The organism is Streptomyces toxytricini (assembly GCF_014649915.1).
Classification (GTDB): Bacteria; Actinomycetota; Actinomycetes; order Streptomycetales; family Streptomycetaceae; genus Streptomyces; species Streptomyces toxytricini.
The window spans coordinates 1-56,752 of sequence record NZ_BMTY01000032.1 but is presented as its reverse complement, the minus strand read 5'-3'; the positions used below and the strand labels follow the sequence as shown (position 1 = coordinate 56,752).

Sequence of the window (56,752 nt, the reverse complement as noted above, 5' to 3'; positions counted from 1 at the left end):
CTCGGGCAGCACCAGCACGGCCCCGTCGGCGTCGCCTGTGAGGGCGAGTTCGGGGACGTACGTCCGGCCGAGGGCCCCGTACAGGGGCGGCAGGAGGTAGAAGGAGCCGAGCAGGCCGAGCACGGCCAGGGTGGTGCGGCGTGCGGCCCGCCCGTCGGGGCTCGTGTAGAAGCGGACCGCGACGTGAGGCAGGCCCATGGTGCCGAGGAACGTGGCCAGGATCAGCCCGTACGTGGCGTACAGGCCGGACGCCGGGCCGTCCCCGCGGTCCCAGGCCAGCGGCTCCGACCAGCGGGAGGCGCCCGCCCCGGCCGCCGTACGGGACTGCGGGACGGGCGTGCCCGGCGCGAACTCCAGTCGGGTGCGCGCCCCGACGAGGTGCTCGCCGGGAGAGAGGGTGAGCGGTTCGGCGGTGTGGGTGCGCCCGTCGACACGGCCGGTGGCGGTCACCGCCAGCGGCGCGTCCAGGGTCAGCCGCACGTCCTCGGCGAGGGTGACGGCGGTGTGCTCGCGGAAGACGGCCGGGGCGTCGAAGGAGGCCCGCGGGGCGCCGTCGGCGGCCCAGGCGGCCAGCAGGAAGAACGCGGGCACGAGGAGGGCGGTCAGCTTCAGCCAGTACTGGAAGGCCTGGACGAAGGTGATGCTCCGCATCCCGCCGGCGGCGACGGCGGCGGTCACCACGACGGCGACGACGGTGCCGCCCGCCCAGTGCGGGGCCCCGGTGAGGATCTCCAACGTCAGCCCCGCGCCCTGCAGTTGCGGCAGCAGGTACAGCCAGCCGACGCCCACCACGAACAGCACGGAGATCCGGCGCACGGCCCGGGACTCCAGCCTCGCCTCGGCGAAGTCGGGCAGGGTGTACGCCCCGGAGCGCCGCAGCGGGGCCGCGACGAGCGCCAGCAGCACCAGGTAGCCGGCGGTGTAGCCGAGCGGGTACCAGAGCATCCCCGGCCCCTGGAGCAGCACCAGCCCCGCGACGCCCAGGAAGGAGGCCGCGGAGAGGTACTCCCCGCTGATCGCGGCCGCATTGAGGCGGGGGCCGACGGTGCGGGAGGCGACGTAGAAGTCGGACGTGGTGCGGGAGATCCGCAGCCCCAGCGCGCCGACCAGCACCGTGGCCAGGACGACGGCGGTGACCGCGGTCAGCGCGTACGCCTGGTTCAACGGAGGTCCTTCGGCCGGGGGAGGGGTGACGGAGTCTACGCACGGTGCGCGAGTGGCAACAGGCGTGATCCGGCGCTTCCGGGGCATGGCTCCGGCCACACCCGGCCGGTTGCGCCCGCCGGTGCGGCGGCGGGGCGGTCAGCTCGCCGCGCCCCGGTGCTCCGTGCAGTCGCGCAGGGCGATCTCCAGCTCCACGTACGAGTCCTCGGCCCGCCGGAAGGCCAGCTTCAGGGCGGCCTCGGCGCGCGGCGGGAGCTGCCTGCCCGCGCCCTCGCCGGCCTCGTACAGGACGTCGGCCCAGCGGGCGGCGGCGCTGCGCAGCCGGGCGAGCAGCGCCTCGGCCTCGTCGGGTCCCGCGGGCCGGGCGCGGGGCAGCCCCGCCACGGCGTCGAGCAGCGCCTGGATGTCGGCCATCCGCCCACCCTCCCCTGGTGACGTCGCTCCCACGATAGGGCGGCCCGGGGGCGCCGGCGGGGGCGGCGGGGGAGCGGTGCGGCCGACGGCGGGGGCGGGGCGCCGTACGCGGCGCGCGGCGCGACGAACGGACGGGACGCGGCGGCGGGCGGTCGGGGCCCGGCCATCGGGCGGTCGGGGCCGGTCCGTCGCGCGGCGACGCCGGGTGCGGGCCTTGCCGGATACCACCGCCCCGCATTAACGTACGTCGTACGTAGTACACCGTACGCAAAGAAGGGCGATGCCACCGCCATGCCCCTGCCTCCCCGATCCCCCGCCACCGCCGTCCCCGGCCCCCGAACGCGGAAGCCCTGGACGCCGCCCACCGGCAAGCCGCCGCTCTCCGCCCGCCTGATGCGGAGCACCTGGCGCGGCCTGCCCCCCCGCCGCCACGCCGTCGGCTGGGAGCCGGGCCTGCCCGTGCCCGCCGCGGACGGCAGCCCCCTCCTGACCGACCACTACTTCCCGCGCGAGCAGGGACACTTCCCGACGCTGCTGGTCCGCACCCCGTACGGCAGGACCCTGCCCTGGTCCCCCCTGTACGGGCTGCTCTTCGCCGAGCAGGGCTTCCACGTCGTCGTGCAGAGCTGCCGCGGCACCGGCGGCTCCGGCGGCACCTTCCACCTCTGGCGCAACGAACCCGCCGACGGACAGGCCGCCGTGGAGTGGCTGCGCGGGCAGCCCTGGTTCGACGGGCGGCTCGCCACCATCGGCCCCAGCTACCTCGGCTACACCCAGTGGGCCCTCGCCCTCGACCCGCCGCCCGAGCTGAAGGCGATGGTCGTCCAGCTCGGCCTGCACGACCCGCACGGCTGCTACCACGCCGGCGGTGTGCCGAACCTCGACGCGATGCTGGCCGGCGGGACCGCCATGACCTACCAGCACCGCGGCGTGCTCCCCCTGGTCAAGGCGATGCTCCGGCTGCAGCGCCGGCTGGGGGCCGTCACCACCGCCCGCCCGCTGCGCGGCGCCCACCGGGACGCCCTCGGCGAGATCCCCTGGCTGGAGGAGGTCATGGAGCGGCCCGACCCGGACGACGCCTTCTGGGACGGCGCCGACCTCGCGCCCTCCCTGGACCGCGTCACCGTGCCCACCGCGCTCGTCACCGGCTGGCACGACCTCCTCGCCGAACAGTCGCTGGAGCAGTACCGGCGCCTTCGCCGGGCCGGCTGCGACGTGAGCCTGCTGGTCGGGCCGTGGACCCACGCCTCCGCGCTCGGGCAGGGCCTGCCCGAGGTGTTCGCGGACGCCCTCGCCTGGCTGCGCGCCCACCTCCACGACGACCCCTCCGGGCTGCGGCCCACCCCTGTCCGCGTCCACACCGGCGGCGCCCAGGAGTGGCGCGACCTCGCCGACTGGCCGTCCGAGCCGCCCGCCGCCACCGCCTGGTACGCCGCCCCCGGCGCGGGCCTCTCCGCCTACCCTCCGGCCGACGGACAGGAGCCGCTCGCCTCGCTGCGCCACGACCCGGACGACCCCGCCCCGTCGGTCGGCGGCCGGCTCCTCTCCCGCACCGCCGGCGCCCGCGACACGCGCGCAGCGGAGGGCCGCGAGGACGTCCTGGTGTTCACGGGGCCGCCGCTCCAGGAGGCCGTGGAGATCCTCGGCCCCGTGACGGCCCGCATGGCGGTCTCCACCGACACCGGGCACACGGACGTCTTCGCCCGGCTCTGCGACGTCGCCCCCGACGGCCGCTCCGTGAACGTCTGCGACGGCATCGCATCCGTCCGGGCCGATCCGGGCCGCCCGACCGGGGTGCGCGTCGCCCTGGGCAGCACCGCCCACCGCTTCGAGCCCGGCCACCGCATCCGCTGGCAGGTCGCCGCCGCGGCCCACCCCCGCTACGCGCTCAACCCGGGGACCGGCGAACCGCGCCTGGACGCAACCGCGTTCCTGCCGATCCGGCTGACCGTCCACGCCGCCTCCGCCCTCCTCCTGCCCGAGGCCGGCGCCGGCGGATCGGCTACCCCGTCGCCCGGCGCATCAGCAGGTCCCGCAGCTGGCGGGCGTGGCGACGGCTGACCTGGAGCTCCGCCGACCCGACGCGGACGCTGGTCGTGCCGGAGTCCAGCCGGAGTTCCTCGATCCGGCCGAGCGCCACCAGATGGCGGCGGTGGATGCGGACGAAGCCCCGCTCGGCCCAGCGCTCCTCCAGGGTCGACAGGGGGATGCGTACGAGGTGGCTGCCCGCGTCGGTGTGCAGGCGGGCGTAGTCGCCCTGGGCCTCGACGTACGCGATGTCGGCGACGGGCACGAAGCGCGTGACGCCACCCAGCTCGACGGCGATCTCCGCCCCCCGGTCCGCTGCGCGGTCCGCGGTGCTCCCGGCGGGCGCCGGCCCGGCCCCCGCCCCGTGCCGCGCCGGGGCGGCCGGCGCGGGCGGTCCGCCGCCGGGCTCCGCCGGGCGGGCCGCAGTGCGCGTGAGTTGGTCGCAGGCCCGGCGGACGGCCTCGGCCAGCCGCTCCGGGCGGACCGGCTTGAGGACGTAGTCCACCGCCTTCAGGTCGAACGCCTGCACGGCAAAACCCTCGTGCGCCGTGACGAACACGACGAGCGGCGGACGCGCGAAGCCCGCCAGCAGGCGGGCGATGTCCAGGCCGGTCAGCCCGGCCATGTGGATGTCGAGGAAGACGACGTCGATGCCGTCCGGCCCGTCGGGCCCGGTCTCCAGCGCGCGGGTGATCCGGCGCAGCGCCCCGGTGGCGTCCGAGGCGCCCTCGGCGCTCACCACCCGGGGGTCGGAGCGCAGCAGGTACAGCAACTCCTCCAGGAGCGGCTTCTCGTCGTCGACGGCCAGTACGCGCAGCATGCGACGGAAGTCTAGGGACGGGCGCGCGGCGGGGGAACGGGTGCGCGGCCCGCCCGCCTGGGGGAGGGGGAGCGGGGGGCCGCGCGGTCCGTGCGTGGGGGGAGGGGGAGGGCGGTCCGGCCGGCGGTTACGAGGCGGTGATCAGCTTGCCCTCGGGGGAGATGGCGTACCACTGGCCGCCGACACCCTGCCCGTTGGCGTCACCGGGCTTCTTGTCGCCGGCGAAGGTGTACACGGGCCAGCAGTCGATGGACTGCTGCTTCCTGCCGTCGGGGCGGTCCAGCACCGAGAAGTTCTTCAGCGTGATGCCCTTCACGTTCGCCTTGTCCACCGGCGGTACGACCGGCCACTTGGCCAGGCAGTCGCCCGTGCACTTGGAGACCATCGGCCAGGCGCTGTCCGGCTTGAAGCGGTAGACGGTCATCCCGTTGCCGTCGACGACGTGCTCGCCCAGCTTGGGGTTCGTCGCGACGGAGAGACCGGCCTGGACGGGCTGCGCGCCCTCCGGCTTCGGCTCCGGAGTGGCGGGGGCGGGGGCGGTACCGCCACCGCCCGCCGCCGGCTTCGCCGCCTTCTTGCCGTCGGGCGCGAGGGCGAACCAGGTGCCGCCGACACCCTGCCCGTTGACGTCGCCCGCCTTGGTGTCCTTGGCGTAGCGGTACGCGGGCCAGCCGGCCACGGTCAGCTGTTTCGTGCCGTCGCTGCGGACGACCTCGCCGAGCAGCTTGGCGTCGATGCCGGCGGCGGCACCGGCGCCGGCCGGCACGGGAGGCCAGGCCTTGGCGCAGTCGCCGTCGCAGTTCGACTTCGGGGGTTCGGCGGTGTCCTTGTCGAAGCGGTAGAGGGTGAGCCCGGCCGAGTCGGTGATGACGGGACCGGCCTTGTCGGTCTCGGCGACCGCCAGCTGCCCCGCGGGCCCGCTCCCGGCGCCGGCGTCGCCCGCCGCACCGTAGCCGGAGCCCGCTCCGGCGCCGGAGCCGTAATCGGACCCGTAGCCGGAGTCGGCTCCGGCACCGGCCGCCTGGGCGGCGGCCCCGGCCGGCTTCGCGGATCCGGCGTCGCTGCTGCCGCTCCCGCCGCAGGCCGTGGCGGTCAGTGCGACGACGGCGGCGACGGCGGCCAGGGTGCTCCCGCGCTTGATGCCCATGGTGGTCTCTCCCGTTCGGTGTGTCCGTCCGCGGCGGCTCCGCGGTGTGCGGTGCGCCGGCAGTTGTGCGAAGGACACGCCGTGCGGGGCCCGGTCTGTTCAACGGCTTCGGTGTGGGCTGTTTCACTCAAGCCGCGTCGAACCCGGCGCGCCGCAGGGACGTGACCACAGCAAGGCCGAGAACCCGGTGTCCCTCGTCGTCGGGGTGCAGTCCGTCGGCCAGGTGCCCCGGCTGCAGCAGGTCGCGGCCGGGGAGCAGGGCCAGGCGCGCGTCCCCGGCGGCGATCCGGTCGCGTACGGCCCGCTCCATGGCGGCGCGCAGGTCGCCGAGGGTGGCGCCGAGCCGGTTGGGGGTGTCCTCGGCGTCAGGCCGGAGCACGGGAGAGAGCAGCAGCAGGGGGGTGCGGGGGTGGCCCTGGCGGACGAGGTCCAGGAACGCGCGGGTGGTCTCGTACAGCAGGGGCGGTGAATGGGGCACGCACGCCCAGCAGTTGGTGCCGAAGGCGAGGGTGAGGACATCGGCGGGGAGGCGGGCGAGCTGTTCGGCGGTGGCGAGTTCACCGCGCCCGGCGCCGGCGTAGCCGAGGTTGACGGTGTCCCAGCCGAGGGCCCGGCCGGCGACGGCGGGCCAGCCGTGGGCGGGCCGGGTGGACCACCAGCCCTCGGTGATCGAGTCGCCGTGCACCACCCAGCGGGGCGCGGGCGGGGCGGGGGAGAGGGGGCCGCCGATCCCGCGGAGGGCCAGGACGCGGGGCGAGCACGCCTCGGGAGGGTGGACGGTGAAGGGGCCGGGCCCCGCGGGGAGCGGGATGCGGACGGCGCCCCCGGCGGCCGGGTCGGCCCACACCTCGCCGAGGAGTCCGCTGCGGTCCCACAGGGCGAAGACGTGCGCGAGGTTCCGCATCGCGTCGGGGGCGGGGCCGGGGGCCTCGGCCCGGTAGCGGATCTCGACGGCGGCGGCGTCCGGCGCGGTGAACTCCAGCCGCACCCCGATCGGCAGGTCGGCGCGCCGGCCGGTGTCCCAGGGGAGCCGCATCGTGTCGGCCGGGTCGGCCCGGACGGGGCGGCCCCTGTCGAGCCAGGCGACCCCGCGCAGGAAGGGTTCCGGATCGAGCCAGCCGGTCGTCCCGGGGGTGTCCGGGAGCGCCGTACGGCGGGATGGCTGACGGTGCGTCACAACGTGGCCCTCCGGTCTCCTGCGCACCGATCGATCATCCGTACGCAACAAAGGTCCATTCCGGACGGATCCGTGCAACGATCGTGCGCCAATGTGCAAGGATGGTGCATTACGGGCGGTATCACTCTGCTCGTAGGCTCACTCGCTGTACGTGGAGTGGCGCGGACCGCCTGCTCGGCGGTCCCCCCATGCCCAGACTCATGTCTGCGTCCTGCCCGGACCGCTGCGGTCGATGCCTCATTCCCCCTCCGCAGTGTCAAAGGAGTCCCCTCGTGCTCGATCACGGCCAGGCGCCCCCGCTCTCCCAGGAGAAGCGCAAGCCTGTGAACCCGCTGCTGCGCCGCAAGCCCGTGGAGCAGCTGGTCGCCGAGGGCGGCCAGGGTGAGGGCGGCACGCTGCGCCGCTCGCTCACCATGTGGCAGCTGACCATGATCAGCATCGGTGCCACCCTCGGCACCGGCATCTTCGTCGTGCTCGGCGAGGCGGCTCCCAAGGCCGGTCCGGCCGTCACGATCGCCTTCATCGTCGCGGGCCTCACCGCGCTCTTCTCGGCCCTCTCCTACGCGGAGCTGGCCGGCTCGGTGCCCGTCTCGGGCTCCTCGTACTCCTACTCCTACGCCACCATGGGCGAGTTCATCGCCTGGGTCTGCGGCTGGTGCCTCGTCCTCGAGTACGCCGTCTCCGTCTCGGCGGTCGCCGTCGGCTGGGGCCAGTACCTCAACGAGCTGCTCGACGGGATGCTGGGCATCACCATCCCCGAGAAGCTCTCCGCCGCCCCGCTGGGCGACGGCGGCTTCATCAACCTGCCCTCGCTGGTCGTCGTCCTGCTCGCCATGGTCTTCCTGATGCGCGGCGCCAAGGAGAGCGCCCGCATCAACACGATCATGGTCGTCGTGAAGATCGTCACCCTGCTGCTCTTCATCGGCATCGGCGTCCTCGGCATCAAGGGCGGCAACTACGCCCCGCTCGCCCCGCTCGGCATCACCGGCATCAGCGCCGCCGCCTCCACCCTCTTCTTCTCCTACATCGGCTTCGACGCCGCCTCCACCGCCGGTGAAGAGGCCAAGGACCCGAAGAAGGACCTGCCGCGCGCGATCATGCTCTCCCTGGGCATCGTCACCGTCCTGTACTGCCTCGTCGCCTTCGTCGCGGTCGGCGCCATGCCGTGGCAGGACTTCGAGGGCACCGAGGCCGCGCTCGCCCAGATCATGACCGACGTCACGGGCGGCACCTTCTGGGGCGTCGTCCTCGCCGCCGGCGCCGTCGTCGCCATCGCGTCCGTCGTCTTCGCCGTCCTCTACGGCCAGACCCGCATCCTCTTCGCGATGTCCCGCGACGGCCTCGTCCCGAAGGTCTTCGCCAAGGTCGACGAGAAGACCGGCGCCCCCCGCGCCAACGTGCTCATCGTCTCCCTCTTCTGCGGCGCCCTCGCGGCCTTCATCCCGCTCGGCGAGCTGGCCAACGCCACCAGCATCGGCACCCTCTTCGCCTTCGCCCTGGTCAACGTGGCCGTCGTGATCCTGCGCCGCACCAAGCCGGACATGCCGCGCACCTTCAAGGTCGCCCTGTTCCCGGTCACGCCGATCCTCGGCTTCCTCGCCTGCGGCTACATGATGTACAGCCTGCCCGTCGCCACGTGGGTCGCGTTCGGTGTCTGGATGGCCGTCGGCATCGTGGTCTACTTCATGTACGGCGTCCGCCGCTCCCGACTGGCCACAGCAGAAATGTGATCCACCCGCAGTGCGACTGAACGATCTCGACGAACGCATCGTGCACGCCCTCGCCGAGGATGCCCGCCGCTCCTACGCGGACATCGGCTCCGAGGTCGGGCTCTCGGCCCCGGCCGTCAAACGGCGCGTGGACCGGCTGCGGGCGGAGGGCGCCATCACCGGCTTCACCGTCCGCGTCGACCCGGCCGCCATGGGCTGGGAGACCGAGGGCTTCATCGAGATCTACTGCCGCCACAACACCTCGCCGGACGACATCCGGCGCGGGCTGGAGCGGTACCCGGAGGTGGTGTCCGCGTCGACCGTCACCGGCGACGCGGACGCCCTCGTCCAGGTCTTCGCCTCCGACATGCGGCACTTCGAGCGGGTCCTGGAGCGCATCGCGGGCGAACCCTTCGTGGAGCGCACCAAGTCCGTGCTCGTCCTCTCCCCGCTGCTGCGCCGCTTCACCTCCGGCGCCCCCGCATAGGCCCACCAGGCCGTACGGGCACGCGTACGACGAAGGCCCCCGGCACCTGCCGGGGGCCTTCCGCGCGCCCGCGCACCCCGGGGGCGGCGGGACGCGCCCTCACCGGCCGCCGCCGGCTGCCACGGGCACGCCGCGCGCCGACGCGGACCGGCGGCCCAGCAGTTCCCGGCGCTCCTCCTCGGTCAGCCCGCCCCACACCCCGAAGGGCTCCCTGGTCCGCAGCGCGTGCTCCAGGCAGGCGGTGCGCACCGGGCACACGGCGCACACCCGCTTCGCGGCCGCGTCCCGGTCCTCCCGCTCCGGGCCGCGTTCGCCGGCCGGGTGGTAGAAGCGGCCGGGGCCCAGGTCCCGGCAGGCGGCGCGAAGCTGCCACTGCCAGTGGTGGACGGCGGCGCCGGGCAGCCGCGAGACGTCGGTCATGGTGGTCCCCTCCTCGGAATTCGGTCGTCGACGTTTCCGCGTGTGACCCGCTGTGCGGGACGCGAAACGTGCCGTCTGCCCGACCGTCCCGGATGGCGCGTTCCCACCGGCCCGCGTCCGCCGGCGCGCCGGCCTCAGGCGGCGGGCGTGCGCAGCCCGACGAAGAGGGGCCGGCGGCGCAGCGTGAAGCCCATCGCCCCGTACAGGCCGATCGCGCCCGTGTTGTCGGCCGCGGCGTGGAGGAACGGGCGCTCCCCGCGCTCGGCGACCCCCGCCGCGACCGCCCGCACCAGCCGGGCGGCGAGGCCCTGCCCACGGTGGTCCGGGTGCGTGCACACCGCGCTGATCTCCGTCCAGCCCGGCGGCCGCATCCGCTCGCCCGCCATCGCGACGAGCCGGCCGCCCCGCCGGATCCCCAGGTACGTGCCCATCTCCACGGTCCGCGCGAGGAACGGACCCGGCCGGGTCAGCTCCACGAGCTCCATGATCTCCGGCACGTCCGCGGGGCCCAGCCGGACCGCCTCCGCGTCGTGCTCCGCCCGTACCGCCGTACCGTCCATCTGCACCCCGCCGAACCGGGCCACCGTCGTCCAGTCCCCGGGCGGGACCGGCAGGCCGGTCAGCCACACCGGCGCATCCGGCCCGGCCAGCGCCGCCAGATCGGCCCATCCGCGCGGATCGCCGGGGGGGGATCGGCCAGCGCCGCGAACGGCGAGACGTCCACGGCGTAGCGGGCGGCCAGGCCTGCCGGCCCCAGCTCGGCGAGACCGGCGTGCGGGCCGGCCAGCGCGGCCCACACCGGGTTGTCGAGGGCGCGGACGGGCGCCGCCGTTCCGGACTCGGTCTCGGTCTCGGCATCGGGTGACACGGGCGACATGGGGCCTGGGCTCCTCTCCGCGGGCGCGCCGGCACCCGCCGGACGGCTGCTGCGGACGGCGATCACCCACCACAGCACCGGCCACCGGCCCCTTTATGCCCGGCCCTCCAGCGGACCGGCCCCTGCACCCCCCCCAGGGGCCCCGCAACCCCGCGCAACGAATCACCGCACCCCAGGCCAAACGCGCAACGAATCGATGCTGTCACCGCAACGGTCACGCCTTGTCCGGATCGAACACGAAAACGTACCGTCGTAGGACCCACCCCACCTGTCACAGAGGTAGCCCATGCCCGCGCTGCGCACCGCCCTCCTCCAGAGCTCCGGCGTTCTCGGCGACACCGCCGCGAACCTCAAGGCTCTCGACGAGGCAGCGGCCCGTGCCGCCGAGACCGGCGCAGGGCTCCTGGTGACCTCCGAGATGTTCCTGACCGGCTACGCGCTGCCGGTCGAGGAGATCGCGGCCCTCGCGGAGGCCGCCGACGGCCCCTCCGCCACCGCGATCGGCGAGATCGCCCGCCGCCACGGCGTCGCCGTCCTGTACGGCTACCCCGAGCGCGGCGACGGGGACGCCGTCCACAACTCGGCGCAGCTCGTCGGCCCCGACGGGGCCCGCCTGGCGAACTACCGCAAGACGCACCTCTTCGGCTGCTTCGAGCAGGACGCCTTCACCCCCGGCGACACCCCCGTCGTCCAGGCGGACCTTGGCGGCCTCCGCGTCGGCATCATGATCTGCTACGACGTGGAGTTCCCGGAGAACGTCCGGTCCCACGCCCTGGCCGGCACCGACCTCCTCCTGGTGCCGACCGCGCAGATGCACCCCTTCCAGTTCGTCGCCGAACAGCTCGTCCCCGTAAGGGCCTTCGAGAACCAGATGTACATCGCGTACGTCAACCGCACCGGCCCCGAGGGCGAGTTCGAGTTCGTCGGGCTCAGCTGCCTGGCGAACCCCGACGGGGTGACCCGCACCCGGGCCGGCCGCGGCGAGGAGATGGTGGTCGGCGACGTCGACCCCGAGCTCCTGCAGGCCTCGCGCGAGAACAACCCCTACCTGCGCGACCGCCGCCCCGGGCTCTACGCCTCCCTCGTCTGACCCCCGGCCCGACGCGCCCCCGGGCCCGAGGCCCGAGCCCTCCCCCAGCCCCACCTGCAAGGAGCCGTACCCCATGACGTCCACGGTGCCCACCGCCGTCCCGCACAGCGACGGCCAGCCGCCGATCACCATGTTCGGCCCGGACTTCCCGTACGCGTACGACGACTTCCTCGCCCACCCGGCGGGCCTGGGCCAGATACCGGCGACCGAGCACGGCACCGAGGTCGCGATCATCGGCGGCGGCCTGTCCGGCATCATCTCGGCGTACGAGCTGATGAAGATGGGCCTCAAGCCCGTCGTGTACGAGGCCGACCAGATCGGCGGCCGCCTGCGCACCGTCGGCTTCGAGGGCCCGGGCACCGAGGGCCTCACCGCGGAGATGGGCGCCATGCGCTTCCCGCCCTCCTCCACGGCCCTGCAGCACTACATCGACCTCGTCGGCCTGCAGACGGAGCCCTTCCCGAACCCGCTGGCCGAGGCCACCCCCTCGACGGTCGTCGACCTCAAGGGCGAGACCCACTACGCCGAGACGATCGCCGACCTCCCGCAGATCTACCGCGACGTCGCCGACGCGTGGAACGCCTGCCTCGAAGAGGGCGCCGACTTCTCCGACATGAACACCGCGATGCGCGAGCGGGACGTCCCGCGCATCCGCGAGATCTGGGCGAAGCTCGTCGAGAAGCTCGACAACCAGACCTTCTACGGCTACCTGTGCGAGTCGGAGGCCTTCAAGTCCTTCCGCAAGCGCGAGATCTTCGGCCAGGTCGGCTTCGGCACCGGCGGCTGGGACACCGACTTCCCGAACTCCATCCTGGAGATCCTCCGCGTCGTCTACACCGAGGCCGACGACCACCACCGCGGCATCGTCGGCGGCTCCCAGCAGCTGCCGCTGCGCCTGTGGGAGCGCGAGCCGGAGAAGATCGTCCACTGGGCGCCCGGCACCTCGCTGTCCTCCCTGCACGACGGCACCCCGCGCCCGGCGGTGACCCGCCTGCACCGCACCGCCGGCAACCGCATCACGGTCACCGACGCCTCCGGCGACATCCGCACCTACCGCGCCGCGATCTTCACGGCGCAGTCCTGGATGCTGCTGTCCAAGATCGCGTGCGACGACTCGCTGTTCCCGATCGACCACTGGACGGCGATCGAGCGCACGCACTACATGGAGTCCTCCAAGCTCTTCATCCCCGTCGACCGCCCGTTCTGGCTCGACAAGGACGAGGAGACCGGCCGCGACACCATGTCGATGACGCTGACGGACCGGATGACCCGCGGCACCTACCTGCTGGACAACGGCCCCGACCAGCCGGCCGTCATCTGCCTGTCGTACACCTGGTGCGACGACAGCCTGAAGTGGCTGCCGCTGTCCGCGAACGAGCGGATGGAGGTCATGCTGAAGTCCCTCGGCGAGATCTACCCGAAGGTCGACATCCGCCGCCACATCATCGGCAACCCGGTGACGGTCTCCTGGGAGAACGAGCCCTACTTCATGGGCGCGTTCAAGGCGAACCTGCCCGGCCACTACCGCTACCAGCGGCGCCTGTTCACGCACTTCATGCAGGACCGCCTGCCGGAGGACAAGCGCGGCATCTTCCTCGCCGGCGACGACATCTCCTGGACGGCCGGCTGGGCCGAGGGCGCCGTGCAGACGGCCCTGAACGCCGTCTGGGGCGTCATGCACCACCTCGGCGGCGAGACCGACGCCACCAACCCGGGCCCGGGCGACGTCTACGACGAGATCGCCCCGGTCGAGCTGCCGGAGGACTGACCTCCCGGCTCCCCGTGACCACGGGCCGCCCCCGCGTGCACAGCGCGGCGGCGGCCCGTCCTCATGCGCGGCCCGTCGGGGTCAGCAGGCAGCGGCCGACCAGGCCGACGCCGGCGTCCAGCGACTCGGCGAACTCCTCGGCGAGGTCCGGGGTGCGGCGCAGGCGCCACAGCAGGCGGGCCGCCGACCAGGCGGCGCCGCGGGCGCGCTCCAGGCTCCACGAGCCGAGCAGGTGGGTCAGCGGGTCGGCGACCTGCAGCAGGTCCGGCCCGGGCATCAGGTCCTCCCGGATGCGCTCCTCCAGGCAGACCAGGGTGTCGCCGACCCGGTCGAAGTCCGCCTCCAGCGCCCGCGGTTCGCAGCCCAGTGACCGGCAGGCGGACACCACCGCCAGCGCGAGGTCGTGGCCGATGTGGGCGTTGATCCCCGCCAGCGCGTGCTGCAGGGGGCGCACCCCGGGGTGGCGGCGGTACTGCAGCAGCGGCCGCCAGCAGGCCGGGGCGCGCTCCGACTCCACCGCGGCCAGGTACCGCTCGGCGAACCGGACGCTCAGCGTCTGCGCCTGCCGGGGCGCGGGGAATTCCCCGCGGCGGATGCGCTCGTCGAGCGTCTCCGTGACCGTCAGGTAGACCCGGTTGAAGACGGCGACGCCGTCCCGCGCGGGGAGCCGCTCGTCCAGGGCGCGCATCCGCGCGAGCACCGCTTCCATGGAGGGAGGGTGGCAGGCCGCGGCGCGCGAGCGGGGGACTTGGCCGTGTCCTTCCCCGGTTCGGGCGAACGCGGCGCACGGGGGCGGGGGTTCGCGGCGGGAGCCGCCGCCGGGGTCAGGGGCGCGGGTCCTGCCCGGACGGGCCCTCCGCGGCGCCGCCGGCGCCGTCCGCAGCGGGGCCGTCCTCGCGGTCGTAGTCGGAGGTGCCGGCGTCGAGGAGCGGCGGCTGCTCCTTCAGGTGGGCGGGGGCGAAGAAGCGGAGCGCGTGGTAGCCGGTGATCACCACGAGCGTGCCGAGGGCGATCCCGCCGAGCACGAAGGTGTCGGTGATGCGGAGCTCGACCCCGCCGACGCCGATGATGATGCCCGCGGCGGCCGGCACGAGGTTCAGCGGATTGCGCAGGTCCACGCGGCCGTTCAGCCAGATCTGGGCGCCGAGCAGCCCGATCATGCCGTACAGGATGACGGTGATCCCGCCGAGGACCCCGCCGGGGATCGCGGCGACGACCGCGCCGAACTTCGGGCACAGGCCGAAGAGGAGGGCGAATCCCGCCGCCGCCCAGTAGGCGGCCGTGGAGTAGACGCGGGTCGCCGCCATGACGCCGATGTTCTCGGAGTACGTGGTGTTCGGCGGGCCGCCGACCGCGGTGGAGAGCATCGAGGCGGCGCCGTCGGCGGCGATGGCCGTGCCGAGGGTGTCGTCGAGGGGGTCGCCGGTCATCTCGCCGACGGCCTTGATGTGCCCGGCGTTCTCCGCGATCAGGGCGATCACCACGGGCAGCGCGATCAGGATCGCCGACCACTCGAACTGCGGGGCGTGGAAGGAGGGCAGGCCGATCCAGTCGGCCTTCGCGACGCCGGACAGGTCCAGCCGCCAGTGGTCGACGGCCTCCGTGCCGCCGGCCGGCGAGTGGATCTTGCCGAAGACCAGGTCGAAGAGGGCCGAGACCGCGTAGCCGAAAATCAGCCCGAGGAAGATCGCAATGCGCGACCAGAAGCCGCGCAGGCACACCACGGCCAGCCCGGTGAACAGCATCACCAGCAGCGCCGTCCACTGGTCCTGCGGCCAGTACGTCGAGGCCGTCACCGGCGCCAGGTTGAAGCCGATCAGCATCACCACCGCGCCCGTCACCACAGGCGGCATCGTCGCGTGGATGATCCGCGCGCCGAAGCGCTGCACGGCCAGGCCGGCCAGGAACAGCGCGGCCCCGACGGTGAACACGGCGCCGGTCACCACCGCACTGTCCCCGCCCGAGGCGCGGATCGCCGCGGCGACGCCGACGAACGACAGCGAGCAGCCCAGGTACGAGGGGACCCGGCCGCGGGTCGCCAGCAGGAAGACGGCCGTGGCGATGCCGGACATCATGATGGCGAGGTTGGGGTCCAGGCCCATCAGGACCGGCGCGACGAAGCTCGCGCCGAACATCGCCACGACGTGCTGGGCGCCCAGCCCCGCGGTACGCGGCCACGACAGCCGCTCGTCCGGCCGCACCACCGCTCCGGGGGCGGGGGTCCGCCCGTCTCCGTGCAGCGTCCAGCCCACGCCGAGGCCCATGTCCCACCACTTCCGTCGATCCGGTCCGCCAAGCATGCCCGCCGTACCGGACGTCGGGCGCGCGGACCACGGCCGGCCGGTGCGGCCAGCGTCATATTACGGCCGTATACCAGTGGTTTCGCCCCGGTTGGCGGGGGCGCCCTTCCCGCCGGCGGCGGCCCGTGGCCGCAGGACGGACGCGCCCGCGGTCAGCACCACGGCCAGCGCGGTCACCAGGGCGAAGGAGACCACGAGCGACGTCGCATCCGCCACCGCGCCGATGGCCGACGGCGCGATCAGCCCGGACGTGTACGTGATCGTCGCGACACCCGCGATCGCCTGCGCCGGCTCGGGGCCGCTGCGCGCCGCGGCCGCGAAGGCCAGCGGCACCACCACCGCCACGCCGAGCCCGATCAGCGCGAAGCCGCCGATGGCCGCCGCCGGGTGCCGCGCGGCCACCACGAGCAGCCCGCCCGCCGTGGCCAGCACCCCGCCCGCCCGGACCGTGCGCACCGGCCCGAACCGGTCGACCACCCGGTCGCCCGCGAACCGGGCCAGGGCCATCGTCAGCGCGAACGCGGTGGTGCAGGCCGCGGCCAGGCCGGCGTCCGCGTCCAGCACGTCCCGCAGGTAGACCGCGGACCAGTCCAGGCTCGCCCCCTCGGCGAACACCGCGCAGAAGCCCACCGTGCCGATCAGCAGCGCCGACCGCGGCGGCAGTGCGAAGTGCGGCGGCGCCGGCTCGTCCTCCGGGCTGCGCAGGTCCAGTACCCCGTTCGCGGCGACCAGTCCGGCGGCGGTCAGGGCGAGCGCCGCGAGCAGGTGGTGCCAGCGGGCGTCCGCACCCAGGTGCGCGGCCGCGGTACCCGCAGCGGACCCGATCAGGGCCCCCGCGCTCCACATCCCGTGCAGCGAGGACATGATCGACCGGCCGACGCGGTTCTCCGTCTCCACGCCCAGCGCGTTCATCGCCACGTCCGACATGCCGGACGCGGCCCCGTACACCAGCAGTGCGGCGCACAGCGCGGGCAGGTCGGGGGAGAGGGCCGGCAGGGCGAGCGACAGCGTCCACGCGGCGAGCAGGACGCGCAGTGCGGTCCGCGCGCCGAGCCGGTGGTTGACCCGCCCGGCGAGAGGCATCGCGAGCGCCGCGCCGAGGGCGGGGAAGGCGAGGGCCAGCCCGAGGGCGCCGGGCCCGAGGCCGGCGTGCTCCTGGATCCACGGGATGCGGGTGGCGAGCGAGCCGGTGACGGCGCCGTGGACGCAGAAGACGGCCGCGATGGCGAGGCGTGCGGAGCGCAGGCGCGCCGGACTGGATGCGGTTTCGCCGGTCATGCCGATCAAACTATCAGGAAGCCTGCCTGATGGTGAGGGGGCCGCACTGCCTAGGATGGGGGCCGTGACCGCCGCCCAGGCCCGGACCGCCCCGGCCCCCGCCACCGCCCCCGCCTCGCCGAGCACGGCCCGCGTCCTCAACGACCGCCTCGCCCTGCGACTCCTCAGGGACGAAGGCCCGCTGACGGCCGCTCAGCTCAAGGAGATGACCGGCCTGTCCCGGCCCTCCGTCGCCGACCTCGTCGAACGGCTCGCGCAGGCCGGGCTGGTCGAGGTCGTCGGCGAGGCCGGCGCCCGGCGCCGCGGCCCCAACGCCCGGCTGTACGGGATCGTCGCCCGGCGGGCGCACCTCGCAGCCGTGGACGTGCGCACGGACAGCGCGACCGCCGTCGTCACCGACCTGCTGGGCCGGCCCCTGGCCCGGGCGGCCCTCCCGGTCGACGCCGTTGACGAGGCCGTGGACGTCCTGGAGGAGCTGGCCCGGGAGGCCGGAGCGGACCCCCTGCACACCGTCGTGGTAGGCGCGCCCGGCCTGGTGGCCCCGGGCGACGGCGGCCTGCGCAGCACCGCCGGGCTGCCGGCATGGCACCGCGACCTCGTCGCAGCCCTGCGTCGGCGGCTGCCTGCCGCGGTTTCCGTGGAGAACGAGACCAACCTCGCGGCGCTTGCCGAGCAGCGGGCCGGCGCCGCGCAGGACACCGGCTCCTTCGTGCTGCTGTGGCTCGGTGCGGGCGTCGGCGCGGCCGTGGTCCTCGACGGCCGGCTGCGGCGCGGCGCCTCGGGCGGAGCGGGAGAGATCGGCTTCCTGCCCGTGCCCGGCACCGGCTCCCTGCCCTCGGCCGCGGGCTGCGAGGGCGGCTTCCACGCGCTCGCCGGGCGGGCCGCGGTGGCCGCCCTGGCCGCCGACCACGGCTTCACCGGGCCGGTGGCCGAAGCGGTGGCGGGCGCCGCCGGAGAGGCCTTCCTCGACGCCCTGGCAGAACGCCTCGCCCTGGGCGCGGCGGCCGTCGCGGCGGTCCTGGACCCCGGGTGCGTCGTCCTCGGCGGCGAACTCGGCCACGCGGGCGGACCCGCCCTCGCGGACCGCACCGCCCGCCGCCTCGCCGCCCTCAGCCCGGTCCCGACGGAGGTTCGCGCCACCGCCCTCGGCGACGCAGCGGTCCTGGCGGGCGCCCGCCTCGCCGCGGCCGAATCCGCCCAGGCCGCGCTCTTCGGCTGACGCGGGCCGTGCCCGGCCCTGCCTCAGGCCCTCTCTCCGGATCTTGCTGCCCCGGCTCCGCCGGGAGGCGCCCCACACGCGCGTCGTCCGGCACCGCGCTTCGCCGCGTTGCCGGGCCGCCCGCGTACCCCCGTACGAGGCGGCCCTCCGCCTTGCGATGCGCGGCACCGGACGACGCGGGCCTGACCGGCAGGGTCCGAAGGAGTCGGCCTAGGCGCGCCCGCCGCCCGCCGCCAGGAACTCGGAGAACCGCACCCGGCCCACCGCGTGCTCCGGCGCGAGGTTGCCGCCGCGTACGAAACCGCGGTACGCGGTCCCCGCGAGCGGCACCTCCACCACGCGCCGCCGGCGTCCCCCGGCCGCCAGGTACGCCCTCACCCAGTCGGCCAGCGACCGCACCTCGGGCCCGCCCATGTCCGGGACGCGCCCGCCCGGCGCGGGGACGGGCACCGCCAGCTCCGCCAGCCGGTCGGCGACTTCCTCCACCGCCACCGGCTGCACCCGCACCCCCTTGGGCACGAGCACCACCGGCAGCCCGGCCATCGTCCGGGCCAGCGTCGCCACCAGGTCGTGGAACTGCGTCGTCCGCAGGATCGTCACGCCCAGCCCGGATTCCAGCAGCATCCGCTCCACGGCGTGCTTGGTGCGGTAGTAGCCGAGCGGCACCGCGTCCACGCCGACGATCGAGACGTAGACGAGGTTCGTCACGGTCCCGGCCCGCCGGGCCGCCGCGATCAGCTGCCCGGCGGCCTTGTCGTCCCCGCCGCGCGGGGAGGTGGCGCAGTGCACGACCACCTGCGCCCCCGCCATCGCCGCGTCCAGACCCGAGCCGTCCCGCAGGTCGACCGGGTACTGCTCCGAGTGGCGGCTGAGGACCCGGACCTCGTGGCCGGTGGCCCGCAGCCGGGCGGTGACGCGCCTGCCGAGGGTCCCGGTTCCGCCCGTGACCAGAATGGTGCCCATGGTGTGCGCGTCCCTTCGCCGGGGGAGTGGGTTCACCAGCCCGGATTGGACAGCCCCGGGGAACGTGACAGCTGCTGCGCGAGGAATTCCAGCTTCTCCGGGTTGAGGACCGTCCGCACCTCGGTCACCAGGCCGTCCGCGAACTCGACCTGCAGGACGACCGCCGCTCCGCCGGCGAGCAGCGCGGGCTCCCCGTTGACCGAGGCGACCGCGACCGGCAGGCCGGCCCCGTACTTGCGCACGGCGCCGACGAGGAAGCGGGCCACCTTGTCCCGGCCCTCGACCGCCCGCCGGGCCGCGCTGACCACGCCGCCGCCGTCGGAGACGCAGCGGACGTCCGCCGCGAGCATCGCCTCCAGTCGGGCGAGGTCGCCGTCGCGTGCCGCCGCGAGGAAGCCCTCGACCAGCACCCGCCATTGCGCGGGGTCCGGTCGGAAGCGCCGGCTCCGGCCGGCGGCCGGGCCGTCCCCGCCGCCGTCCGCGGCGGCCCGCCCGGCGGCGACGCGGGCCGAGGCCCGCCGGTGGAGCTGCCGGCTGTTGGCCTCGGACACGTCCAGCAGCCCGGCGATCTCCCGGTGCCCGTACGCGAAGGCCTCCCGCAGCACGTACACGGCCCGCTCCACCGGGGTGAGCTGTTCCAGGAGCAGCAGCAGGGCCGTCGAGACGCTGTCGCGCTGCTCGGCCGACTCCAGCGGGCCCAGCGCCCCGTCCCCGGTGAGGACCGGCTCCGGGAGCCAGGGGCCGACGTACGCCTCACGGCGGGACCGCGCGGAGGTGAGCCGGTTGAGGCACAGGTGGGTGACGGCCTTGGCGAGCCAGGCGCCCGGGTGCACGACGTCGCCGCGATCGGCCGCGCTCCAGCGCAGCCACGCGTCCTGGACGGTGTCCTCGGCCTCCGCCGCGGAGCCGAGCATGCGGTAGGCGATGCCGAACATCCGGGGGCGGTGCTGCTCGAAGTCGGCCGAGCGGTCTGCCGCAGAGGTGGTCACCGCAGCAGCGTACGGGGCGCGGCCGTGCCCCGGACGTGCGGGGACCCGGTGGCCGCCGGGCCACCGGGTCCCCACCGTGCCGCCCGCGGTCAGGTGCGGGGGCGGTGCGTCAGCAGGCGCCGAGGTCCTTCCAAACGCCCCACTGGCCGGTCGTGCCCGGCTCCTCGTTCTGCGTCCACCACTGGGCCTTCCAGTTGCGGCCCTTGTGGGAGACCACCGTGCCCGCGGTGTACACGTCGCCGGCCCTGTACGCCGGGTTGGTGCAGGTGCCGCCCGGGGGCGGGCTGGTCGGGGGCTGGCTCGTGGGCGGCTGGCTGGTCGGCGGCTGGCTGGTGGGCGGCTGCGAACCGCCGCCCGGCTCGACCACGGCCGTGCCGCGCGCCAGGTCCCCGGCGAGGGCGTACACGGTCCCGGCGATGTTCACCGTCCAGTTGGAGGGGGTGGACACCGGCAGGTAGTAGTTGAACGCCAGGTCGACGGAGGCGCCCGGGGCGAGCGACTGCCAGGCCGGCAGCTTCAGCGAGACCCGGTGGAAGTCGCCCTTCAGGCCGCCCACGTTGCTGCCGGTGTGCCCGCTGCTGATCACCTTCGTGCCGAAGCCGGACTGGTCGGAGGCGTTGTTCGGGGCCGAGGTCGCGTAGTCGAACTGGAACTCGGTGCCGCCCGGAAGGGCCGCCTTGGTGTTGTTGGTGATCTTGACCTTGGGGGTCAGCGGGTAGTTGGAGTCGCCGAGCTTGAAGTCGCCGAACTCCACCTTCACGTCCACGGCCTGGGCCGGCAGCGCGGTGGCGCCCGCCTTCTTCGCCCCGTACGGGGAGGCCGACTTGAACTTGTCGTACATCAGCGAGGTGAGCGTGGAGCCCATCTCGTACTGGCCCTTGGCGGCGTTCCAGGCGTAGTCGCCGGCCATCTCCCAGACCATCGTGCCGCCGATGCCGCGGTCGACGACGTAGTCGGCCTTGGCGGCGACGGACTGCTCGTCCTCGGTCGAGAGGAAGACCTTCTTCTGGGCGTTCCACAGCCACGGCGCGACCAGGGTCGAGTCGTACTTGCGGGCGTAGGTGCCGGTCAGCGTGGTGCCCGCGGGGAAGCCGTACTGGGTGACGTAGTCGCCGACGATCCCCTTCTCCAGGTTCTTGGCGTGCCACATGGGGTTGGAGCCCGCCGGGGACTCGTTGCCGTTGTCGTCCTTGTCGTGCCACAGGTTGTCGATGCCGACCGCGCCGTCGCCGCACTTGGTCAGGCCCGAGCCGGCCGGGCAGCCGGTCGCGGCCGCCTTGCCCCACAGGCCGTCCGTGCCTCCCTGGACGTTCTTGTGGCCGCGGGTGTAGTAGGGCAGGCCGATGTTGATGCGGCCGGCCGGCATGGAGCCGCGGAAGTAGTGGTACGCCCAGTCGGTGTTGAGGTAGCCGATGCCGCCGTACTGCTGGGAGCCGTACACCCCGGCGGCGGCGAGCTCGCCGTCCTTGCCGTCGTCGAAGAGCGAGGCGTTCGGGCCGACGTACTCGTTCCAGGCGCCGTGCAGGTCGTAGGACATGATGTTGACGTAGTCCAGGTACTGCTGCACCTGGAAGGTCTCCATGCCGCGCAGCAGGTAGCCGGAGGACGGGGCGGCGACGGTGAGCATGTAGTGCCTGCCGTCGGCGGCGCCGGCCTGGTCGAGCTTCTGCCGCAGGGTCTTCATCAGGGCGGCGTAGCCCTTGACGAGGCCGCCGCGGCGGGCGTTGGCGATCTGCCAGTCCAGCGGGTTGCCGGCGTCCTTCATCGAGGTCGGGTACTCGTAGTCGATGTCGACGCCGTTGAACCCGTACTTCTTGACGAAGGCGACCGCGGAGTCGGCGAAGGTGTCGATGCCCGCCTGGTTGACGGAGCCGTCCGCGTTGGTGGCCATGGTGTAGAAGCCGCCGGAGCCCACGCGCTTGCCGTCGGGGCCGAAGTAGCCGCCGGTCTCCGCCCAGCCGCCGACGGAGATCAGGGTCTTGACGTCGGGGTTCTGCTTCTTGAACTTCGTCAGCAGGTTGAAGTGGCCCTTGTAGGGGAGCGCCGGGTCCATCTCGGCGCCGGCGACGCCCGGCCAGGTCATCCCGGTGGCCTCGTTCGCCGCGGTGTCGGCGCCGACGGAGATCTTGTTGTCGCCGCCCACGTGCGCGAAGGCGTAGTTGATGTGGGTGACCTTGTCCCACGGGATGTTGTTCACCAGGTAGGCGGGCTGGCCGTTCTTGCCGGTGCGCCAGCCGGTGAAGTAGCCGATGACGCGCCGCTGGTGGTCGGCGCCCATCTTCTCGCGGCCCTCGGTGTCGTAGACCGAGCAGTAGGGGACGTCGACCCCGGCCGTCTTGTAGAGCCCGTCGGGCCGACAGCTCTCGTTGTCGGCGGCGTGTGAGACGCCCGCCGAGAGCCCGCCCGCCAGCAGTCCGGCGATCGCCGCGCCGGATGCCAGGAGCATCGCCCTCGTTCGTGTGGGGGACAGCATTGAGCCTCCTGGGGAGGGGAGGTGGCAGGACACAACATGCAGACAGGTGGTGCGTGTTGGCCCGCGGCGTGCGCACGTCCGGCGGGCTCTCCCGGGGAGGATGAAGGGAACGTTAAGAGGACTAGACCAAGGCGTCAATAGGTCTGGACCAATCACGGAAGGGACGTGACGGACTCACCCGCCCGGCCCCGCCCTGTGACCCAGGCCACAGCACTTCGCCCGCATGGGTGCCGATCGCCCGTGGCAGACTGGTCGGGAGTACCAGTAGCAGCGCACTCCGGGGTCGGTGCAATTCCGAACCGGCGGTATAGTCCGCGACCCGTCCGCAGCCAGCGGCCGGTTGACCAGGTGAGATTCCTGGACCGACGGTTAAAGTCCGGATGGGAGGCAGTGCGCGGCGGGCAGTCGCCGGTACGCCGCCGTCGGCGGTCCACCAGCGCGTCCCCTGCGGACGCGCCCGGAGCGGACCGTTTTCCTCCGGCTCGGCGTCCCCGCGTGCCTGTACCGCTCGATCTGTCGTATCCCGACAGCCCCGGAGTCCGTGCCCGACGAGGCAGGAGGACCCGGTGGCACCCCACGACGCCGCGCACGCCGCACCGCACGACGCGGAAGCGGACACCCGCGCCATGCGCCGCGCCATCGCGCTCGCCTCCCGCGGCCTCGGCCACACCAGCCCCAATCCCGTCGTCGGCTGCGTCCTCACCGACGCCACCGGCGCCGTCGTCGGCGAAGGCTGGCACCAGCGGGCCGGCGGCCCCCACGCCGAGGTCCACGCCCTCCGCGACGCCGGACCCGCCGCCCGCGGCGCCACCGCCTACGTCACCCTCGAACCCTGCAACCACACCGGCCGCACCGGACCCTGTGCCCAGGCTCTGATCGACGCCGGCGTCAGCCGCGTCGTCTACGCCGTCCCCGACCCGAACCCGCAGGCCAGGGGCGGCGCCGCCACCCTGCGGGGCGCCGGCCTCGACGTCCGCGGCGGACTCCTCGAGGCCGAGGCCGCCGCCGGCAACGCCGCCTGGCTGACCGCCGTCCGCCTCGGCCGGCCCCACGTCACCTGGAAGTACGCGGCCACCCTCGACGGCCGCAGCGCCGCCGCCGACGGCACCAGCCGCTGGATCACCTCCCCGGAGTCCCGCGCCGACGTCCACCGGCTCCGCGCCGAGTCCGACGCCGTCCTCGTCGGCGCCGGCACCCTCCGCGCAGACGACCCCCACCTCGCCGTCCGCGGCATCGACGGCGCCACCCAGCCCCTGCGCATCGCCCTCGACCCCCGCGCCACCACCCCGGCCGGCGCCCGCATCCTCGACGGCTCCGCGCCCACCCTCCTGGTCCTCGCCGACGACGCCGACACCCGGCACCTGCCCCCCGGCACCGACCTCCTCCGGCTGACCCCGAAGGACGGCCGGATCCCGATCCCCGACCTCCTCACCGCGCTGTACGACCGCGGCGTCCGCTCCCTCCTCCTCGAAGGCGGCCCCACCCTCGCCGGAGCCTTCCTCGAAGCCGGAGCCGTCGACCGCGTCATCGGCTACCTCGCCCCCGCCCTCCTGGGCGCCGGCCCCGCCGCCCTCGCCGGCGCCGGCATCACGAACATCGCCGACGCGGTCCGCCTCGACATCACCGAGGCCGTTCGCACCGGCACCGACCTGCGCATCACCGCCGTCCCCACCGCCCCCAAGGAGCACTGAGTGTTCACCGGAATCGTCGAAGAACTGGGCGAGGTCACCGCCGTCGAGCAGCTCGCCGAGGCCTCCCGCTTCCGCCTGCGCGGCCCCCTCGTCACCGACGGCGCCAAGCACGGCGACTCCATCGCCGTCAACGGCGTCTGCCTCACCGTCGTGGAGACGGCCGACGGCGAGTTCACGGCCGACGTCATGCAGGAAACCCTCAAGCGCTCCAGCCTCGGCGCCCTGCGCCCCGGGTCCCGCGTCAACCTCGAACGCCCCATGGCCCTCGGCGGGCGCCTCGGCGGCCACCTGGTCCAGGGCCACGTCGACGGCACCGGCGAGATCCTCTCCCGCACCCCCTCCGAGCACTGGGAGCTCGTCAAGGTCTCCCTCCCGGGCAATCTCGCCCGGTACGTCGTCGAGAAGGGCTCCATCACCGTCGACGGCGTCAGCCTCACCGTCGTCGAGGCCGCAGCCGACCACTTCACCATCAGCCTCATCCCCACCACCCTCGCGCTGACCACGCTCGGCACCAAGCAGCCCGGCGACCCGGTCAACCTGGAGGTCGACGTCCTCGCCAAGTACGTCGAGCGCCTCCTCGCCGCCGGCGTCGACCCCCTCGCCGCGACCGCCGCCGCAGCCGGGGAGGACACGCCGTGAACGCACTGGCCTGGCTCAATGCCGAAGCCTTCACCGTCTTCGGGCAGAAGGTCATCTGGTCCGACATGGCCGGCAACCTCCTCGGCCTGGCCGCACTCGCCCTCGGCTGGCGGCGCTCCATCTGGACCTGGCCCGCCCAGCTCCTGTCCGGTCTCGTCCTCATCGCCGCCTACGCCTCCGCCCACCTCGCCGGCGGCGTCGGCAAGCAGCTCCTCGTCATCGGCGTGGCAGCCTGGGGCTGGCGCGCCTGGCACCTCGGCCGGCGGCAGGCCCAGGACGGCTCCATCGCCGTCCGCACCGCCACCTGGACCGAGCGCGGCCTCCTCCTGGGCGGGGCCGCTCTCGGAACCCTCGCCGTCGGCGGCCTGTTCACCCTCTACCCGAACCTGTCGTGGAGCCCCTGGGCCGACGCCTACATCTTCGTCGGCACCGTCGTCGCGATGGCCGCCCAGGCCCGCGGCCTCGTCGAGTTCTGGTTCGCCTGGCTCCTCGTCGACCTCGTCGGCGTCCCCCTCGCCTTCACAGGCGGGCTGGTCTTCTCCGGCCTCGTCTACGTCGTCTACTTCGGGCTCGTCCTCTGGGGCGCGCACGACTGGTACCGGCGCTCGCGCACCACCACCGCCCCGGCCCTGGAAGGAGCAACGGCATGACCGCCCTCAAGCCCGTTCCCGACTACGACTCCCTCCTCGACGAGCCGTTCCGGCTCGACCCCGTCGAGCAGGCCGTCCGCGACATCGCCGCCGGCCGTCCGGTCGTCGTCGTCGACGACGAGGACCGCGAGAACGAGGGCGACCTCGTCGTCGCCGCGGAGAAGATCACCCCCGAGATCGTCGCGTTCATGATGAGCGAGTGCCGCGGCCTGATCTGCGCCCCCATGGAGGCCGACGAACTGGAGCGGCTCGAACTGCCCCAGATGGTCCAGCACAACACCGAGTCGATGAAGACCGCCTTCACCGTCTCCGTCGACGCGAGCGCCGCCCACGGTGTGACCACCGGCATCTCCGCCTCCGACCGCGCCACCACCCTGCGCATGCTGGCCGACGGCGTCTCCGAGCCCGCCGACTTCGTGCGCCCCGGCCACATCTTCCCGCTGCGCGCCAAGCCCGGCGGCGTCCTCGTCCGCAACGGCCACACCGAGGCCGCCGTCGACCTCGCCCGCCTCGCGGGCCTGCGCCCCGTCGGCGCCATCGTGGAGATCGCCGGCGAGGACGGCGTCATGCTGCGCCTGCCCGAGCTCGTCCCCTTCGCCCGCAAGCACGGCCTGACGATCATCTCCATCGAGGACCTGATCGCCTACCGCCGCTCCGCCGAGCCGACGGTCCGCCGCGAGGCCGAGGTCAACCTTCCCACCGCCTTCGGCGACTTCACCGCCTACGGCTACCGCTCCACCGTCGACGGCGTCGAGCACGTCGCCCTCGTCCACGGCGGGATCGGCGACGGCACCGACGTCCTCGTCCGCGTCCACTCCGAGTGCCTCACCGGCGACATCTTCCACTCCCTGCGCTGCGACTGCGGCCCCCAGCTGCACGCCTCGATGGCCCGCATCAAGGAGGAGGGCCGCGGCGTCGTCGTCTACCTGCGCGGCCACGAGGGCCGCGGCATCGGACTGCTGTCCAAGCTGCGCGCCTACGAACTCCAGGAGCGCGGCCGCGACACCCTCGACGCCAACCTGGAGCTCGGCCTGCCCGCCGACGCCCGCGACTACGGCGCCGGCGCGCAGATGCTCGCCGACCTCGGCGTCCGCAGCGTCCGCCTGCTCACCAACAACCCCGACAAGACCGCGGCCCTCGTCCGGCACGGCATCGCCGTCACCGACCGCGAGCCGATGCCCGTCGAGGCCGGCGAGCACAACCTGCGGTACCTGCGCACCAAGCGGGACCGCATGGGCCACGACCTGCCCTGGCTCGGCGAGACCGTCCCCACCGCCTGCGGCAACCAGTAGCACCCACCCCCGCGGCAGCCCCGGAACCCGGCCCCGGGCCCGGCGGACCCGCCCGCACCACCGGCGACACCCGAAACAGCGAACCACGGACAACGAACAACCGAGGAGAACAGCAGTGAGCGGCAAGGGCGCACCCGAACTCAGCGTGAGGAACTGCGGCGACCTGCGGGTCGCGGTCATCGCGGCGCAGTGGCACGAGAAGGTCATGGACGGCCTCGTCGACGGCGCCCTGCGCGCCCTCCACGAGCTCGGCATCGACGAGCCCACCCTGCTCCGGGTCCCCGGCAGCTTCGAGCTCCCGGTCGTGGCGAAGGTACTCGCCGGTCGCGGTTACGATGCCGTCGTCGCCCTCGGAGTGGTCATCCGGGGCGGCACCCCGCACTTCGACTACGTGTGCCAGGGCGTCACCCAGGGCCTGGTGCAGGTGTCGATCGACACCGGAGTCCCCGTCGGCTTCGGCGTCCTGACCTGCGACAACGAGGAACAGGCGCTGGACCGCGCCGGCCTTGAGGGATCGAACGAGGACAAGGGGCACGAAGCGGTCATCGCTGCCGTCTCCACCGCGGCCACCCTGCGGTCCGTCAGCGAACCCTGGCGCTGAGTGGCGGCGGAGGACCCCCTATCCTGAGGACCATCATGGCGAACAAAACCTTCGAAGAGCTCTTCACCGAGCTCCAGGCCAAGGCCGCTGACGGCGACCCCGGCACCTCCCGCACCGCCGAGCTGGTCGCCAAGGGCGTCCACGCCATCGGCAAGAAGGTCGTCGAGGAGGCCGCCGAGGTCTGGATGGCCGCCGAGTACGAGGGCAAGGAAGCCGCCGCCGAGGAGATCTCCCAGCTGCTCTACCACGTCCAGGTGATGATGGTCGCGCGCGGGATCTCCCTCGACGACGTCTACAAGCACCTCTAGAGCCGCCGCGGTCCCCGGGTCCTCCGCCCGCCGCACCCACCCACCCGACCCCCCCCGTCCCGCAGAGAAGGAAGCTCCCATGCTGCGCATCGCCGTCCCCAACAAGGGCTCACTCTCTGGAGCGGCGTCGGCGATGCTCCATGAGGCCGGCTACCGCCAGCGCAAGGAGTCCAAGGAACTCGTCGTCGTCGACGCCGACAACGAGGTGGAGTTCTTCTACCTCCGCCCCAAGGACATTGCGATCTACGTCGCCTCCGGCCGCCTCGACATCGGCATCACCGGCCGCGACCTGCTCCTCGACTCCGGCGCCAACGCCGAGGAGATCCTGCCGCTCGGATTCGGCCGGTCCACCTTCCGCTACGCCACCCGCCCCGGCACCGCGAAGGGCCCCGAGGACTTCCACGGGATGACGATCGCCACCTCCTACGAGGGCATCGTCGCCAAGCACCTCGCCGACCACGGCATCGACGCCTCCGTCGTCCACCTCGACGGCGCCGTGGAGACCGCGATCCAGCTCGGCGTCGCCGAGGTCATCGCCGACGTCGTCGAGACCGGCACCAGCCTGCGCAACGCCGGCCTGGAGGTGATCGGCGAGCCGATCATGACCTCCGAGGCCGTCGTCATCCGCCGCAGCGGAGCCGAGACCGGCAACCCGCAGGCCCAGCAGTTCCTGCGGCGCCTCCAGGGCGTCCTCGTCGCCCGCAGCTACGTGATGATGGACTACGACTGCCGCGCCGAGCACCTGGAGCGAGCCGTCGCCCTCACCCCCGGCCTGGAGTCCCCCACGGTCTCCCCGCTGCACAACGAGGGCTGGGTCGCCGTCCGCGCGATGGTCCCCGCCAAGGAAGCCCAGCGGATCATGGACGACCTGTACGAGCTCGGCGCCCGCGCCATCCTCACCACCTCGATCCACGCCTGCCGCCTGTGACCCCTGCGCGTACGCCGTCGCCCGACCCGCACGCCCCCTGAAGAAGGCACCTCCCGCACCATGGCCGAGTCCGCCGCCCAGCCCGACCTCCCCGCCCTGCCGGTCACGTTCCGGCCGACCCGCACCCGGGTCGTCCTGCTGAGCGTCGGACTCGCCATGTTCGCGACGATCAGCGCGATCGGGCTGATGCTGGACAACCTCGGGCCGGGGGAGCGGATCAGCTTCATCTTCACCGCGGCCCTCTTCGGCTCCGTCCTCGTCCTGCTCAGCCGGCCCAAGGTCGTCGCCGACGAGGACGGGGTCACCGTCGTCAACCTCACCACCAAGCGCCGCCTGGAATGGGCCGAGATCCTCAGGGTGAACCTGCGCCCCGGCGACGCGTGGGTCTTCCTCGACCTGAGCGACGGCACCAGCCTCCCCGCCCTCGGCATCCAGCCCGGCATCGCCAAGCAGCAGGCGATCGCCGACGCCCGCGCCCTGCGCGCCCTCGCCGAGACCCGCGGCACCGGCGACCACCACCACTGAGGCGCCCGCGCCGCGCACACTCCGGCCGCTGCGTCCCATTGCGACGGCGATCCCAATGACTACCCTGGTGCCGGGCACAGCCCTGCGCCCTCCCGCCGGCACCGGGACCCCCGGGGCCCGCGGGCACCTGCGACCAGAGGAGTGACTCCCTCCAGCAATGGACGGATCGTCCTGTAGTACCCGCGCCGCCCTTCCCCCGGAGGCGGCGGCATGACCATCCCGCTCGTCCTGCTCCTGGCGGCCTTCGCCCTGATCCTCGCCAACGGCTTCTTCGTGGCCGCCGAATTCGGCCTCGTCACCGTCGAACGCCCCGAGGCCGAGAAGGCCGCGGCCGAAGGCGACCGCCGTGCCCGAACGGTGGTCCGCGCCCTGCGGGAGCTGTCGTTCCAGCTCTCCGGCACCCAGCTCGGCATCACCATCACCTCACTCGTCGTCGGCATGCTCGCCGAACCGGCCCTCGCCGCCCTGCTGGCGGGCCCCTTGACCGCCACCGGCCTGCCCGCCGGCGCCGTCCCCGGCGTCGCCGTCTTCATCGGCATGCTCCTCGCCTCCGCCGTCCAGATGGTCGTCGGCGAGCTCGTCCCGAAGAACTGGGCGGTCTCCCGGCCGCTCCAGGTGGCCCGCTTCGTCGCCGGCCCGCAGACCCTCTTCTCCGCCGCGTTCCGGCCGGTCATCGCCGGGCTGAACGCCGTCGCCAACCGCCTCGTACGGGCCTTCGGCGTCGAGCCGGCCGAGGAGATCGCCTCCGCCCGCACCCCGGGCGAGCTGGTCTCCCTCGTCCGCCATTCGGCGCAGGCCGGCGCCCTCGAACAGGACACCGCGGACCTCTTCGTGCGGACCCTGTCCCTGGGCGAGCTCACCGCGCAGCACGTCATGACCCCACGGGTCAAGGTCAGCGCCCTGCAGTACACGGCCACGGCCGCGGACGTCCTCAACCTGACCCGCGCCACCGGCCTGTCCCGCTTCCCCGTCTACCGCGAGCGGATCGACGAGGTCACCGGCGTCGTCCACCTCAAGGACGCCCTCGCCGTGCCCGAAGCCGAGCGCGGCCGCACCGCCGTCGGCCGGATCTGCGTCGCCCCGCTGCTCGTCCCCGGCTCCCTGCCGGTGCAGCCGCTGCTGGAGCGGCTGCGCAGCGAGCAGCCCATGGCCGTCGTCGTCGACGAGTACGGCGGCACGGCCGGCGTCGTCACCCTGGAGGACATCGTGGAGGAGCTCGTGGGCGAGGTCCGCGACGAGCACGACCTCGCCGAGGACGAGAGCCCCGAACTGGCCGCCCTCCCCGCCGAGGACGGCCGGCCCGCCTGGGAGGCCGACGGCAGCTGCCGCGTGCAGACCCTGCGCCGCATAGGCCTCGACGTGCCCGACGGCCCGTACGAGACCGTTGCCGGACTCGTCGCCGACCTCCTCGGCCGCATCCCCGCCCCCGGCGACCACGCCGAACTGCCGGGCTGGAAGCTGTCCGTCCGGCAGGTGGCCCGCTACCGGGCCGAACGCGTCCGCCTGGTGCGGACCGCCCCCGGACCCGTCGGCCGCGACGCCCCCGACACGCCGGGCATCCCCGCGGCCGCGGCCGTCCCGGCCGCCTCGGGCGCGGCCGAGCTGGAGGCGGCGGGCCGGTGAACGTCCTCCAACTCCTCTTCGCGCTGCTCCTGGTCCTCGCGAACGGGTTCTTCGTCGGCGCCGAGTTCGCGCTCGTCTCCGTCCGCCGCAGCCAGATCGAACCGCTCGCCGCGGAGTCCAAACGGGCCCGCCAGGTCCTCCACGGCCTGGAGAACCTGCCCCGCATGATGGCCGCCGCCCAGTTCGGCATCACCCTCTGCTCGCTCACCCTCGGAGCGGTCGCCGAGCCGACCGTCGCCCGGCTCCTGGAGCCCGTCTTCCACGCCGCCCGCATCCCGCAGGGCCTCGTCCACCCCCTCGGGTACGCCGTCGCCCTCGCCGCCGTGGTCTTCCTGCACCTCGTCATCGGCGAGATGGTCCCGAAGAACCTCGCAATGGCCGCGCCGGAGAAGACGGCCCTGTGGTTCAGCCCCGGCCTGGTCGCCTTCGCCCGCCTGTGCGGGCCGATCACGACCGCCCTCGGGGCCTGCGCCGCCGTCGTGCTCCGCCTGTTCAAGGTCGAGCCGAAGGACGAGGTCGAAGCGGTCTACACCAGCGCCCAGCTCGGCCGGCTCGTCGAGGACTCCCGGCAGGCCGGGCTCCTGGAACCGCGGGAGCAGGAGCGCCTGGAGGACGCCCTCGAACTGGGCAGCCGCCCGGTGACCGACGTCCTGCTCGCCCGCGAGAGGCTCGTCACGGTCGGGCCCGGCGTCACGCCCCGGCAGATCGAACGCCTCACCGTGCGCACCGGGTACTCCCGCTTCCCCGTCCGCTCCGAGAGCGGCGCCTTCATGGGCTACGTCCACGTCAAGGACGTCCTCGACCTGGAGGACCGGGAGCGTGCCGTGCCGCAGCGGGTCTGGCGCCGGATGCCGACCCTGTCCTCGACGCTCCCCCTGGACGACGCGCTGAGCGTCATGCGGCGCGACGCCACGCACCTGGCGCAGGTCGCCGATCCCGCGGGGCGGGTGCTGGGGCTGGTCGCCCTGGAGGACGTCCTGGAGATGCTGGTCGGCGAGGTCCGCGACCCCGCCCACCGCATCCCCTCCCGCCGCCGGGCCCCCTCGGCGGCCCTCACCCCCTGACGGCAGCCGCCCCGGGACCGCACGGCCCCGGGGCGGCCCCGCGTCCGGGAGGCCGGCGGTCAGAGCGGCGGGGGGTCCTGGTGCGGGCCGCGGCCCGAGAGGACCTCCCCGTACGCCTGCATCAGGTCCGGCAGCCGCAGCGTCGCCAGGTCCTCCCGCGACGGCTCCCCGGCGAAGCCGGCCAGTCGCAGGTCCCGGTACGCGCAGCTCTTCTCGTACAGGGTGCGCAGGAACCGCCCGTTCCCGAGCTCGTCGATCCAGCCCTGCTCCACGACGTGCCCGCTGATGCTGCGCAGCTCCTCCAGCGCCTCGGCATCCCAGCAGTCGCCGTTCGCTTCGGCCAGGACCCCGCCGATCGCCGTCAGCTCGGCCGGCCGGTAGCTCGGGAAGTCCACCCGCGTCGTGAACCGAGACGACAGCCCCGGGTTCGCGGACAGCAGCCGGTCCATCCCGGCGGGGTAGCCGGCGAGGATCACCACGAGGTGGTCCCGGTTGTCCTCGGCCCGCTTCAGCAGCACCTGCAGGGCCTCGTCGCCGTACGCGTCGCCCTTGCTGTAGCCCGAGTTGGAGAGGCTGTACGCCTCGTCGACGAAGAGCACCCCGCCGATCGCGGAATCGATCAGCTCGTTGGCCTTGACCGCTGTCTGCCCTAGGAACTCGCCGACGAGGTCGGCCCGTTGGGCCTCGACGAGGTGGTCGCCGCCGAGCAGGCCCAGCGCGTAGAACACCCGGCCGAGGATGCGGGCCACGGTCGTCTTGCCGGTCCCGGAAGGCCCGGAGAAGACGAAGTGCCGCTTCGGGGGCTGGACGGGAAGCCCCTGGCCGGCCCGCAGCCGCGCCATGTGCAGCTGCGCCGACAGGGCCTTGACCTGCCGTTTCACCGGCTCCAGGCCGACCATGCGCTCCAGCTCGGCGAGGGCCTGCGCGAGCAGCTCCGGATCTGCCGGCCCGGCCGGTGGGACGCCCGCCGGCCCCTGCGCCGGAAGGACGGGCTTGCGCCGCACACCCGGCGGCCGCCCCGGGGCGGGGCCCCCGTACCGCGGTTCGGGCGGTTCCGCCGCCGACAGCGGGTCCAGGGGATCGGCGGGCCCGTCCGCGACGAGCCCGACGTCGGGGGGACCGCCGCCGAGGACGACCGCCGCGTAGTCGCCGCCGCCCGGGGCGGCCCCGAGCCCGCCGTACGCCTCGCAGCCCGCGCCCGCGTACCCGGCGTAGCCGTCGTAGTCCTCGCTGTCCTCGATCGCCGTCAGCCGCGCCGCGGTGTCCATGAACGCCGGGTCGACACGGTGCACCGCCCGGTACAGCGGCAGCGCCGCCGCGCTGCGCCCGGTTCCCTCGCGGGCCCGCGCCAGCCAGTACCGCAGCTCCTTGCGCTGCGGCTGCTCGCTGCGGCAGCGCATCAGCGCCGCGGCCAGCATCGGCTCGGCCTGCCCGTACATCTCCAGCCGGACCCGGGCCATGCCCCCGAAGAGGCCCGCCTCGATTCCGAGGAGCGGGTCGTCGACGAGCGGCTCGGTGTGCCGGACGAGCTGCTCCCAGTCCTTGACCAGGTACGCGCGGCAGGCGTGCAGGAACCGCACCTGCGGGTCGGCGTCCACGGGCGGGAGGGCCGCCAGCGCCTGGTCGAGCTCCGGCACGTGCCGGCCGTCCAGCCAGTGGGAGGCGTGCGCCAGCAGCAGGTCGCGGCGGCTCTCCAGCACGGGCTGCACCCACCAGCCCAGCCAGTACCAGGAGTTGAGGGTCCGCCGGTGCCGGGCCCGCTGCTCGCCGAAACGCTCGCGGTGGGTGTACATGCGCAATAACGCGTTCGTGGTGTCCACGCGCAGCGCGTGCAGGCCCAGCCAGGCGTCGGCCATCGCGGGGTCGAGCCGGACGGCCGTGCGGAACTCCTCCTCGGCCTGCGGATAGGCGCCCATGGTGCAGGCGTCCACCCCGCGCAGCCAGGCGAGTTCGGCCGGGGCGTGCGCGCTGCCCGGCATGCCGAAATCCATCACATCCCCCACAAGCCTGCCCCCGTGGTGCCCAGCAACCCCCGCACTGCACAAACCGGTTGTCCGCTGCGCCGATGAAATCAGGGCTGCATCGTACCTGCGGCGACGCACCTTCCGTAGGGTGCTGCGGCGACCGCACTCCGGGGGGCGCACGCCGGGCGGGGTGACTCAGGGTGAGGTTTTCGCGGTGCTGTGGGGGTCACGGCGGGGGCCGGAGGGGCGCGCGGGGCAGAACGAAGCCCCCGATCACGGGGGAACAATCGGGGGCTTCGTGTCCGCTGCGGCCTGGAAAGACCGCGTATTCAGAACGTAAGGCCGCTGCGGGGGCCAGGTCAAGCGGGTGGGGGCAGGGCCGCGCAACCCGTTTTCGCGGGTCGCTCAGGCCTGGGGGAATCCGTCACCTTCGGTGACGGAACCCGTCCCTCCGGCGGTCGCAGCCGTCCCGGAAGACCACTCGTATCCCGTACCGCTCTGGCGCACCAGGGTGTCCGCGAAGGGGCGCGAAGGGTCGTCCGAGAAGTGCGCGAGCTCCGCGCGCTCCCACCCGTCCCAGAAATCGGAGAGCCCCCCGCCGTCCCGCGCACGCCCGCGCCCCCACGACTCGGCGCGCGGGGTCTCCATCCACAGCAGCCGCGCCAGATGCGGCCGCAGCGCGCGCCGACCCGCGCCCACCCCCTCCACGAGCAGCACCGGGGCCGGTTCCAGCACCCGCACGGGGCCGAACCGGCGCTCCACCCAGTCGTACGGTGTCCAGCGGGCGGGCCGGCCGGCGGCGAGCGGCTCCAGCACCTGGGCGCGCAGGCGGTCCGGCCAGGCGAAGGGCTCCCGGTGGGTGGCGACGTCGTCCAGGTGGAGCACCGGCGCGCCGCCCAGCGCCTCGGCGAGCCGCCCGGCGAACGTGCTCTTGCCGGATCCGGCGTGCCCGTCGATGCCGATCAGGCGGACCGGTCCGAGGGAGGGCGGCAGCGCACGGATCTCCCGGGCGAGCGGCGCGAGGGGCTGCTGTGACTCCACCCGGCCAGCCTACGGCCGGGCCCGGCGGCCGGGTCTTCCTCCCCGACACGTCGTGCGGCATCGACGCGCGGCAGCGGGGAACTGCAAGGGTGGAGGACCGTTTCCGCCGTACCGAACCCAGGGGGAGTCCGCGATGACCGCACCCACACCACGCAGGGCCCTGCTGGCCGTCGCCCTCGCGGCGGCCGCCGCGGCGACCGTGCCCGTCGGCAGGGCGCAGGCCGCGGCCGCGGCCGCGCAGCCGACGGACCCCGCGGGCACGGCCGGAGCGCCCGGCACCGGCCACGGCAGCACCCCCGCGGCCGCGGCGGCGGCCGGCCGGAGCGTGGACAACCGGTTCTGGTTCTCCCGCGGCCACTGGCGCGCCGGCACCCACCGGGGCACCACGGCCCTCCCCGGCACCCGCGCGGACCTGGCCTTCGACGTCCCGGCCGGCCGCACCGAGTACACCGACCCGCACACCGGCCGCAAGGCCGCCTGGGACCACGCCGTCTGGACCTCGCCCCTGCACCGCACCGCCGTCCCGGCGACCGAGGTCGTCGCCTCCTGGAACGCCCACACCCCGCCCGGCACCTGGATCCGGATCGAACTGCGCGCCACGTACGGGGACGGCGGCACCAGCCCCTGGTACGTGATGGGCCGCTGGGCCTCCGGCGACGCGGACATCCTCCGCACCTCCGTCGACGGACAGACCGACGGCCGGTCCACGGTGTGGACCGACACCCTCGCCGTCGACGCGCCGGCGCGCGCCGCGGGCCTGCGCATCACGGCCTGGCAGCTGCGCCTGACCCTGTACCGCAAGCCCGGCTCGGGGCGCGGCCCGACCGTCGGGCTCGCCGGTGCGATGGCCTCCGACGTGCCCGACCGCTTCACCGTGCCGGCGTCGGCCCCGTCGGGGGAGGAGGTGGAGCTGGCCGTCCCGCGCTACTCGCAGGAGGTCCACATCGGCCGCTATCCCGAGTACGACAACGGCGGCGAGGCGTGGTGCAGCCCGACCTCCTCCCAGATGGTCGTGGAGTTCTGGGACAGGCGGCCCGCCCCCGCCGACCTCGCCTGGGTCGATCCCTCGTACAGCGACCCGCAGGTCTGCCACGCGGCCCGCTCCACCTACGACCACGCCTACAAGGGCTGCGGCAACTGGCCCTTCAACGCCGCGTACGCCGCCTCGTACGGCGGGATCGCGGCGGTGGTCACCCGCCTGTCCTCGCTCGGCGACCTGGAGGTGCTGCTCCGCGCCGGGATCCCGGTGATCACGTCGCAGTCCTTCCGCGCCGACGAGCTGACCGGCGCCGGCTACGCCACGGCCGGGCACCTGATGACGATCGTCGGCCTGACCGCTTCCGGAGACGTCGTCGCCAACGACCCGCACTCCCCGGACAACCCCTCGGTCCGCAGGGTCTACCGCCGCCGGGAATGGGAGAACGCCTGGCTGCGGACCAAGCGGTACAACGCAGCTGGCAAGGCCGTCTCCGCACCCGGCGGCGTCTGCTACCTCTACGCGCCGACCCGCCCGACACTGGCGCAGGTCACGGCCCTTCGCACGGTCGGGGTGCTGTGACCGGGGTGTGACCCCGGGTGGGAAAGCGGCCGTTGACCTGGCGAAAGGACAAGCGCACCATAAGGGAATAAAGGGCGCATAAGTCTTCTACAGGAGGCGGCCCACCATGACCACCCACAGCATCGAACACCACCCGGACCTCGCCGAGATGCGCTCCCGGTTCGAGCGGGTCACCAGCACCCCGGCCGCCCAGGCCGTCGAGGCGCTGGCCCTCATCGCCGGCCTATACCTGGCGGCATCGCCGTGGATAGCCGGATTCAGCGTGCTCACCGCCCTCGCGGTGAACAACCTGATCGCCGGCCTGGCGTACTGCCTGTGCATGAGCGGACTCGGCTCCGCTTACGAGCGCACCCATGCCATGGCGTGGACGGCGGTCGCGATCGGCGCTTGGACGATCGTGGCCCCGTGGGTCATCGCCGGCGAGAACGACACCACCCGCAGCGTGGTCAGCAACGTCATCACCGGCTGCGTCGCCCTGCTCCTCGCCCTCGCCATGAGCGCCATGGCGGGCCGCGAGCGCACGCCGCGCGCACGGGGCCGCTGACCGGCGCCCGACCGGCCGCCGTCCCGCCCGCCCGCGCGGGCGGCCGGTGCGGCGCACCGACCACCGGGCCCCGACCGCGAGCCGGTCGGGGCCCGGTGACGTGATACGCGCCACCCCTGCCGCTCCTCCCTACCGCGAAAGCCGCAAACGCTGGCACATTGGACGGCATGACCGCACACAGCGCCGCCCCCCACGCCCCCGCCCGGAACCTCGCCCGCACCGGCGGCCCCAAGGACGACTCCTCCTGGCTGGAGCACGTCGCCGGCTGGACCCTCGTGGTGGTCGTCGCCATGTTCGTCACCCAGCTCGGCCTCATCTGAGACCCCCGGCCCGCCCGGCCGCTCCGGCCCCCGAGGGGTTCGTCCCGGAGTGTCCGCAGCTGCCGCTCCCCTCGGGCAGCCGTTCGGAAATCGTGATGATCTTGCCCCGGTGACGGGACGCCCCCGATCGGGCATACTCACACCGCCGCAGCCGCTGAGCTGCCCATTCCGTGATCCGGAGGGCACCATCGGCTGAGAGAGCACCGATACCCGGCGGCGCGTCCCACACCTCACGCGTCGCCGCCGTGCCCGACGAGGGAGGAGAGCGCCGCCATGAACGACCGCGCCCCGCAGCCGGTGGACCGTCAGCTGCCCACCGAGGAGTCCCGGGACCTCCTCGCGCTCGTACGAGAGATCGCCCAGCGGGAGATCCGCCCCCCCGCCGCCGAGCAGGAGGAGGCCGGGCACTTCCCGCGCGACGTCTTCTCCCTCCTCTCCGAGTCCGGCCTGCTGGGCCTGCCCTACGACGGCGAATTCGGCGGTGGCGACCAGCCCTACGAGGTCTACCTCCAGGTCCTGGAGGAACTGGCCGCGGCCCGCCTGACCGTCGGCCTCGGCGTCAGCGTCCACTCCCTCGCCTGCCACGGCCTCGCCGGCTACGGCACCAAGGAGCAGAAGGCCGCGCACCTGCCCGCCATGCTCGGCGGCGGGCTGCTCGGCGCGTACTGCCTCTCCGAGCCCTCCTCCGGCTCCGACGCCGCCTCCCTGGGCACCAAGGCCGTCCGCGACGGCGACGACTGGGTCATCACCGGCACCAAGGCGTGGATCACCCACGGCGGCATCGCCGACTTCTACACCGTCCTCGCCCGCACCGGCGGCGAGGGCCCCAAGGGCATCACCGCCTTCCTCGTCCCCGGCGACGCGGAAGGCCTCTCGGCGGCCGCCCCCGAGAAGAAGATGGGCATGAAGGGCTCGCCCACCGCCCAGCTCCACTTCGACGGCGTCCGCGTCCCCGACGCCCGCCGCATCGGCGAGGAGGGCCAGGGCTTCACCATCGCCCTCGCCGCCCTCGACGCCGGCCGCCTCGGCATCGCCGCCTGCGCCATAGGCGTCGCCCAGGCCGCCCTCGACGAGTCCCTCGCGTACGCGCTCGGCCGCAAGCAGTTCAACCGCCCCATCGCCGACTTCCAGGGACTCCGCTTCATGCTCGCCGACATGGCGACCAAGATCGAGGCGGGCCGCTCCCTGTACCTGGCCGCGGCGCGGCTGCGCGACGCGGGCAAGCCGTTCTCCCGGCAGGCCGCCATGGCCAAGCTGTTCTGCACCGACGCCGCCATGGCCGTCACCACCGACGCCGTCCAGATCCTCGGCGGCTACGGCTACACCGCCGACTTCCCGGCGGAGCGCCTGATGCGCGAGGCGAAGGTCCTCCAGATCGTCGAGGGCACGAACCAGATCCAGCGCGTGGTCATCGCCCGCCACCTGGCCGGCCCCGAGTCCCGCTGACACGCCGGCCCCCTACCGCACCGGCCGTCCGGCCCCCGGCAGGGGGCCGGCGGCCTCGCCCCGCCGGGTGAACCGCCCTCGGCCGCCGGAGTGGACCCGCCCCCTCAGTGCCGCGTCGCGGGGCGCCACCCGGGCCGAGCGGGGAAGATCCTGACGGGGTGACCCAGCTCAGACGCTCCGCGCTGATCCTGCTGCACATCCTCCTCCTGACGCTGCCCGCCCTCGCCACCGCTGCGGCCCCCGCCCACGCCGCACCTGCGAAATCCTGCCGCCCGGACCAGCTCAAAAGCGCGACGGTGAAGGCCGGGGCCGAATTCAAGCACCGCGGCACGGACAACAGCATGCTCCGCAGCACCATGGACATCACCGTCCCGGCAGGCTGGGAGCACGCCTCCGACCTCCTCCTCGACGCGCACTCACCGGACCACCGCTACGCGCTGCGGTGTCTGGTGGGGAAGGATCCCACCAAAGAGAACAAGGTGGATAACGATTACGAGTGGCGCCTGAAGCCCCTCGTCGTGAAGGCTTACGACAAGCATGTTGCGGTTCACTATGAGGCCGTCACATGGATCAAATCAGTGAATCCGTACAACACCGGCCCCTGGGTCCTTTTTCCGGAAGACGACGAATGGCTCATCCGCCTGCGGGCGTCTCCGAACATTGCAGGGGCGCGGTGGGAGGAGGTCTATCTCCGCCTCGGAGGACCCGGGGCGCTTTCGGCGAGCCCTCCTCCGGAGTTCGGAGAGGGTGGGGCGGTGCTCACGTGGCGTGGCGAGCAACCGGCACCGGCAGTTCGCGTCAGCTTCCACCAGCCGACGGCGCAGTATTGGAACGCGGTTGCCGAGTCGGAGCACCTCGCGTGGGCAGTGTGGGGGCGCAAGGGGGCGTCCGGCGCATTCTCGTACGTGGCGACGGCAGTGCTGCTGCTCGTAGTCGGCAAACGGCTGGGAGGGGGGCTGAAACGCAAGCCCATGCCGCAGGACGCCTATGCACTGAGAGTTTTGCGTGTCTGGGCCTTCCTGATGATCGTGTTCGGTCTGCTTGTCCATCTGGGTGATGACGCCAACAGGTCGATGAGACGATTGCTGGGCCTCGCCGGGGATCACGGGGAGGCAGTAGGCCTCTTCACCCTCGCCGCGCTGGGGCTCGTCCTTTGCGTGTTCGGTGGACTGAAGAAGCAGGCTCTCGCTGCCGCGGGCGCCTTCTTCGGGCTGCTGGTGGCCCTGTACGTGACCTCCCAGTACTTTGAAATTCCCATCCTGCCCACCGTTGAAGTGGCCACGCCCCTGAAGTCGCACTGGATGGTGAGCGTCTTCTACACGGCGGCGATCGCCGTGTGCTGCCTCGGAATGATCGCAAGTGCTGAGCGCGTGCTCTTGATGGGGGAGAAGCGGTTGCCCGCGTGGGTCATGGTGGCCTCAGCCACTGCCACAGCACTGTTGATGACGCTGTGGGCGTACATCGCGATCCATCGGTCGTGGGAGCGCGTGAGTTGGCTGCTCGAGCCGGACAGCCCTGAGCAGGAACAAGCCTGGAAATGGTGGCTCAGTTTTGGATGGGTGCGGCTTCCGGGCGATGCTCTGTACTCCCTGCTATCCCTCTCGGCCGTACTTGCGCCCTTGGCTTTGATCGGCGTACTTCGCGTCTGCCGGAGGGAGAAGTTCGAGCCTGAATCTTTCACTCCCACTCAGTCGGAGAGTTTCCTCCTGATTTCCCTCTTCGGTATCGTTGCAGCCGGCGAGGTCTGGTATTTCGGATACTCCGGGTACCTGCTGGGGTTGCTCCTGGTGCTGGTGGCAGCCTGGGGAGTCGTGGCCCTCGGTTCCCGCCTCTCCGTTCTCGGCAAGCTGTCCGTTGGCGACGCGCCCCTGGGAAGTGTCATCTCCCGAACCGACCGGTCGGATGTGCTGCGCCTTGCACGCCACTTCCGAGAGTTGCAATCGCGGCTGCACCGCCTCAGCGCCAGTACCCCGTCCGAGCGGTCCGCTGCGCAGGAGGCGATCGAGGCCGAGATCGACCGGCTCGACCATGCCCTTCCGGAAGGTGTGAGACCGGCAGACCTGCCCTTTGCCTGCGGGCCGATGGACACGTGGTGGGGGAATGCGTGCAGGGGTGCCATGATCGCCTGCTTCGTAGGTCTCCCCGCCACGGGCCTCATGTATTGGAAGGAGACGGTCAGCGGGGAATTCTGGGTATTCGTCACGGAAGAGCCGGCCGGATTCCTGACAATCCTTGCGAACATCGTCTCCTGGCAGGTCACCTGGGTGATGGGTGGCTTCGTCCTCGGCGCCTTGTGGCGTTCCCTGCCCGGGCGGCGCGGGCCGACGAAGGCGTGCTGGGTCGCCGCGGTCTTCGCGGTTCCCGTGCTGACCAGTCACCTCATCGTCCGGGCTGTCGGGCAGGACGAGGGAGGTGTCGTCGCGATCATCGCGACGTTCGCCTCGGTCATGACTTTCACCGGCTTCGCAATGGACGTGCAGACGTTCCGGGGAGAACGCCGCTACTGGTCGACCAATGCCAGCCTCGTCGCGTACGTCTACCAGATGCGCATCGCCTCGGTGGCCTTCTTCCTGGCGCAGCTCGTCGCGCTCGCCACGATCTGGAAGACGTTCCAGGACGGCGGCCCTTCAGGCCCCTCCGGCGGCCCGTAGACACGGCGTTACGGCTCGAAGAGCGGCCCCGTCGGCCAGATGGGGGAGCCTGCCACGCGGGACCACTCCGGGTCGGGGCGGCCCGGGAGGGTGCGGCCGTCGGCCGTCCAGTGGTCCAGCAGGGCCCGGTAGATCGGCGGGTCGGGCGGCGGCTGCTGCTGCCGCTGCTGTTGGCGAACCGATTCTTCGAAGCGGTGGAGGACCGCGTGCCGCCGCCGGCCCGTTCTCGGCGCGGAGGTGTCGAGTGCGCTCATACGGGGACCAACGCGCCGCCGGTGCACCGGTAATCGCACGCGGCGCCCGGGGATCCGTTCGAGACGTCCCCGGCGGCGGACCCCTGACCGGTCGTCACCGGCAGAACCGGCGGCCCGGGCGCCGCAGCGGCCCGGGCCGACGGGATCAGGCCGCCTGGGCGTGCCCGCTGCGCTGTGGCAGCACCGGCGCCGCCCGACGCACCGGCCGCGACCCCGGGCCGCCGACGTGCGAGAACGGCTGCGTACGCCAGTCCAGGCCCTGCGGCAGCGCCAGCATGACGACTTCCAGCTCCGGGGACTCCTGCGCCCCCGCGCCCGCCGCCGGCAGGGCCTCGCCGACCGGCCGGCCCGTGCCCGCGCAGACGGTGAGCCCGAACGGGTTCCACGGCGTCAGGCACAGGGCGTGCTCCGGCAGGTGCTCCTCGTCCGCGACGAGGGCGATCGACTGGCCGCAGTCGGGGCAGACCGCGTGGCGGACCTCGAAGCCCTCGGCGTCGTCGAACCCCTCCGCGTCGTCCGCGAAGACGGGACCGCCGGGATCGAGGGGCTCCGGCTCGGTGCGGCCGGCGCGCTTGGTGTTCTGCATGGATGTACTCCCCCTTGGGTGGGCCGGGCGGGCAATGTTCTTCGGCCTCGGCCACACGGAGCACTTCCCGCCGCGCGGCACGAGTAACCACGACAACCCGCCGCAGTAGGGCATACCCTTGTGGCTTTGGTCACATGCCCGCCGCAGGTGCCACTTGTGGGCGGACAGCACTGTGCCGGGGACCCCCTCGGGCCGTAGGTTGAACGGCTATGAGCGCAATGGAGGAGCTGGACCGCCAGATCGTGGATCTGCTGGTGCGGGACGGTCGGATGAGCTACACGGACCTCGGCAAGGCCACCGGCCTGTCCACGTCCGCGGTCCACCAGCGGGTACGCCGCCTGGAGCAGCGCGGGGTCATCCGCGGCTACGCGGCGGTCGTCGACCCCGAGGCAGTCGGGCTGCCACTCACGGCCTTCATCTCGGTGAAGCCGTTCGACCCGAGCGCCCCCGACGACATCGCCGAGCGCCTCGCCGGCGTACCGGAGATCGAGGCCTGCCACAGCGTCGCCGGCGACGAGAACTACATCCTCAAGGTGCGGGTCGCCACCCCCCTCGAACTCGAGGACCTCCTCGGCCGCCTCCGGGCCCTCGCCCACGTCTCGACCCGCACCACCGTCGTCCTCTCCACCCCCTACGAAGCCCGCCCGCCCCGCATCTGAGCCCCCCGCGCCGCCGCACCGGCGCGGACGGCCCCCGCCGTGCCGGGGGCGGGGTCGAGGCGCCGCAGCGCAGCGGCGAGACTTGTCCCCATGACTGACCGCACCGCCCACTCCGCCGACGCCGCCGGAGCCCCCGCCCAGCCGGCCCCCGACCGGACCGTCCTCCTGCGCGGCGGCGAGGTCCACAGCCCCGCAGACCCGTTCGCCACCGCGATGGTCGTCGAACGGGGCCACGTCGCCTGGGTCGGATCCGAAGGCGCCGCCGACGCCTTCGCGCAGGGCGTCGACGAGGTCGTCGACCTCGACGGGGCGCTCGTCACACCCGCCTTCACCGACGCCCACGTCCACACCACCTCCGCCGGCCTCGCCCTCACCGGCCTGGACCTGACCGGCGCCGCCTCACTGGAGGAGGCCCTGCGCCTGGTCCGCGAGCACGCCCGGCGCCGCCCCGACGACCGCGTCCTGCTCGGCCACGGCTGGGACGCCGCCCGCTGGCCGGAGCGCCGCGCGCCGCGCCGCGAGGAGCTCGACGAGGCCGCCGGCGGCCGCCCCCTCTACCTCAGCCGCGTCGACGTCCACTCCGCCGTGGCGACCACCGCCCTGCTGGACCTCGTGCCCGCCGTCACCTCCCGCGGCGACGAGCCGCTGACCCGCGACGACCACCACGCCGTCCGCCGGGCCGCCCTGGCCGCCGTCACCCCCGCCCAGCGCGCCGAGGCCCAGCGCGCCGCCCTCGACCACGCCGCCTCCCTCGGCATCGGCTCCGTCCACGAGTGCGGCGGCCCCGACATCTCCTCCGCCGAGGACTTCACCGGCCTGCTCGACCTCGCCCGCGAGCGGCCCGGCCCGCGCGTCTTCGGCTACTGGGCCGACCGCGACCTTGAGCAGGCCAAGGCCCTCGGCGCCGTCGGCGCCGCCGGCGACCTCTTCGCGGACGGCGCCCTCGGCTCCCACACCGCCTGCCTGCACAGCCCGTACGCCGACGCCGGCCACACCGGCACCGGCTACCTGGACGCCGCCGAGATCGCCGCACACGTCGCCGCCTGCACCGAGGCGGGCCTCCAGGCCGGCTTCCACGCCATCGGCGACGCCGCGCTCACCGCCGTCGTCGACGGCTTCCGCGCCGCCGCCGACCGGGTCGGCCTCGCCCGCGTCCGCGCCGCCCGGCACCGCGTCGAGCACGCCGAGATGATGACCCCGGCCACCATCGCCGCCTTCGCCGAGTTCGGCCTCACCGCGTCCGTCCAGCCCGCGTTCGACGCGGCCTGGGGCGGCGAGGACGGCATGTACGCCGACCGGCTCGGCGCCGAGCGCGCCCGCACCCTGAACCCGTTCGCCGCCCTGCTCAAGGCCGGCGTGCCGCTCGCCTTCGGCTCCGACGCCCCCGTCACCCCGTTCGACCCGTGGGGGACCGTCCGCGCGGCCGCCTTCCACCGCACTCCCGAGCACCGCATCTCCGTCCGCGCCGCGTTCACGGCGCACACGCGCGGCGGCTGGCGGGCCCTCGGCCGCGACGGCGCGGGCACCCTCGTCCCCGGCGCACCGGCCGACTACGCGGTCTGGCGCACCGGCGAGCTCGTCGTCCAGGCCCCCGACGACCGGGTCGCCCGCTGGTCCACCGACCCCCGCTCCGGCACACCCGGCCTGCCCGACCTGACGCCCGGCCGCGACCTGCCCGTCTGCCTGGCCACCGTCGTCGGCGGCCGGGAGGTTTTCGTACGGCCACAGGGGTGATCCCGCGGGCAGCGGCTCGGCCCGGCGGGCCCGTCCCGGATAGGTTCGGCCGGGCCCGCCACCGGACGGCCGCACCGCGCTGATCCGCCCTGCCCGACGCGCCCGCGCCTCGGGGGCGACGGAAGGCCCGCCGGGCGGCGGTGGCCCGGCCGGGCCCCGCGGTCCAGTAGACAACGGTCACGCAAGACCCGCAGCCGCGGGCACCCGGACCGGCCCGAAGGACCGCGGGGCCCGGCCACTGTTCTAAAGTCGTCCTCTGTGACAGGACGTACGAGCACACGAAGGCGGACCCAGTGAGCGGCGACGGCGGACAGCGGGCCCACGGGCCGCTCGGCACGGCCTTGGTGATCATCCCGACCTTCAACGAGGCGGAGAACATCGGGCCGATCGTCGCCCGCGTGCGCGCCGCCGTGCCCGAGGCGCACATCCTGGTCGCCGACGACAACAGCCCCGACGGCACCGGCAAGCTCGCCGACGAGCTCGCGGCCGGCGACGACCACGTGCACGTCCTGCACCGCAAGGGCAAGGAAGGCCTCGGCGCCGCCTACCTCGCGGGCTTCGCCTGGGGCCTGGAGCGCGACTTCGGCGTCCTCGTGGAGATGGACGCCGACGGCTCCCACCAGCCGGAGGAGCTGCCCCGGCTGCTCACCGCGCTGGCCGGCGCCGACCTGGTGCTGGGCTCCCGCTGGGTGCCGGGCGGCCGGGTGGTCAACTGGCCGAAGAGCCGCGAGTTCCTCTCCCGCGGCGGTTCGACGTACTCGCGGCTGATGCTGGACGTCCCGATCCGGGACGTGACCGGCGGCTACCGGGCCTTCCGGCGGGAGACGCTGGAGGGGCTGGGCCTGAAGGAGGTCGCCTCCGCCGGGTACTGCTTCCAGGTGGACCTGGCCCGGCGGGCCGTGCGGGCCGGGTTCCGGGTCGTGGAGGTGCCCATCACGTTCGTGGAGCGCGAGTTCGGCGACAGCAAGATGAGCCGGGACATCGTGGTCGAGGCGCTGTGGCGGGTCACCCAGTGGGGGCTGCAGTCGCACGCCGCCAAGCTGATCGGCCTCGACAAGGGCCGTGACAAGGAGCGTGGCGAGGGGCACGGAAGGGGTCGCGACGAGGGCCGCGGCAAGGGGCCGGGCGGTTCCTGACCGGCCCGGCCGGGCCCCTAGGGGACGCCCCCGACCTGCGGTTGAGGCCGCACTTACGCCGTTGCGGGCACACTGGATGCCATGATGACCGGCTCTTCCCCCGCTCCGACGGCCGCCGCCCGGCGGCGCAAGCCCGCCCGCACGTTCCTGCCCCTGGCGGTCGCCGCCTGGCTGATCCTGGAGATCTGGCTGCTGGGCCTCGTCGCGGACGCCGCCGGCGGCCTGGCGGTCGCGGCGCTCGTCGCGGGCGGGATCGTGCTCGGCGCCGTGGTGGTCAAGCGGGCCGGGCGCCGCGCCTTCCGGAACCTCGCCGACACCTTCCAGCAGGCCCAGGCCTCGCCGGAGGCCCAGGCCGCGCAGCCGTCCGCGGGCCGCCGGCCCGGCTCGGGCAACGCCCTGACGATGCTGGCCGGCCTGCTGTTCATGCTGCCGGGCCTGGTATCCGACGCGGCGGCGCTGCTGTTGCTGCTGCCCCCGGTCCGCGCCTGGGCCGGCCGGCGGACGGCGCGCTCTCTGGAGCGCCGGATGAACGCGGCGCAGGCCGGCACCTTCGCCGACGCCTTCCAGCAGGCCCGCATCCGCCACCCCGACGGCAAGGTCGTCCCGGGCGAGGTGGTCCGGGATGACGCGCCGCAGGAGCCGGGCCCCGGCCACCGCCCGCCGCTGACTCCCTGACCGGCCGCGTCCGAACCGGGCACGCCCCGGATCCGGACGCGGCCGGGCAAGCCCGAGGGGCCCCCGCCACGGTGTGGCGGGGGCCCCTCGGGTCGTACGTACTGCGTGTCCGGCCGTCAGGCGGACTTGCGGCTGTCGCGCGGGTGCACGGCGATGTTCATGGCGCCGGAACGCAGGACGGCCAGCCTCTCGGCCAGCACCTCCTCCAGTTCCTCGCGGGTGCGCCGCTCCATGAGCATGTCCCAGTGCGTTCGCGCGGGCTTGCCCTTCTTCTCCTCGGGCCCGTCCCCGTCCACGAGGAGTGCCATGGCGCCGCACGCCTTGCACTCCCACTCCGGCGGAATCTCTGCCTCAACCGAGAACGGCATCTCGAATCGATGTCCGTTCTGGCATGCGTACTCCACCGCCTGGCGCGGGGCCAGATCGATGCCGCGGTCCGTCTCGTAGCTGGTAACCACGAGCCGCGTACCGCGGAGAGCTCGCTCACTCATGAATCGTGCCTCCCGGGCTTGTCGCCCACAGGACAGGTGTCGCTGTCGTCGTCATCCGGTCAACGTCCGGTCGGCGGTATAGATTCCCGCTCCGGGTGATGCGTCGCCCGTCGTGCCGCCCCTTGTTGTACCCACCAATGCCCGTTTTGTCACATCTGGCAGCAGATGTCACCCAACGTCTTCACTTCTGCGGCACGCAGTAACGGTCCGCCTGGCAGGCCAAAGGCGTACACTACCGGCCTCGCGCCGCCACGTCGAAATCCGTTCGGAATTCGCATGCGCATCCGGCCTCCTGCCGCCCCGCGGCCCCACCGCGGACGTGTCCCGATCCACGTCAGATCCGGTCGGGAACAGGATTGCCCGCCGCCTCCACCGCGCGCCGCATCGGCACCCGCGCCAGCAGCACGAAACCCAGTGCGAAGAACACCACCAGCGAGATGATCGCGTCCCGGTAGCTGCCCGTCACCTGGTACGTCAGGCCGAAGACCAGCGGCCCGATCCAGCTCAGCCCCCGGTCGCTCATCTCGTAGGCCGAGAAGTACTCGGCCTCCTTGCCCGCCGGGACCAGCTGGGAGAACAGCGAGCGCGACAGCGCCTGGCTGCCTCCGAGCACCAGCCCGATCATCGCGGCGAGCGCGAAGAACCACCCCGGCGTCCCCGCCGGCAGGAAGTAGCCCGCGAGCAGCGTCAGCGCCCACGCCGCCAGCGACCCCAGGATCGTCCGCTTCGCACCGAACCGCCCGGCCAGCCGGCCCATTCCCAGCGCGCCCGCCACCGCCAGCACCTGCACGAGCAGCACCGCCGCGATCAGCGTCGACTGTTCCAGGCCCAGCTCCTCCGCGCCGTACACCGACGCCTGGGAGATCACCGTCTGCACGCCGTCGTTGTAGACCAGGTACGCCAGCAGGAACGACAGCGTCAGCGGATACTTCCGCATGTCCTTGAACGTCGCCACCAGCTGCTTCCAGCCGCTGACCGCCGGCCCGGCACCCGGGTCCCGCACCACCGCACGGTCCCGCAGCCGGCGCAGCGGCACCAGCGCGAACGCCCCCCACCACACGCCCGCCGACGCCAGGCAGATCCGTATCGCCATGCCCTCCGACAGTCCGAAGGAGTCGTGCCCCAGGTACAGGCCCAGGTTCGCCACCAGCATCAGCGAGCCCGCGGTGTAGCCGAACGCCCAGCCCCGCGAGGAGACCGCGTCGCGCTCGTCCGGCGTGGAGATCTGGGGCAGGTAGGCGTTGTAGACCACCATCGACACCGACAGCGAGGCGTTCGCCACGACCAGCAGCAGCCCGCCCAGCAGGTACCGCTCGCCCTCGAGGAAGAACATCCCCGTCGTCGCCACCGCACCCGTGTACGCCGCCGCCGCGAGCAGCGGCTTCTTGCGGCCCGTCCGGTCCGCCAAGGCACCCACCAGCGGCATCACCAGCACCGCCAGCACCACCGACGCGGACACCGAGTACGCGAAGAACGACCCGGCCCACACGGGGATCCCCAGCGGGTGGACGAACCCCTCCGCGTCGGCGGCCGCCTTCGCCACCGACGTCAGGTACGGCCCCAGGAACAGGGTGAGCACGCTCGCCGAGTACACGGACACCGCGAAGTCGTAGAAGTACCAGCCCTGCTGCTCGCGCTTGCGCCCGGCGGCCTTGGCCGCCGCCGCTCTGCCGCCCTCGGCGGCGGGATCCGCCCCGTCTGCCGTCTGCGCGCTCATGGGCGCCCCCTCGCTGGTCCCCGTCACCGCACGGCCGCCGGACGCGGGCGCGGCCGCCCGCGGCCGTCAGGCCCAGGCCCCGCGCCGGTCCAGCACCGTGCGCAAGATGTCGATCCGGTCGGTCATGATGCCATCGACTCCCAGGTCGAGGAGAGCTTCCATGCGTTCCGGTTCGTTCACGGTCCACACGTGCACCTGCAGGCCCCGCGCGTGCGCCGTCCGCACGAACCGCCGGTCCACCACCCGGAAGCCGCCCTGCGTCTCCGGCACCTGCGCCGCCACCGCGCCCGCGCGCAGCGCCGCCGGGATCGCCAGCGAGCGCAGCCGCAGCCCCACCACGCCGCGCACCCCGTACGAGGTCGCCAGCCGCGGCCCGGCCATCCGCTGCGCCCGGGCCACCCGGCCCTCCGAGAACGAGCCCACGCACACCCGGTCCCAGACCCGCGCCCGGGCGATCAGGTTCAGCAGGGGATGCAGCGCCGACTCCGCCTTCACGTCGACGTTCCAGCGGGCCTCCGGGAACTCCTCCAACAGCTCCTCGAACAGCACCAGCGGCTCGCTGCCGCCCACCCGCACCGCCCGCAGGTCCCTCCAGTACCGCTCGGCGATGCGGCCCCGGCCGTCGGTGACCCGGTCCAGCGTCGCGTCGTGGAAGGCGACGAGCTTCCCGTCCGCGGTGGCGTGCACGTCCGTCTCGAAGTACCGGTAGCCCGCACCGGCGGCCCGGCGGAACGCCGCGGCCGTGTTCTCCAGCCCGTCCGCGGCGCCGCCCCGGTGGGCGAAGGGGATGACCGGGCCCGGGTGGTCGAGGTACGGGTGGCGAAGGAGTACGTCTGTCACCGCCGCAGTATGCCCCCTCCGCAGCCCGGACCGCCGCCCTCCGGAGCCGTGGCCTGCGCCTCCGGCGCGCCCCGGCCCTGGCCCGGCCGGCACCGGCATGGCAGGCTGGACCCCGCGACCGATCCAATTCCCGGCCGCCCGCGCACCCGGGGTGGCCAATCCGACGAAAGTGGACCGACGACATGGCGGAGTGGACTTCGGCGGTGGGCGCCTCCCAGCTCGCCCGGCTCATCACCTCCCAGCAGCAGCGGCCCGGCATCCCGGGGGCGCGCAAGCCCCCCGCGTACCGCTCCCTGGCCGACGGCATCCGCCTCCTCGTCCTCGAAGGGCGCGTGCCCGTCGCCGCGCGCCTCCCCGCCGAGCGCGAGCTGGCCGCCGCGCTCGCCCTCTCCCGCACCACGGTTGCCGCCGCGTACGAGGCCCTGCGCGGCGAGGGGTTCCTCGAATCCCGCCGCGGAGCGGGCAGCTGGACGTCCGTCCCCGCCGGCAACCCGCTGCCCGCCCGCGGACTGGAACCCCTCCCGCCGGAATCCCTCGGCTCCATGATCGACCTCGGCTGCGCGGCGCTCCCCGCCCCCGAGCCCTGGCTGACCAGGGCCGTCCAGGGCGCCCTGGAGGAGCTCCCGCCGTACGCCCACACCCACGGCGACTACCCCGCCGGCCTCCCCGCCCTGCGCCGCATGCTCGCCGACCGCTACACCGACCGCGGCATCCCCACCATGCCCGAGCAGATCATGGTCACCACGGGGGCGATGGGCGCCATGGACGCCATCTGCAGCCTCTTCGCGGGCCGCGGCGAGCGCATCGCCGTCGAATCCCCCTCCTACGCCAACATCCTCCAGCTCATGCGCGCCGCCGGACTGCGCCTCGTCCCCGTCGCCATGGCCGACGGCCTCACCGGCTGGGACCTGGCCGTCTGGCGGCAGGTCCTGCGCGACGCCGCCCCCCGCCTCGCCTACGTCGTCGCCGACTTCCACAACCCCACCGGCGCCCTCGCCTCCGCCGAGCAGCGCCGCGCCATGGTCGAGGCGGCCCGCTCCGCCGGCACCGTCCTCGTCGTCGACGAGACCATGGCCGAGCTCGGGCTGGACCCCGGCCTGGACATGCCCCGCCCCGTCTGCTCCCACGACCCGGCCGGCTCCACCGTCATCACCGTCGGCTCCGCCAGCAAGGCCTTCTGGGCCGGCATGCGCATCGGCTGGGTGCGCGCCGCCCCCGACGTCATCCGCAGCCTCGTCGCCGCACGCGCCTACGCCGACCTCGGCACCCCCGTCCTGGAACAGCTCGCCGTGAACTGGCTCATGCGGACCGGCGGCTGGGAGGAGGCCGTCGCGCTGCGCCGCGAACAGGCCCGCGAGAACCGCGACGCGCTGGTCGCCGCCGTCCGCCGGGAACTGCCCGACTGGGAGTTCGAGGTGCCGCAGGGCGGCCTCACCCTGTGGGCGCGGGCCGGCGGTCTCTCCGGCTCCCGCCTCGCCGAGGTGGGGGAGCGGGTCGGCGTACGCGTCCCGTCCGGGCCCCGGTTCGGCGTCGACGGCGCGTTCGAGGGATACGTACGGCTGCCGTTCACCGTCGGCGGGCCCGTCGCCGACGAAGCCGCCGCCCGCCTCGCGGCTGCCGCCCGGCTGGTCGGCACCGGCGCCGGCGGCAGCGGGGCCGAACCGCCCCGCACGTTCGTCGCGTAACCGCCCGAGCGGCTACGGGGCCGCCTCCGGCACCGGTTCCGCACCCTGGGCCCGACCCGGCGCCTGCGCCCGGACCTGCCCCGGGCCGCCCGGACCCGACCGCCCCGGCAGCAGCTCCAGCACCGCCTGCCGGTGCGCCGGGTGCGCCGCCTCGTCGTACGGGTCCGGGGTGGCCGGCACCTGCAGCCGGTGCACCGGCCCCGACCCCAGCCGGACGTATCCCCGCCCCGGCGGGACGTGCGCCGTCGGCGTCGTGTGCGGCGGCAGCCCCAGCACGTCCGCCACCTGCTGCACCGACACCGCGCCCAGCACCACCCGCGCCCGCGTGTGCTGCCACACCGTGTCGTCCAGCAGCTCCAGGTGGTCGAACTGCTCGGCCACCACCACCGTCACGTGCGCCGCCCGCCCGTGCCGCAGCGGCACCTGCAGCCGCGCCAGCGGATCGGGCGCCCCCTCAGCCGCCGCCAGGTGCGCCAGCACCGTCGGCCGGTCCATCAGGATCCACAGCGGCCGCCGCTCGTCCTCGGAGACCGTGCCGCCCGTCTCCCGCGCCCGGTGTGCGGCGATCAGCCGCCGCTCCGTCTCGTGCGCCGCCCACTCCAGGGTCGCCAGCGCCCCGGCGGGCCCGCCCTCCACCGCGATCACACCGGCGCGCCCGGCCAGGCACGCGTACTCCCCGGTCCCGCCGCCCTCCACGACCAGCACGTTCCCGCCGTGCCGCAGCGCCTGCAGGGCGACCGACCGCAGCAGCGTCGACGCACCGCTGCCGGGGTGGCCCACCGCCAGCAGGTGCGGCTCGGTGGAGCGCGGCCCCGTCCGCCACAGGACCGGCGGCACGTCGCGCTGCTCGCCGTCCTCCGAAACGGGCAGGGTGCGCCGCACTCCGTCCGCGTCCGTGAAGCCGAGGACGGTCTCGCCGGGCGCGGTGACGAACGGCTGCGCCGCGATCCCCGTCGGCAGCGCCGGCAGCACCCGCAGGTCCAGCCGGTTCCCCTCCTCGTCCCAGTCGAACAGGTACTCCCGGCCGCGCCCCGACTTCGCGTGCAGCAGCGTCTCGATACGGGCCCGGGAGGCGGCCTCGCCGTCGGTGAAGTACGCCGGGTAGCGGATCCGGAGCCGGGTGAGACGGCCCGACTCGTCGAACGCGTGGTCGCTGAACGCCCGCTCCCAGCCCGCCCCGTGGGCGAAGAGCGGCTCGGGGTCCTCGGGGACGGAGAAGTAGGGGACGAGCGCCTCGTACAGGGAGCCGAGCCGCTCCGCCTCGGCGGGCGCGGGCCCCGTCTGCACGGGGGCCCGCTCCCGCCCCCGCCAGGCCGCCGCCGCCATCAGCGCGGCGAGGGCCAGGGCGGGCCCGTACGGGGCGACCGCGACGACCAGGACGCAGGCCGCGCCGAGGAACAGCGCGGGACCACGCTTGTCCTTCGGTGTCGCGGCCCACCTGGCCCGCCCGGCGGCCGCCAGGATCCGCAGCCCGCGCCCGATGACCAGGAGCGGATGGAGGACGTCCGTGGCGCCGTCGGCGGCCTTGCGGACGAGGTCGCGCCCCCGGGCCGCCGACAGCTTGCCGCCGGAGGGGAAGCGGGGGAGGGGGAGCCGGGCCACGGTCGTCTCCTGTGGTTCGGGTGCGGCGGGGCGGGCGGGCGGCTAGAGCTTGATCCCGCCGAGCAGGCTCGCGAGGCTCGCCGTGCTCGCCGTGATGCTCGGCGCGATGGCGGACCCGGCGAGGAAGAAGCCGAACAGCGCGCAGACGAAGGCGTGCGACAGCTTCATCCCGTCCTTCTTGAAGAAGAGGAACGCGATGATGCCGAGCAGGACCACGCCCGAGATGGAGAGGATCATGTGAGTTCTCCTGGTGAGTGGGGGACAGTCACCATCAGTTGTCCCTACCTCACAGGAAGTATCAATGCGATAAAAGGTGCATCCGGGTGAATTCGTCGCTCTTTCACTTGACCGGACCATCCCCGCTGGCGAAGACCCGCCGCCGACGCTGTGCCCGACGGCCGCCCCGCACCGCCCGAACCCCGGACGCACCCCCGTCCGCGCAGGTCGGGGCGCTACGCTGGCGCTCACCCGTACGGGCGCGCACCCACCGCGCCGCCCTGCGGGCCACGACCACGACCCGCACCCCGAGCGAAAGGCGGCAACCGACCGATGAGCGAGCACCAGCCCACCGACGGCGGCTCCCAGGGCGCCCCGGACGAGGACGTCATCGAGCTGGCCACCAAGGTCTTCGACCTCGCCCGCCAGGGCGAGACCGAGACGCTCGCCGCCTACCTCGACGCGGGCGTCCCCGCCAACCTCACCAACGACCGCGGCGACACCCTCGTCATGCTCGCCGCCTACCACGGCCACGCCGACACCGTCACCGCCCTCCTCCAGCGCGGCGCCGAGGCCGACCGCGCCAACGACCGCGGCCAGACCCCCCTCGCCGGCGCCGTCTTCAAGGGCGAGGAGGCCGTCATCCGCGCGCTCCTCGCCGGCGGCGCCGACCCGCGCGCCGGCACCCCGTCCGCCGTGGACACCGCCCGCATGTTCGCCAAGGCCGACCTGCTCGAACTCTTCGGAGCGAAGTAGTCCGTTTTCGGTCGTGACCTGGCACGGCGTGACCGGCCGCCCACCTCACGGGTTGGTCACGGCGGCCGTAAATGTGGTCGCGGCACACAAACCGGCTGGGTCATCATGGCGTCGGATTCGATTCGTGAGCTCGGCAGACGGGCAGGAGGGGCTGGACACGAAGCGTGTCCGACCCCCATCCCTGCGGAACCGGCCGCCAGGCCGCGAAGCACCGACGAGAGTGAGAAGGCAATGGTCTACATCGAGCGGAACAAGACGGCGAACGTCCTCACATGCTGTTACGCGGCCCTGTGAACCCCGATTCCCGGTTGCGTCCCCAGCTTGATGTGAGGCCATTCCCATGTTCGAACCAGTCATAGCGCCAAGCGGCACCCTGCTCGGCCTCCTCCAGCGGGGCCGCGGCGACGGCACCCTGCACGCCCTCGCGGCCCCCCGGCCCGAAGCCCTCCAGGCACTCAACGAGTGCGTGCTCCGTGACCCGCGCCAGGACTGGCAGGTCGAGAACCGCTCCCTCTACTACGCCCGCCTGTACCTCGACCTGGACGGGCCCCTCGGCGAGATCGAAAGCCACCTCTTCAGCGCCGACGACCTCGTCGACGACTCCGAGCACCGCACCGGCCTCGCCCTGTCCGTCCTCGGACACCTCGCCTCCTACGGCCGCGACGACGCCCTCATGCTGCTGCGCCGCTACGCCGCCTCCGGAGCCAACTGGGCCTGGGCCCTCGACGAGCTCGCCCTGCGCGACGACGACGAGGGACTGCTCTCCCTCGCCGCGCCCGTCCTCGCCCGCTTCCCCGACACCCCCGAGGGTGAGGCGCGGCTGGCCGCCGCCGTCCGCGACGCCTACGAGCCCCGGCCCTGGTGCCTGTGGGAGGAGACCCCCGAGCACGGCGCCCGCCTCGGCGCCGCACGCCGCCAGGGCTCCTTCGACCGCTGGCAGCGCCAGCTCACCCCCAACGGCCCGCGCCCCGGCTGGGGCGTCCTCGCCGTCTTCGACTGGGCCGCCGAAGGGTTGCGCCGCGGCACCCCCCTGCACGTCCCCGCCGCGCGCTGTCTCGCCGCCGTCGCCTCCCCCGAGGACCGCGGCACCATCCTGGCCGCCGCCGCCGGAACCCTCGGCGACGCCGCCCGCGCCACCGCCCTGCACCACCTGGTCGTCGCCGAACCGGAGAACCCCGCCGTCCTCGACCTCATCGAAGCCGCCGCCGACGAGCCCGCCGTCGCCGCCTACGAGCGCATGTGCGGACCCGCCGCCCTCGAACGGGCCCGCGGCTGGGTCCACCGCCCCGACGCCCTCGGCGAAGCCGCCGCCGCACTCCTCGCCGCCCACGGCGGCCCCGACGACGCCCCCCTCGTCCTCGGCGCCCTCCGCGACACCGTCCGCGGCTCCGGACCCGACTCCCGCCGCCTCTACGCCCTCGTCGACGGAGCGGGCCGGCTCTCCATCGGCTGCGCGGCCCCGGTGCTGCGCCACATCTACCGCGAAACCGCTTCGTCCCACCTTCGCGGCCGCGCGGCCCGCGCCCTGGCGGGCACGGACCCGTCCTTCGCCGCGGGCTTCGCCGTCGAGTGCCTGTGGGACTGCGAGGAGACCACCCGCGAGGTCGCGGCCCGCCACGCCGAAACCGCAGACGTCCGAGTGGCCCCCCGCCTCCGCCGCCTGGCGGCGGACCCGGCGGAGGAGGAGGACGTCCAGTCGGCAGTCCGCAGCCGCATCACCCCGGAATCGGCGGTGTAGACGGCACGACGGCCGCGGCGGACACGGGAACGGCGCCCCCATCGGGGGGCGCCGTTCTTTGTGTGGGGGAGGGCGGAGGGGGTAGCCGACCGGTCGGGGACCGGACGGCGGCGGGGGGTGGGGGTTGGCGGTAGCCGATGGGTGGGGGGCCGCAAGGCGACGGCGGGGGTGGGGTTGGCGGTAGCGGTGGGTCCGGGACGGACGGCGACGGCGAGGGTGGGGTTGGCGGTAGCCGGCCGGTCGGGATCAGGGGTGGGGCTGGGGGTGTCCCCGGCAGTTGATGGTGTCCGGGGCGGGCCGGTCCCTCAAGGGCGCTCCTCCTTCGTCGTCGCGTCGCTGCGCGATGGCCCTTCGGGCCACCCTTGACCGACCGACCCGCCCCGGAGGCATTTTTTTCTGCCGGGGCCGCCCCCGGGGAATGACCCTGGAGGGACGAGCCCTGTGGGGCGGGAGCGAGACGGCCTGGCCCCCGCTCCGGGGGCCACATCCGGCCCTCCCGGCATCAGCCGACCCGTCGGCGGAGGCCGGGAAGGCCGTACCCGCAGGAAACGACGACCAGAGCATCATCCGGCGACAGGAGCGCGACAGATCGCTACGTGGGCGTCCCCGGCTTGGCGGCCGTCGGCCGTCAGGGGCTGGGCGGCGCCCCAGATCGCTACTTGGGCGTCCTTTGTCCGGCGGCAAGCGCCCGTCACGGGCAGCGCAGCGCGCCGATCGCTGCGCGTTCCTGTCTTCTCCGCGACCGTCGGCCGTCTCGGGGCGAAGAGGCGCCATGCCCGCTCCGCGCCTCGCACATCGACATCTGGGCCCTGTAGCGGTCTGTCGCGTTTGTTCGCCCCGGACGTCCTGCGGCCGCTGAAACGTCGACATGTGTGGCGGTCTGGGGCGCTGCGCACCCGACGCGGTCAGTCGCTTGGCAAAGAGAGCACATGTAGCGACCTGGGGCGCTGCCCAGCCCCTGACGGCCGCAGGACGCTGAGCCGACGACGTCCACGTAGCGATCTGAGGCGCTCCTGTCGCCCGATGATGCTCTGGGCGTTGTTTCGTGACGTCCCAGCCACCGGCTTCCGCCGACGGGTCGGCTGATGCCGGTGGGCGAAAGGGGCACCCGGGGCGGGGGACCGGGCTCTGTGATCCTGCCTTCTGCGGCTCGTCCCTCCAGGGTCATTCCCCGGGGGCGGCCCCGGCAGAAAAAAATGCCTCCGGGGCGGGTCGGTCGGTCAAGGGTGGCCCGAAGGGCCATCGCGCAGCGACGCGACGACGAAGGAGGAGCGCCCTTGAGGGACCGGCACGCCCCGGACACCATCAACTGCCGGGGACACCACCGGCAACATCCCTGATCCCGACCGGTTGGCTTCCGCCAACCTCACCCCCGTCGTCGCCGTCCGGCCTCGACCGGTTGGCTTCCGCCAACCTCACCCCCGTCGTCGCCGTCCGGCCTCGACCGGTTGGCTTCCGCCAACCTCCCCCCGTCGTCGCCGTCCGGCCTCGACCG

General features: G+C 73.9%; 49 protein-coding genes, 1 pseudogene and 1 riboswitch (1 of these 51 cut by a window edge). Of the genes and pseudogenes, 28 read left to right on the top strand and 22 right to left on the bottom strand.

Annotated elements, in window-relative coordinates:
- A protein-coding gene (locus tag IE170_RS30480; RefSeq protein ID WP_189812706.1) for a sodium/solute symporter crosses the window boundary here: on the bottom strand, positions 1-1,164 show its 5' portion. The gene continues 576 nt to the left of window position 1, outside the view; the window shows 1,164 of its 1,740 coding nt (coding positions 1-1,164); its start codon is at positions 1,162-1,164; its stop codon lies beyond the left edge, outside the window.
- 138 nt (positions 1,165-1,302) lie between these two features.
- On the bottom strand, positions 1,303-1,578 hold the full coding sequence (locus IE170_RS30475; protein WP_189812705.1) for a hypothetical protein: 276 nt from the start codon (positions 1,576-1,578) through the stop codon (positions 1,303-1,305).
- Positions 1,579-1,971: 393 nt separating this feature from the next.
- Here IE170_RS30475 and IE170_RS30470 point away from each other — a divergent pair, with 393 nt between their 5' ends.
- A complete protein-coding gene (locus IE170_RS30470) occupies positions 1,972-3,639 on the top strand; it encodes a CocE/NonD family hydrolase (RefSeq protein ID WP_189812715.1) in 1,668 nt (555 codons plus the stop codon).
- On the opposite strand, the gene IE170_RS30465 is transcribed toward IE170_RS30470, so the two are convergent.
- From IE170_RS30465 to IE170_RS30455, 3 genes are all read right to left on the bottom strand, one after another.
- Positions 3,581-4,426: a LytR/AlgR family response regulator transcription factor gene (locus IE170_RS30465; protein WP_189812704.1), complete on the bottom strand. Its 846-nt coding sequence runs from the start codon at positions 4,424-4,426 to the stop codon at positions 3,581-3,583. The two genes, IE170_RS30470 and IE170_RS30465, sit on opposite strands and share 59 nt — an antisense overlap.
- 127 nt (positions 4,427-4,553) lie before the next feature.
- Entirely contained in the window at positions 4,554-5,573 is a 1,020-nt protein-coding gene (locus IE170_RS30460) for an SCO0930 family lipoprotein (RefSeq protein WP_189812703.1), read from the bottom strand.
- Between the two features lie 127 nt (positions 5,574-5,700).
- Positions 5,701-6,750 carry a GDSL-type esterase/lipase family protein gene (locus IE170_RS30455; protein WP_189812702.1) on the bottom strand — a complete coding sequence of 350 codons (1,050 nt, stop codon included), beginning with the start codon at positions 6,748-6,750 and terminating at the stop codon, positions 5,701-5,703.
- 272 nt (positions 6,751-7,022) lie between these two features.
- Between IE170_RS30455 and IE170_RS30450 the strand changes: the two genes are divergently transcribed.
- Entirely contained in the window at positions 7,023-8,480 is a 1,458-nt protein-coding gene (locus tag IE170_RS30450; RefSeq protein ID WP_229885302.1) for an amino acid transporter, read from the top strand.
- Between the two features lie 10 nt (positions 8,481-8,490).
- The gene (locus IE170_RS30445) at positions 8,491-8,946 is read left to right on the top strand and encodes an Lrp/AsnC family transcriptional regulator (protein WP_007262967.1); all 456 of its coding nucleotides are present in this window, start codon (positions 8,491-8,493) and stop codon (positions 8,944-8,946) included.
- Between the two features lie 99 nt (positions 8,947-9,045).
- Here the strand turns inward: IE170_RS30445 and IE170_RS30440 are convergent, their stop codons facing one another.
- Complete coding sequence (locus IE170_RS30440) at positions 9,046-9,366, bottom strand: WhiB family transcriptional regulator (protein WP_189812700.1); 321 nt, start codon at positions 9,364-9,366, stop codon at positions 9,046-9,048.
- Between the two features lie 134 nt (positions 9,367-9,500).
- Positions 9,501-10,243 (bottom strand): annotated as a pseudogene (locus tag IE170_RS30435) (GNAT family N-acetyltransferase).
- Between the two features lie 286 nt (positions 10,244-10,529).
- Here IE170_RS30435 and IE170_RS30430 point away from each other — a divergent pair.
- Both IE170_RS30430 and IE170_RS30425 read left to right on the top strand, forming a co-directional pair.
- On the top strand, positions 10,530-11,333 hold the full coding sequence (locus IE170_RS30430; RefSeq protein ID WP_189812699.1) for a carbon-nitrogen hydrolase family protein: 804 nt from the start codon (positions 10,530-10,532) through the stop codon (positions 11,331-11,333).
- Positions 11,334-11,406: 73 nt separating this feature from the next.
- Positions 11,407-13,101 (top strand): flavin monoamine oxidase family protein, encoded by a 1,695-nt coding sequence (locus IE170_RS30425; RefSeq protein ID WP_189812698.1) that lies wholly within the window; start codon positions 11,407-11,409, stop codon positions 13,099-13,101.
- Between the two features lie 61 nt (positions 13,102-13,162).
- Here the strand turns inward: IE170_RS30425 and IE170_RS30420 are convergent, their stop codons facing one another.
- From IE170_RS30420 to IE170_RS30410, 3 genes are all read right to left on the bottom strand, one after another.
- Positions 13,163-13,810 carry a DUF5995 family protein gene (locus IE170_RS30420; RefSeq protein ID WP_189812697.1) on the bottom strand — a complete coding sequence of 216 codons (648 nt, stop codon included), beginning with the start codon at positions 13,808-13,810 and terminating at the stop codon, positions 13,163-13,165.
- Between the two features lie 115 nt (positions 13,811-13,925).
- Positions 13,926-15,365, bottom strand: a complete 1,440-nt coding sequence (locus IE170_RS30415) for a uracil-xanthine permease family protein (RefSeq protein ID WP_189812696.1) — start codon at positions 15,363-15,365, stop codon at positions 13,926-13,928.
- Positions 15,366-15,461: 96 nt separating this feature from the next.
- The gene (locus tag IE170_RS30410) at positions 15,462-16,679 is read right to left on the bottom strand and encodes an MFS transporter (RefSeq protein ID WP_189812695.1); all 1,218 of its coding nucleotides are present in this window, start codon (positions 16,677-16,679) and stop codon (positions 15,462-15,464) included.
- A gap of 55 nt (positions 16,680-16,734) precedes the next feature.
- Between IE170_RS30410 and IE170_RS30405 the strand changes: the two genes are divergently transcribed.
- Complete coding sequence (locus IE170_RS30405) at positions 16,735-17,898, top strand: ROK family transcriptional regulator (RefSeq protein ID WP_189812694.1); 1,164 nt, start codon at positions 16,735-16,737, stop codon at positions 17,896-17,898.
- A gap of 210 nt (positions 17,899-18,108) precedes the next feature.
- On the opposite strand, the gene IE170_RS30400 is transcribed toward IE170_RS30405, so the two are convergent.
- From IE170_RS30400 to IE170_RS30390, 3 genes are all read right to left on the bottom strand, one after another.
- Entirely contained in the window at positions 18,109-18,861 is a 753-nt protein-coding gene (locus IE170_RS30400) for an SDR family oxidoreductase (protein ID WP_189812693.1), read from the bottom strand.
- Between the two features lie 32 nt (positions 18,862-18,893).
- Complete coding sequence (gene sigJ / locus IE170_RS30395) at positions 18,894-19,850, bottom strand: RNA polymerase sigma factor SigJ (protein WP_189812692.1); 957 nt, start codon at positions 19,848-19,850, stop codon at positions 18,894-18,896.
- A 109-nt stretch (positions 19,851-19,959) separates the two neighbouring features.
- On the bottom strand, positions 19,960-22,323 hold the full coding sequence (locus IE170_RS30390; RefSeq protein ID WP_189812691.1) for a chitinase C-terminal domain-containing protein: 2,364 nt from the start codon (positions 22,321-22,323) through the stop codon (positions 19,960-19,962).
- Positions 22,324-22,591: 268 nt separating this feature from the next.
- Positions 22,592-22,721, top strand: a riboswitch (FMN riboswitch).
- A 228-nt stretch (positions 22,722-22,949) separates the two neighbouring features.
- Between IE170_RS30390 and ribD the strand changes: the two genes are divergently transcribed.
- The 10 genes from ribD to IE170_RS30340 all read left to right on the top strand — a co-directional run bounded on the left by ribD (position 22,950) and on the right by IE170_RS30340 (position 31,644).
- Positions 22,950-24,014 (top strand): bifunctional diaminohydroxyphosphoribosylaminopyrimidine deaminase/5-amino-6-(5-phosphoribosylamino)uracil reductase RibD, encoded by a 1,065-nt coding sequence (gene ribD, locus IE170_RS30385; RefSeq protein WP_189812714.1) that lies wholly within the window; start codon positions 22,950-22,952, stop codon positions 24,012-24,014.
- Positions 24,015-24,653: a riboflavin synthase gene (locus IE170_RS30380; protein ID WP_189812690.1), complete on the top strand. Its 639-nt coding sequence runs from the start codon at positions 24,015-24,017 to the stop codon at positions 24,651-24,653.
- Complete coding sequence (locus IE170_RS30375; protein ID WP_189812689.1) at positions 24,650-25,303, top strand: nicotinamide mononucleotide transporter family protein; 654 nt, start codon at positions 24,650-24,652, stop codon at positions 25,301-25,303. The genes IE170_RS30380 and IE170_RS30375 overlap by 4 nt, the downstream gene beginning before the upstream one ends.
- Positions 25,300-26,595, top strand: coding sequence for a bifunctional 3,4-dihydroxy-2-butanone-4-phosphate synthase/GTP cyclohydrolase II (locus IE170_RS30370; RefSeq protein ID WP_189812688.1), 1,296 nt, complete (start codon positions 25,300-25,302; stop codon positions 26,593-26,595). Before IE170_RS30375 ends, IE170_RS30370 begins: the two co-directional genes overlap by 4 nt.
- A 115-nt stretch (positions 26,596-26,710) precedes the next feature.
- Positions 26,711-27,196: a 6,7-dimethyl-8-ribityllumazine synthase gene (gene ribH, locus IE170_RS30365; protein ID WP_114056708.1), complete on the top strand. Its 486-nt coding sequence runs from the start codon at positions 26,711-26,713 to the stop codon at positions 27,194-27,196.
- Positions 27,197-27,231: 35 nt separating this feature from the next.
- A complete protein-coding gene (locus IE170_RS30360) occupies positions 27,232-27,504 on the top strand; it encodes a phosphoribosyl-ATP diphosphatase (protein ID WP_189812687.1) in 273 nt (90 codons plus the stop codon).
- 79 nt (positions 27,505-27,583) lie between these two features.
- On the top strand, positions 27,584-28,432 hold the full coding sequence (gene hisG, locus IE170_RS30355) for an ATP phosphoribosyltransferase (RefSeq protein ID WP_189812686.1): 849 nt from the start codon (positions 27,584-27,586) through the stop codon (positions 28,430-28,432).
- Between the two features lie 60 nt (positions 28,433-28,492).
- Positions 28,493-28,957, top strand: a complete 465-nt coding sequence (locus IE170_RS30350) for a PH domain-containing protein (RefSeq protein WP_189812685.1) — start codon at positions 28,493-28,495, stop codon at positions 28,955-28,957.
- Positions 28,958-29,167: 210 nt separating this feature from the next.
- On the top strand, positions 29,168-30,580 hold the full coding sequence (locus tag IE170_RS30345; protein WP_189812684.1) for a hemolysin family protein: 1,413 nt from the start codon (positions 29,168-29,170) through the stop codon (positions 30,578-30,580).
- Positions 30,577-31,644 carry a hemolysin family protein gene (locus IE170_RS30340; protein ID WP_189812683.1) on the top strand — a complete coding sequence of 356 codons (1,068 nt, stop codon included), beginning with the start codon at positions 30,577-30,579 and terminating at the stop codon, positions 31,642-31,644. The genes IE170_RS30345 and IE170_RS30340 overlap by 4 nt, the downstream gene beginning before the upstream one ends.
- A gap of 59 nt (positions 31,645-31,703) precedes the next feature.
- Here the strand turns inward: IE170_RS30340 and IE170_RS30335 are convergent, their stop codons facing one another.
- Both IE170_RS30335 and IE170_RS30330 read right to left on the bottom strand, forming a co-directional pair.
- Complete coding sequence (locus IE170_RS30335) at positions 31,704-33,635, bottom strand: AAA family ATPase (protein WP_189812682.1); 1,932 nt, start codon at positions 33,633-33,635, stop codon at positions 31,704-31,706.
- 378 nt (positions 33,636-34,013) lie between these two features.
- A complete protein-coding gene (locus IE170_RS30330) occupies positions 34,014-34,649 on the bottom strand; it encodes a uridine kinase family protein (RefSeq protein WP_189812681.1) in 636 nt (211 codons plus the stop codon).
- A gap of 133 nt (positions 34,650-34,782) precedes the next feature.
- Here IE170_RS30330 and IE170_RS30325 point away from each other — a divergent pair, with 133 nt between their 5' ends.
- The 5 genes from IE170_RS30325 to IE170_RS30305 all read left to right on the top strand — a co-directional run bounded on the left by IE170_RS30325 (position 34,783) and on the right by IE170_RS30305 (position 41,168).
- Positions 34,783-36,207 (top strand): C39 family peptidase, encoded by a 1,425-nt coding sequence (locus tag IE170_RS30325; RefSeq protein WP_189812680.1) that lies wholly within the window; start codon positions 34,783-34,785, stop codon positions 36,205-36,207.
- A 106-nt stretch (positions 36,208-36,313) separates the two neighbouring features.
- Complete coding sequence (locus tag IE170_RS30320) at positions 36,314-36,751, top strand: SPW repeat protein (RefSeq protein ID WP_189812679.1); 438 nt, start codon at positions 36,314-36,316, stop codon at positions 36,749-36,751.
- A gap of 167 nt (positions 36,752-36,918) precedes the next feature.
- Complete coding sequence (locus IE170_RS30315; protein WP_189812678.1) at positions 36,919-37,071, top strand: SCO1431 family membrane protein; 153 nt, start codon at positions 36,919-36,921, stop codon at positions 37,069-37,071.
- Between the two features lie 273 nt (positions 37,072-37,344).
- Entirely contained in the window at positions 37,345-38,517 is a 1,173-nt protein-coding gene (locus tag IE170_RS30310; protein ID WP_189812677.1) for an acyl-CoA dehydrogenase family protein, read from the top strand.
- 158 nt (positions 38,518-38,675) lie between these two features.
- Positions 38,676-41,168, top strand: coding sequence for a DUF6185 family protein (locus IE170_RS30305; RefSeq protein WP_189812676.1), 2,493 nt, complete (start codon positions 38,676-38,678; stop codon positions 41,166-41,168).
- 8 nt (positions 41,169-41,176) lie between these two features.
- Here the strand turns inward: IE170_RS30305 and IE170_RS30300 are convergent, their stop codons facing one another.
- Together IE170_RS30300 and IE170_RS30295 are read right to left on the bottom strand one after the other, a co-directional pair.
- On the bottom strand, positions 41,177-41,422 hold the full coding sequence (locus tag IE170_RS30300) for a hypothetical protein (protein ID WP_189812716.1): 246 nt from the start codon (positions 41,420-41,422) through the stop codon (positions 41,177-41,179).
- A 145-nt stretch (positions 41,423-41,567) separates the two neighbouring features.
- Positions 41,568-42,008, bottom strand: a complete 441-nt coding sequence (locus IE170_RS30295; protein ID WP_189812675.1) for a hypothetical protein — start codon at positions 42,006-42,008, stop codon at positions 41,568-41,570.
- A 218-nt stretch (positions 42,009-42,226) separates the two neighbouring features.
- Between IE170_RS30295 and IE170_RS30290 the strand changes: the two genes are divergently transcribed.
- The 4 genes from IE170_RS30290 to fxsA all read left to right on the top strand — a co-directional run bounded on the left by IE170_RS30290 (position 42,227) and on the right by fxsA (position 46,212).
- Positions 42,227-42,667, top strand: a complete 441-nt coding sequence (locus IE170_RS30290; protein ID WP_162793337.1) for an Lrp/AsnC family transcriptional regulator — start codon at positions 42,227-42,229, stop codon at positions 42,665-42,667.
- 90 nt (positions 42,668-42,757) lie between these two features.
- On the top strand, positions 42,758-44,401 hold the full coding sequence (locus IE170_RS30285) for an amidohydrolase (RefSeq protein ID WP_189812674.1): 1,644 nt from the start codon (positions 42,758-42,760) through the stop codon (positions 44,399-44,401).
- Between the two features lie 293 nt (positions 44,402-44,694).
- Positions 44,695-45,537: a polyprenol monophosphomannose synthase gene (locus IE170_RS30280; protein WP_229885295.1), complete on the top strand. Its 843-nt coding sequence runs from the start codon at positions 44,695-44,697 to the stop codon at positions 45,535-45,537.
- 84 nt (positions 45,538-45,621) lie between these two features.
- Positions 45,622-46,212, top strand: a complete 591-nt coding sequence (gene fxsA / locus IE170_RS30275; RefSeq protein ID WP_189812713.1) for an FxsA family membrane protein — start codon at positions 45,622-45,624, stop codon at positions 46,210-46,212.
- Positions 46,213-46,328: 116 nt separating this feature from the next.
- Here fxsA and IE170_RS30270 read toward each other — a convergent pair whose 3' ends face one another.
- The 3 genes from IE170_RS30270 to IE170_RS30260 all read right to left on the bottom strand — a co-directional run bounded on the left by IE170_RS30270 (position 46,329) and on the right by IE170_RS30260 (position 49,260).
- Positions 46,329-46,703 carry an RNA polymerase-binding protein RbpA gene (locus IE170_RS30270; RefSeq protein ID WP_007262928.1) on the bottom strand — a complete coding sequence of 125 codons (375 nt, stop codon included), beginning with the start codon at positions 46,701-46,703 and terminating at the stop codon, positions 46,329-46,331.
- A 334-nt stretch (positions 46,704-47,037) separates the two neighbouring features.
- Positions 47,038-48,420, bottom strand: coding sequence for an MFS transporter (locus tag IE170_RS30265; RefSeq protein WP_189812673.1), 1,383 nt, complete (start codon positions 48,418-48,420; stop codon positions 47,038-47,040).
- Between the two features lie 66 nt (positions 48,421-48,486).
- Complete coding sequence (locus IE170_RS30260; protein WP_229885294.1) at positions 48,487-49,260, bottom strand: glycerophosphodiester phosphodiesterase family protein; 774 nt, start codon at positions 49,258-49,260, stop codon at positions 48,487-48,489.
- A gap of 182 nt (positions 49,261-49,442) precedes the next feature.
- Here IE170_RS30260 and IE170_RS30255 point away from each other — a divergent pair, with 182 nt between their 5' ends.
- Complete coding sequence (locus tag IE170_RS30255) at positions 49,443-50,945, top strand: SCO1417 family PLP biosynthesis transcription factor (protein WP_189812671.1); 1,503 nt, start codon at positions 49,443-49,445, stop codon at positions 50,943-50,945.
- 12 nt (positions 50,946-50,957) lie between these two features.
- Here the strand turns inward: IE170_RS30255 and IE170_RS30250 are convergent, their stop codons facing one another.
- Complete coding sequence (locus IE170_RS30250) at positions 50,958-52,547, bottom strand: hypothetical protein (protein WP_229885293.1); 1,590 nt, start codon at positions 52,545-52,547, stop codon at positions 50,958-50,960.
- A 42-nt stretch (positions 52,548-52,589) separates the two neighbouring features.
- Complete coding sequence (locus IE170_RS30245) at positions 52,590-52,784, bottom strand: hypothetical protein (protein ID WP_030162614.1); 195 nt, start codon at positions 52,782-52,784, stop codon at positions 52,590-52,592.
- A 312-nt stretch (positions 52,785-53,096) separates the two neighbouring features.
- Between IE170_RS30245 and IE170_RS30240 the strand changes: the two genes are divergently transcribed.
- Positions 53,097-53,519, top strand: a complete 423-nt coding sequence (locus IE170_RS30240; protein ID WP_189812670.1) for an ankyrin repeat domain-containing protein — start codon at positions 53,097-53,099, stop codon at positions 53,517-53,519.
- A 340-nt stretch (positions 53,520-53,859) separates the two neighbouring features.
- The gene (locus IE170_RS30235) at positions 53,860-55,257 is read left to right on the top strand and encodes a HEAT repeat domain-containing protein (RefSeq protein ID WP_189812669.1); all 1,398 of its coding nucleotides are present in this window, start codon (positions 53,860-53,862) and stop codon (positions 55,255-55,257) included.
- The last annotated feature ends 1,495 nt before the right edge of the window (positions 55,258-56,752 follow it).

Bases quoted from the DNA above. Each gene is read 5' to 3' on its own strand.
- IE170_RS30475 (WP_189812705.1), bottom strand. From the start codon at position 1,578: ATGGCCGACATCCAGGCGCTGCTCGACGCCGTGGCGGGGCTGCCCCGC.
- IE170_RS30470 (WP_189812715.1), top strand. From the start codon at position 1,972: ATGCGGAGCACCTGGCGCGGCCTGCCCCCCCGCCGCCACGCCGTCGGC.
- IE170_RS30465 (WP_189812704.1), bottom strand. From the start codon at position 4,426: ATGCTGCGCGTACTGGCCGTCGACGACGAGAAGCCGCTCCTGGAGGAG.
- IE170_RS30460 (WP_189812703.1), bottom strand. From the start codon at position 5,573: ATGGGCATCAAGCGCGGGAGCACCCTGGCCGCCGTCGCCGCCGTCGTC.
- IE170_RS30440 (WP_189812700.1), bottom strand. From the start codon at position 9,366: ATGACCGACGTCTCGCGGCTGCCCGGCGCCGCCGTCCACCACTGGCAG.
- IE170_RS30430 (WP_189812699.1), top strand. From the start codon at position 10,530: ATGCCCGCGCTGCGCACCGCCCTCCTCCAGAGCTCCGGCGTTCTCGGC.
- IE170_RS30425 (WP_189812698.1), top strand. From the start codon at position 11,407: ATGACGTCCACGGTGCCCACCGCCGTCCCGCACAGCGACGGCCAGCCG.
- IE170_RS30420 (WP_189812697.1), bottom strand. From the start codon at position 13,810: ATGGAAGCGGTGCTCGCGCGGATGCGCGCCCTGGACGAGCGGCTCCCC.
- IE170_RS30415 (WP_189812696.1), bottom strand. From the start codon at position 15,365: ATGGGCCTCGGCGTGGGCTGGACGCTGCACGGAGACGGGCGGACCCCC.
- IE170_RS30410 (WP_189812695.1), bottom strand. From the start codon at position 16,679: ATGACCGGCGAAACCGCATCCAGTCCGGCGCGCCTGCGCTCCGCACGC.
- IE170_RS30405 (WP_189812694.1), top strand. From the start codon at position 16,735: ATGGGGGCCGTGACCGCCGCCCAGGCCCGGACCGCCCCGGCCCCCGCC.
- IE170_RS30400 (WP_189812693.1), bottom strand. From the start codon at position 18,861: ATGGGCACCATTCTGGTCACGGGCGGAACCGGGACCCTCGGCAGGCGC.
- IE170_RS30390 (WP_189812691.1), bottom strand. From the start codon at position 22,323: ATGCTGTCCCCCACACGAACGAGGGCGATGCTCCTGGCATCCGGCGCG.
- ribD (WP_189812714.1), top strand. From the start codon at position 22,950: ATGCGCCGCGCCATCGCGCTCGCCTCCCGCGGCCTCGGCCACACCAGC.
- IE170_RS30370 (WP_189812688.1), top strand. From the start codon at position 25,300: ATGACCGCCCTCAAGCCCGTTCCCGACTACGACTCCCTCCTCGACGAG.
- IE170_RS30360 (WP_189812687.1), top strand. From the start codon at position 27,232: ATGGCGAACAAAACCTTCGAAGAGCTCTTCACCGAGCTCCAGGCCAAG.
- hisG (WP_189812686.1), top strand. From the start codon at position 27,584: ATGCTGCGCATCGCCGTCCCCAACAAGGGCTCACTCTCTGGAGCGGCG.
- IE170_RS30350 (WP_189812685.1), top strand. From the start codon at position 28,493: ATGGCCGAGTCCGCCGCCCAGCCCGACCTCCCCGCCCTGCCGGTCACG.
- IE170_RS30345 (WP_189812684.1), top strand. From the start codon at position 29,168: ATGACCATCCCGCTCGTCCTGCTCCTGGCGGCCTTCGCCCTGATCCTC.
- IE170_RS30335 (WP_189812682.1), bottom strand. From the start codon at position 33,635: ATGGATTTCGGCATGCCGGGCAGCGCGCACGCCCCGGCCGAACTCGCC.
- IE170_RS30325 (WP_189812680.1), top strand. From the start codon at position 34,783: ATGACCGCACCCACACCACGCAGGGCCCTGCTGGCCGTCGCCCTCGCG.
- IE170_RS30320 (WP_189812679.1), top strand. From the start codon at position 36,314: ATGACCACCCACAGCATCGAACACCACCCGGACCTCGCCGAGATGCGC.
- IE170_RS30315 (WP_189812678.1), top strand. From the start codon at position 36,919: ATGACCGCACACAGCGCCGCCCCCCACGCCCCCGCCCGGAACCTCGCC.
- IE170_RS30310 (WP_189812677.1), top strand. From the start codon at position 37,345: ATGAACGACCGCGCCCCGCAGCCGGTGGACCGTCAGCTGCCCACCGAG.
- IE170_RS30300 (WP_189812716.1), bottom strand. From the start codon at position 41,422: ATGAGCGCACTCGACACCTCCGCGCCGAGAACGGGCCGGCGGCGGCAC.
- IE170_RS30295 (WP_189812675.1), bottom strand. From the start codon at position 42,008: ATGCAGAACACCAAGCGCGCCGGCCGCACCGAGCCGGAGCCCCTCGAT.
- IE170_RS30290 (WP_162793337.1), top strand. From the start codon at position 42,227: ATGGAGGAGCTGGACCGCCAGATCGTGGATCTGCTGGTGCGGGACGGT.
- IE170_RS30285 (WP_189812674.1), top strand. From the start codon at position 42,758: ATGACTGACCGCACCGCCCACTCCGCCGACGCCGCCGGAGCCCCCGCC.
- fxsA (WP_189812713.1), top strand. From the start codon at position 45,622: ATGACCGGCTCTTCCCCCGCTCCGACGGCCGCCGCCCGGCGGCGCAAG.
- IE170_RS30270 (WP_007262928.1), bottom strand. From the start codon at position 46,703: ATGAGTGAGCGAGCTCTCCGCGGTACGCGGCTCGTGGTTACCAGCTAC.
- IE170_RS30265 (WP_189812673.1), bottom strand. From the start codon at position 48,420: ATGAGCGCGCAGACGGCAGACGGGGCGGATCCCGCCGCCGAGGGCGGC.
- IE170_RS30255 (WP_189812671.1), top strand. From the start codon at position 49,443: ATGGCGGAGTGGACTTCGGCGGTGGGCGCCTCCCAGCTCGCCCGGCTC.
- IE170_RS30245 (WP_030162614.1), bottom strand. From the start codon at position 52,784: ATGATCCTCTCCATCTCGGGCGTGGTCCTGCTCGGCATCATCGCGTTC.
- IE170_RS30240 (WP_189812670.1), top strand. From the start codon at position 53,097: ATGAGCGAGCACCAGCCCACCGACGGCGGCTCCCAGGGCGCCCCGGAC.
- IE170_RS30235 (WP_189812669.1), top strand. From the start codon at position 53,860: ATGTTCGAACCAGTCATAGCGCCAAGCGGCACCCTGCTCGGCCTCCTC.